At 64.0% G+C, this 57,671-nt stretch carries 39 protein-coding genes and 1 pseudogene (1 of these 40 running past the window's edge); 24 read left to right on the forward strand and 16 right to left on the reverse strand.

Annotation, left to right across the window (positions count from 1 at the left end; genetic code table 11):
- Nucleotides 1-112: 112 nt before the first annotated feature.
- From CAG44_RS25360 to CAG44_RS25370, 3 genes are read right to left on the reverse strand one after another with little or no spacing between them, the layout of a single operon-like run.
- Nucleotides 113-1,441, reverse strand: a complete 1,329-nt coding sequence (locus tag CAG44_RS25360; RefSeq protein WP_085693225.1) for a TolC family outer membrane protein — start codon at nt 1,439-1,441, stop codon at nt 113-115.
- Between the two features lies 1 nt (nt 1,442).
- Complete coding sequence (locus tag CAG44_RS25365; protein WP_085693226.1) at nt 1,443-2,783, reverse strand: HlyD family type I secretion periplasmic adaptor subunit; 1,341 nt, start codon at nt 2,781-2,783, stop codon at nt 1,443-1,445.
- A 6-nt stretch (nt 2,784-2,789) separates the two neighbouring features.
- Nucleotides 2,790-4,526 (reverse strand): type I secretion system permease/ATPase, encoded by a 1,737-nt coding sequence (locus CAG44_RS25370; RefSeq protein WP_085592709.1) that lies wholly within the window; start codon nt 4,524-4,526, stop codon nt 2,790-2,792.
- Nucleotides 4,527-5,069: 543 nt separating this feature from the next.
- Here CAG44_RS25370 and CAG44_RS25375 point away from each other — a divergent pair.
- Nucleotides 5,070-16,148, forward strand: a complete 11,079-nt coding sequence (locus CAG44_RS25375) for a peroxidase family protein (RefSeq protein WP_085693227.1) — start codon at nt 5,070-5,072, stop codon at nt 16,146-16,148.
- A gap of 143 nt (nt 16,149-16,291) precedes the next feature.
- Here CAG44_RS25375 and ttdB read toward each other — a convergent pair whose 3' ends face one another.
- From ttdB to CAG44_RS25390, 3 genes are read right to left on the reverse strand one after another with little or no spacing between them, the layout of a single operon-like run.
- A complete protein-coding gene (gene ttdB / locus CAG44_RS25380) occupies nt 16,292-16,900 on the reverse strand; it encodes a L(+)-tartrate dehydratase subunit beta (RefSeq protein WP_003259286.1) in 609 nt (202 codons plus the stop codon).
- A complete protein-coding gene (gene ttdA, locus CAG44_RS25385) occupies nt 16,897-17,796 on the reverse strand; it encodes a L(+)-tartrate dehydratase subunit alpha (RefSeq protein WP_013972067.1) in 900 nt (299 codons plus the stop codon). Before ttdA ends, ttdB begins: the two co-directional genes overlap by 4 nt.
- 54 nt (nt 17,797-17,850) lie before the next feature.
- Nucleotides 17,851-19,200, reverse strand: coding sequence for a dicarboxylate/amino acid:cation symporter (locus CAG44_RS25390; protein WP_085693228.1), 1,350 nt, complete (start codon nt 19,198-19,200; stop codon nt 17,851-17,853).
- A gap of 196 nt (nt 19,201-19,396) precedes the next feature.
- Here CAG44_RS25390 and CAG44_RS25395 point away from each other — a divergent pair, with 196 nt between their 5' ends.
- Together CAG44_RS25395 and CAG44_RS25400 are read left to right on the forward strand one after the other, a co-directional pair.
- On the forward strand, nt 19,397-20,308 hold the full coding sequence (locus CAG44_RS25395) for a LysR substrate-binding domain-containing protein (protein ID WP_085693229.1): 912 nt from the start codon (nt 19,397-19,399) through the stop codon (nt 20,306-20,308).
- A gap of 61 nt (nt 20,309-20,369) precedes the next feature.
- Nucleotides 20,370-20,855: an isochorismatase family protein gene (locus CAG44_RS25400; RefSeq protein WP_085693230.1), complete on the forward strand. Its 486-nt coding sequence runs from the start codon at nt 20,370-20,372 to the stop codon at nt 20,853-20,855.
- A gap of 403 nt (nt 20,856-21,258) precedes the next feature.
- Here CAG44_RS25400 and CAG44_RS25405 read toward each other — a convergent pair whose 3' ends face one another.
- The gene (locus CAG44_RS25405) at nt 21,259-21,957 is read right to left on the reverse strand and encodes a pirin family protein (RefSeq protein ID WP_047934682.1); all 699 of its coding nucleotides are present in this window, start codon (nt 21,955-21,957) and stop codon (nt 21,259-21,261) included.
- A 175-nt stretch (nt 21,958-22,132) separates the two neighbouring features.
- Here CAG44_RS25405 and CAG44_RS25410 point away from each other — a divergent pair, with 175 nt between their 5' ends.
- Entirely contained in the window at nt 22,133-24,649 is a 2,517-nt protein-coding gene (locus CAG44_RS25410) for a UvrD-helicase domain-containing protein (RefSeq protein WP_085592695.1), read from the forward strand.
- A gap of 7 nt (nt 24,650-24,656) precedes the next feature.
- On the opposite strand, the gene CAG44_RS25415 is transcribed toward CAG44_RS25410, so the two are convergent.
- Complete coding sequence (locus CAG44_RS25415; protein ID WP_371858552.1) at nt 24,657-29,516, reverse strand: NEL-type E3 ubiquitin ligase domain-containing protein; 4,860 nt, start codon at nt 29,514-29,516, stop codon at nt 24,657-24,659.
- Between the two features lie 254 nt (nt 29,517-29,770).
- On the opposite strand from CAG44_RS25415, the gene CAG44_RS25420 reads away from it, so the two are divergent.
- The 4 genes and pseudogenes from CAG44_RS25420 to CAG44_RS25435 all read left to right on the forward strand — a co-directional run bounded on the left by CAG44_RS25420 (nt 29,771) and on the right by CAG44_RS25435 (nt 33,839).
- On the forward strand, nt 29,771-30,697 hold the full coding sequence (locus tag CAG44_RS25420; RefSeq protein ID WP_085693232.1) for an alpha/beta fold hydrolase: 927 nt from the start codon (nt 29,771-29,773) through the stop codon (nt 30,695-30,697).
- 356 nt (nt 30,698-31,053) lie between these two features.
- Complete coding sequence (locus CAG44_RS25425) at nt 31,054-31,479, forward strand: VOC family protein (protein WP_085592689.1); 426 nt, start codon at nt 31,054-31,056, stop codon at nt 31,477-31,479.
- Nucleotides 31,476-31,712: pseudogene (locus tag CAG44_RS25430) on the forward strand (alpha/beta fold hydrolase); the annotation flags it as partial. The gene CAG44_RS25425 and the pseudogene CAG44_RS25430, both read left to right, overlap by 4 nt.
- Nucleotides 31,713-32,162: 450 nt before the next feature.
- Entirely contained in the window at nt 32,163-33,839 is a 1,677-nt protein-coding gene (locus CAG44_RS25435; protein ID WP_075044823.1) for an MFS transporter, read from the forward strand.
- Nucleotides 33,840-33,951: 112 nt separating this feature from the next.
- Here CAG44_RS25435 and CAG44_RS25440 read toward each other — a convergent pair whose 3' ends face one another.
- Complete coding sequence (locus tag CAG44_RS25440; RefSeq protein WP_023662794.1) at nt 33,952-34,521, reverse strand: hypothetical protein; 570 nt, start codon at nt 34,519-34,521, stop codon at nt 33,952-33,954.
- Nucleotides 34,522-34,632: 111 nt separating this feature from the next.
- On the opposite strand from CAG44_RS25440, the gene CAG44_RS25445 reads away from it, so the two are divergent.
- Genes CAG44_RS25445 through CAG44_RS25475 form a run of 7 tightly spaced genes read left to right on the forward strand, consistent with a single transcriptional unit; the run spans nt 34,633 to nt 40,916 of the window.
- Nucleotides 34,633-35,310, forward strand: coding sequence for a thermostable hemolysin (locus tag CAG44_RS25445; RefSeq protein WP_085592684.1), 678 nt, complete (start codon nt 34,633-34,635; stop codon nt 35,308-35,310).
- Nucleotides 35,300-36,760, forward strand: coding sequence for an AMP-binding protein (locus CAG44_RS25450; protein WP_085693233.1), 1,461 nt, complete (start codon nt 35,300-35,302; stop codon nt 36,758-36,760). Before CAG44_RS25445 ends, CAG44_RS25450 begins: the two co-directional genes overlap by 11 nt.
- Before the next feature lie 15 nt (nt 36,761-36,775).
- Nucleotides 36,776-37,456 (forward strand): TenA family transcriptional regulator, encoded by a 681-nt coding sequence (locus CAG44_RS25455; protein WP_085693234.1) that lies wholly within the window; start codon nt 36,776-36,778, stop codon nt 37,454-37,456.
- Nucleotides 37,443-38,249 carry an SDR family oxidoreductase gene (locus CAG44_RS25460; protein ID WP_085592678.1) on the forward strand — a complete coding sequence of 269 codons (807 nt, stop codon included), beginning with the start codon at nt 37,443-37,445 and terminating at the stop codon, nt 38,247-38,249. The genes CAG44_RS25455 and CAG44_RS25460 overlap by 14 nt, the downstream gene beginning before the upstream one ends.
- Nucleotides 38,246-38,887 carry a tetratricopeptide repeat protein gene (locus tag CAG44_RS25465; RefSeq protein ID WP_085693235.1) on the forward strand — a complete coding sequence of 214 codons (642 nt, stop codon included), beginning with the start codon at nt 38,246-38,248 and terminating at the stop codon, nt 38,885-38,887. Before CAG44_RS25460 ends, CAG44_RS25465 begins: the two co-directional genes overlap by 4 nt.
- Before the next feature lie 2 nt (nt 38,888-38,889).
- Nucleotides 38,890-39,552, forward strand: coding sequence for a response regulator (locus tag CAG44_RS25470; protein ID WP_075044829.1), 663 nt, complete (start codon nt 38,890-38,892; stop codon nt 39,550-39,552).
- The gene (locus tag CAG44_RS25475) at nt 39,549-40,916 is read left to right on the forward strand and encodes a sensor histidine kinase (protein WP_025338634.1); all 1,368 of its coding nucleotides are present in this window, start codon (nt 39,549-39,551) and stop codon (nt 40,914-40,916) included. Before CAG44_RS25470 ends, CAG44_RS25475 begins: the two co-directional genes overlap by 4 nt.
- 6 nt (nt 40,917-40,922) lie before the next feature.
- Here the strand turns inward: CAG44_RS25475 and CAG44_RS25480 are convergent, their stop codons facing one another.
- Nucleotides 40,923-41,309, reverse strand: coding sequence for a VOC family protein (locus CAG44_RS25480; protein ID WP_085592672.1), 387 nt, complete (start codon nt 41,307-41,309; stop codon nt 40,923-40,925).
- 381 nt (nt 41,310-41,690) lie between these two features.
- On the opposite strand from CAG44_RS25480, the gene CAG44_RS25485 reads away from it, so the two are divergent.
- Nucleotides 41,691-42,596 (forward strand): LysR family transcriptional regulator, encoded by a 906-nt coding sequence (locus CAG44_RS25485; RefSeq protein ID WP_025338637.1) that lies wholly within the window; start codon nt 41,691-41,693, stop codon nt 42,594-42,596.
- Nucleotides 42,597-42,634: 38 nt separating this feature from the next.
- Here the strand turns inward: CAG44_RS25485 and CAG44_RS25490 are convergent, their stop codons facing one another.
- On the reverse strand, nt 42,635-43,108 hold the full coding sequence (locus CAG44_RS25490) for a YMGG-like glycine zipper-containing protein (RefSeq protein ID WP_025338638.1): 474 nt from the start codon (nt 43,106-43,108) through the stop codon (nt 42,635-42,637).
- A gap of 151 nt (nt 43,109-43,259) precedes the next feature.
- Here CAG44_RS25490 and CAG44_RS25495 point away from each other — a divergent pair, with 151 nt between their 5' ends.
- The 5 genes from CAG44_RS25495 (at nt 43,260) to CAG44_RS25515 (ending at nt 48,360) form a co-directional block, all read left to right on the forward strand.
- Nucleotides 43,260-43,856, forward strand: a complete 597-nt coding sequence (locus CAG44_RS25495) for a paraquat-inducible protein A (RefSeq protein WP_085693236.1) — start codon at nt 43,260-43,262, stop codon at nt 43,854-43,856.
- Nucleotides 43,853-44,497: a paraquat-inducible protein A gene (locus tag CAG44_RS25500; RefSeq protein ID WP_085592668.1), complete on the forward strand. Its 645-nt coding sequence runs from the start codon at nt 43,853-43,855 to the stop codon at nt 44,495-44,497. Before CAG44_RS25495 ends, CAG44_RS25500 begins: the two co-directional genes overlap by 4 nt.
- The gene (locus tag CAG44_RS25505; protein WP_085693237.1) at nt 44,481-46,121 is read left to right on the forward strand and encodes an intermembrane transport protein PqiB; all 1,641 of its coding nucleotides are present in this window, start codon (nt 44,481-44,483) and stop codon (nt 46,119-46,121) included. Before CAG44_RS25500 ends, CAG44_RS25505 begins: the two co-directional genes overlap by 17 nt.
- A gap of 11 nt (nt 46,122-46,132) precedes the next feature.
- Nucleotides 46,133-46,669, forward strand: coding sequence for a membrane integrity-associated transporter subunit PqiC (locus CAG44_RS25510; protein WP_085693238.1), 537 nt, complete (start codon nt 46,133-46,135; stop codon nt 46,667-46,669).
- A 305-nt stretch (nt 46,670-46,974) separates the two neighbouring features.
- On the forward strand, nt 46,975-48,360 hold the full coding sequence (locus tag CAG44_RS25515) for an amino acid permease (RefSeq protein ID WP_085618504.1): 1,386 nt from the start codon (nt 46,975-46,977) through the stop codon (nt 48,358-48,360).
- Nucleotides 48,361-48,500: 140 nt separating this feature from the next.
- Here CAG44_RS25515 and CAG44_RS25520 read toward each other — a convergent pair whose 3' ends face one another.
- Nucleotides 48,501-49,952, reverse strand: coding sequence for a PucR family transcriptional regulator (locus CAG44_RS25520; protein WP_238067708.1), 1,452 nt, complete (start codon nt 49,950-49,952; stop codon nt 48,501-48,503).
- Between the two features lie 125 nt (nt 49,953-50,077).
- Nucleotides 50,078-51,856, reverse strand: coding sequence for a phosphoethanolamine transferase CptA (locus tag CAG44_RS25525; protein ID WP_085592656.1), 1,779 nt, complete (start codon nt 51,854-51,856; stop codon nt 50,078-50,080).
- 153 nt (nt 51,857-52,009) lie between these two features.
- On the opposite strand from CAG44_RS25525, the gene CAG44_RS25530 reads away from it, so the two are divergent.
- Complete coding sequence (locus CAG44_RS25530; RefSeq protein ID WP_023662626.1) at nt 52,010-52,156, forward strand: DUF2986 domain-containing protein; 147 nt, start codon at nt 52,010-52,012, stop codon at nt 52,154-52,156.
- A gap of 157 nt (nt 52,157-52,313) precedes the next feature.
- Here CAG44_RS25530 and CAG44_RS25535 read toward each other — a convergent pair whose 3' ends face one another.
- The 3 genes from CAG44_RS25535 to CAG44_RS25545 form a co-directional block, all read right to left on the reverse strand.
- Nucleotides 52,314-52,682 (reverse strand): hypothetical protein, encoded by a 369-nt coding sequence (locus CAG44_RS25535; RefSeq protein WP_085592654.1) that lies wholly within the window; start codon nt 52,680-52,682, stop codon nt 52,314-52,316.
- Nucleotides 52,683-52,941: 259 nt separating this feature from the next.
- The gene (locus CAG44_RS25540; RefSeq protein WP_085693240.1) at nt 52,942-54,270 is read right to left on the reverse strand and encodes an MFS transporter; all 1,329 of its coding nucleotides are present in this window, start codon (nt 54,268-54,270) and stop codon (nt 52,942-52,944) included.
- A gap of 164 nt (nt 54,271-54,434) precedes the next feature.
- Complete coding sequence (locus CAG44_RS25545; protein ID WP_085693242.1) at nt 54,435-55,448, reverse strand: GlxA family transcriptional regulator; 1,014 nt, start codon at nt 55,446-55,448, stop codon at nt 54,435-54,437.
- Between the two features lie 329 nt (nt 55,449-55,777).
- On the opposite strand from CAG44_RS25545, the gene CAG44_RS25550 reads away from it, so the two are divergent.
- On the forward strand, nt 55,778-56,701 hold the full coding sequence (locus CAG44_RS25550; protein ID WP_249352826.1) for a LysR family transcriptional regulator: 924 nt from the start codon (nt 55,778-55,780) through the stop codon (nt 56,699-56,701).
- A 168-nt stretch (nt 56,702-56,869) separates the two neighbouring features.
- A protein-coding gene (locus CAG44_RS25555) for an SRPBCC family protein (RefSeq protein ID WP_025338653.1) crosses the window boundary here: on the forward strand, nt 56,870-57,671 show its 5' portion. It continues 434 nt past the right edge of the window; the window shows 802 of its 1,236 coding nt (coding positions 1-802); it begins with the start codon at nt 56,870-56,872; the stop codon falls past the right edge of the window.

Genomic DNA, 57,671 nt, shown 5'->3' on the forward strand with positions numbered 1-57,671 from the left:
CCCGAAAGCTGGCCAGAATTGCATTCGCCTTGATGAAGACTCAAGGCGAATACATGAGCAAAGGGGGCAAAAAGCATTGCCCACAACCATAGAATCTCCCACAAAGGCAGCATCAATTGGTAACCAATAGTTCCGGCCCGAGGTAATCGTTGATCTGCTGGATATCGTCATCCCCCAGGCTGCCCACCGACGATGCCAGGCGCAGCCGCGACATCAGGTAGTTCAGCTTCGCCTCGAACAGGTCATGCCGGGCGTCAAACAGCAACTCCTCGGCATTGAGCACATCCGAGTTGGTGCTGGTGCCGCCTTCCCTGAAACCCTTGCGGGCCGAAAGCAGCGAGCGTTCGTTGGACGCCACGGCCTTTTCCAGCGCCTGAATGCGCAAGGCGCCACTCTGCACGCCGCGGTACTCGCGGGTGGTGCCGGAAATCACTTCCTCGCGCGTGGCGTCCAGTTCATCCAGGGCCTTGGAACTGTTGGCGCTGGCCTGGCGGGTGAGTGCGCTGGTGCTGCCACCGCTGTACAGCGGAATGTTCAGCTCCAGCCCGATCGAGCTGTAGTGGTTGCGCTGGTTCAGTTCGGAAATCGACTGGCTGCTGCCGGCGGTATAGCCCGCCACGAAATCCAGGGTCGGCCAGTGCCCGGCGCGGGCGCGTTTCACTTCTTCTTCGGCCAGCTCGTAGTTGTGCCGGCGCGCATGAATCAGTGGGCTGTCGGCCTGGGCCTTGACCAGCCAGTCCTGCAGGTTGCCCGGCATCAGCGGCGGGGTGCTGAAGCCCGGCTGCAAGGTGGTCAGCGACTCCGGCGTTTCACCGATGTATTCCTCCAGCTTGCGGCGGGCGTTGACCAGGTTGTCCTGGGCCTCGATCAGGTCGGCCTCGGCCAGGTCGCGACGGGCTACAGACTCGTCGATATCGGTGATGGTGCCGGCACCCAGCTCCATGCGCCGCTTCGCCGACGCCAGCTGCTCTTCGAAGGCATTCAGCTTGGCTTTGGCCAGGGTGATGGTTTCGCTGGCCAGCAGCACGTCGAAGTAGGCGTCGGCCAGGCGCACCGCAGCGTCCTGGGTCTTGGCATCGAACACCGCCACGCTGTAGTCGGCACGTTGCTGGCCCTGGCGGTACTCGGCCATCTTCTGCTTGTTGAACAGCGGTTGGCGCAACCGCACGTTGGCACCCTTGGAGTCATAGTCCAGGTCGCTGCCCCGGCCATTCTGCCGCTGGCTGCCATTGACCTTGTTGAAGTAGCCCGCAGCGTTGATCTGCGGCAGCAGGCCGGCCTCGCCGATGGCGCGGTTCTCACTGCCGGCTTCTTTCTCGTGCACCGCGGCGCGGTAGATCGGGCCCTGGTACTGCAGCAGGTCCCAGGCTTGCTTCAGGTCCATGGCACTGGCCTGTAAGGACAACCCCAACAGGCACAACATCAGGCACGGGCGATTCATGTCATTGCTCCTTGAACGAGGCGTCCACGCGTTCGAGCATCGGCTTGAGCAGGTAGCTGAGCAGGTTGCGCTCGCCGGTCTTGATGGTGACGGTGGCCGGCATGCCGGGGCGGATGTGGTTGCTGCCCAGCAGGCCCATGCCGCCTTGCGTCACTTCCACTTGGGCCAGGTAGTACGGCTGCTTGCTTTCTTCGTCCATCAGGCGGTCGGCGGAAATGGTCATGACCCGCCCGGGGATGTTCGGTGTCTTCGCATGGTTGAAGGCCGGGAAGGCGAGGTCCACGTCCAGGCCCGGCACCATCTTGTCGATGGCCTGCACCGGGATCATCGCGTCGACCTGCAACGGCTGGTCGAGCGGTACCACCTCCATGATCTTGGCCCCAGGCTGGATGATGCCGCCGACCGTGGCGATGCTCAGTGCCTGGACCATGCCGTCGATCGGCGAGCGGATCACCGTGTGGGTCACTTCGTAGTCCAGCGCGCGCAGGCGATCGGCCAGGGTGGTGTTCTCCTTGGCGGTATCGGTCAGTTGCGATTCCACTTCCTTGAGGTAGTCGTGCTGGCGTTGCAGGATGCGCAGCTTGATCTCGGTGGCCTGACTGCGCGCCCGGGCAATGTTGTTGAGGTTTTCGGCCTGGCCGGCGGACAGGTCGGCATTGTTGCGTTCCAGCTCCAGCAGGCGATTGCGTGGCACATAGCCTTCGGCGGCCAGCACGCGTGTGCCTTGCAGTTCCTGGTTGAGGAAGCCGATCTGCGAGGCGCGGGCGCCGTACACCTGCTGCAGGCCCTTGAGCTGCACCGCCGTGGCGGCCAGGTTTTCCTCGAGGATGCTCAGTTCACCAGCAAGGCCGGCGCGGCGGGTGTCCAGCAGGCGCTGTTGCAGGTCCATGGCTGCCAGCAGGCGCGGGTCGTTGCCGTAGTGCTTGAGCAGGGCAGGGTCGAAGGTGACTGTGTCGCGGCCATCGCGCTCGGCTTCCAGGCGGTTTTCCACGGTCTTGCTGACGATGTACTGGGCACTGACCGCGCCCTGTTCGGCCACCGCACGCAGGGCGTCCAGGCGTACCACCTCCTGGCCTTTCTTCACCATGTCGCCTTCACGCACCAGGATCGCCTCGACCGTGCCGCCGGTCAGGTGCTGCACCGCCTTGCGGTTGCTGGTGACCTTGACCGTGCCGGTGGCGACCACCCCGGCATCCAGTGGCGCCAGGCACGACCACAGCAGGAAGCCGCCAAAGCCGGCGATGACCATCCATACGCCCCAGCGTGCCGGCCGGCCCATGTCCAGGTCGATACCGTTGCGGGCCTCGGCGGGAATCAATTCGGTGTGTTGGGTCATCTGCATGATCGATCACTCCCGTGCTTTTACCGAGGCCAGCGGCGCTGCGGTCGCCGCCGGGATCACGCTGGCCTTGCGCAGCGCCGCGAACACTTCGTCGCGGCTGCCGAGCATGTGCACGGCACCGTCACGCAGCATCAGCACCTTGTCGACCGCGCACAGCACATTAGGCCGGTGGGAAATCAGGATTACCGTGGCCCCGCGCGCCTTGAGTTCGGCCAGCGCATCGACCAATGCCTTTTCGCCAACGTCATCGAGGTTGGCGTTGGGCTCGTCCAGCACCACCAGGTTCGGCTCGCCATACAGCGCACGGGCCAGGGCGATGCGTTGCTTCTGGCCACCGGACAGCGGGCTGCCGTCGGCTGCCAGGCGGGTGTCGTAGCCCTGCGGGAAGCGCAGGATCATGTCGTGCACGCCACTGCTGCGGGCAGCGCGGATCACCGCTTCGCTGTCCACTTCGGTGAAGCGTGCGATGTTCTCGGCGATGGTGCCCTCGAACAACTCCACGTCCTGCGGCAGATAGCCGAGCCACGGGCCAAGTTCGGCCTTGTTCCAGGTGAAGATGTCGGCGCCGTCCAGGCGCACCTTGCCGGCCTGGGTCGGCCACACGCCTACCAGCAGGCGGGCGAGGGTGGATTTGCCCGAGGCCGAAGGGCCGATGATGCCCAGGCTTTCACCCGGGACCAGGCTGAAGCTGACCCCGCGCACGATGTTGTTGTTGGTGCCGGGGGCGCCGGCGATCACGTTTTCCACGGCCAGCATGCCCATTGGCCGCTGCAGCGACATGCTCGGTGGCCGCTGCGGGTAGTCGTGCAGCAGGTCGTTGAGCCGGCCCCAGGCGGAACGGCAGCCCAACAGTTGCTTCCACGCGGCGATCGCCTGTTCAACCGGGGCCAGGGCGCGGCCGGTAAGGATCGAGCAGGCGATCATCATGCCGGGGGTGATCTTGCCCTCGATCGCCAGCAGCGCGCCGGCACCGAGGATCACTGACTGCAAGGTGATGCGCACGAAGCGCCCGGTGCTGCTGATCATTGCGGCGCGGTCGGAGGCCAGGGTCTGCATCTGCAGGATGCGCAAGTGCCCCTGGTACCAGCGCTTGCCTATCTCCGGCAGCATGCCCATGGCTTCGATCACTTCGGCGTTGCGCAGGTTGTTGTTGGCATAGCTGGCCGACGACATGGCCGCCTGGTTGGCCTCGGCCAAGGGTTTTTGCGTGGCCTTCTCGGTGAGGTAGGCCAGGCCCACCAGGATCAGCGAGCCGATCAGCGTCACCAGCCCCAGCAGTGGGTGGATCAGGTAGCAGACCAGCAGGTAGATCGGCGTCCAGGGGGCATCGAAGAAGGCGAACAGGCCGTTGCCGGTCAGAAACTGGCGCACCTGCGCAAGGTCCTGCAGGGCCTGGGCCGGGTTGCCGCCGGCGCGGCTCAGGTTGCGTTCGAAGGCAGCGCTGAAGATGCGTCGGTTGAGGTCCATGTCGAGGAAGTTGCCGACCCGGATCAGTACGCGGGTACGGACCATCTCCAGGGCCGACATCAGCATGAACAAGCCGATCACCAGCAGGGTGAGCATGGTCAGGGTGGTGACGTTGCGGCTGACCAGGGCGCGGTCGTACACCTGCAACATATAAATTGCTGGCGTCAACATCATGACGTTTATGACGCCGCTGAAGGCGGCCAGGGCAAAAAAGCTGCGGCGCAGGCGGAACAGCACGTCGGCCAGCTCGGAACGAGTGCGTGGTGGCTTGTGCATCGGGGCCTCCCTTTATCACAAATCGGGAAGCCCTTGCGGCGCCCCGTGCAGCGGTAATCGTGGCTTCTGGTTGGCTCGCAGGCGGATCGCTCTAATGGCGGATGCTCCAAAACGCTGCGCTGCTCCCACATGCTGGAGCGTAGGTTGCAGCGACATAGCCGGTAATATCATTTCGCTCTATGAAGTCTTTGAACTTTTCATAAGTGCCAAAAAAACAGCTATTTGCATCGCATCATCATCGGCCGATGATTTTTTCGACGGGATATTGACAACCTTTTCGCCTGCGACTTTAGTCTGATGTATTCGGGCCCTGTGCGAGCTGGGGTCGATGCATGTGCGTTACAGCTGTATCGCATGCTTAACAAGGCCCCCCGGATGGTGGGTGCCGGCTTGCGAATGATGAGGCCAGTGGGGCCAGCACAAGAGTGTTGTGCCCACTGAACCTGGACCACCGAACCAGTATCTGCGCACGTCAACACTGACTGGGCGCGGGAAGGACCCTGTTGCCCTGTGTCATCTCCGGACAGATCGAGGGCAATTGAAATGGCAGATTTCAGCAAGTCGGACCTGGAGTTCATCCTTCAACAGATTTTCATCGCCGAAGCCCACGCCGATGGCGCGAGCCTGACCGACCTGCTGCCCAACAGCCAGGTACCGTTCGGCCTGCGCACCGTGGACGGCAGCTACAACAACCTGGTAACCGGGCAGAGCGAGTTCGGTGCCTCCGACAACTCGTTCCTGCGCCTGCTCAGCCCCTCCTTCAGCGGCGACTATGCCGGCACCGGCACGGTCACCGATTCGCAACCACGCACCATCAGCAACCTGATCGTCGATCAGACGGCGAACAACCCGGCCGCGGTCGAGGCCAATGGTGGTGCCGCTCCGGTGATCAGCCCCGGCATCGACGGGGTGTTCGGCACCGCTGACGACACCGAAGTGTTCTTCATCCCCAACGTGTCGCCCGACGTCGGCCTGACCGCCGGCTTCAACGCCTGGATGACCTTCTTCGGCCAGTTCTTCGACCACGGTCTGGACCTGGTCACCAAGAGCAGCACCGACTTCGTGTTCATCCCGCTGCAGCCGGACGACCCGCTGTTCGTCGAAGGCAGCCCGACCAACTTCATGGTGCTGCCACGGGCTGTGCGTACCGCAGGCGCCGATGGTGTTGTGGGTACCGCCGACGATGGCCAGACCAACACCACCTCGCCGTTCGTCGACCAGAGCCAGACCTACAGCTCGCACCCCTCGCACCAGGTGTTCCTGCGTGAATACACGCTCAATGCCGCAGGCGACCCGGTAGCCACCGGGCGGCTCATCACCAACCGTGACCTGGGCGCCGATGGCCGCTTCGGCACCGCCGACGATGGCAACGGCGAAAGCGGTGGCATGGCCACCTGGGCGGTGGTCAAGGCCCAGGCCCGCGACCTGCTGGGCATCAACCTGACCGACGCCGACGTGCACAGCGTGCCGCTGCTGGCCACCGACCCCTACGGCAACTTCGTGCGCGGGCCCAACGGCATGCCGCAGGTGGTGATGCGCGTTAGCAATGGCGCCGACGGCATCGCCGGTACCGCCGACGACGTCACCACGCTGGTCGAAGGCAACCGCGACGCGCCGATCAGCCTGGCCAATGCCGTGAGCACCGGGCATGGCTTCCTCGACGACATCGCCCACAACGCCGCGCCGGTGATCGTGAACGGTGTGCTGCAGGCCGACGCCGATACTGCCGTCGGCAACGCACAGCCGGTGGGGCCGGGTGGCAACAACCTGACCTACGACAACGAACTGCTCGACGCCCACTACATCGCCGGCGACGGCCGGGTGAACGAGAACATCGGCCTGACTGCCGTGCACCATGTGTTCCACTCCGAGCACAACCGCCTGGTGCAGCAGACCAAGGACACCCTGCTGGCTTCCGGCGACGTGGCGTTCCTCAACCAGTGGCTGATCGATGATGTCGCTGCCATCCCCACCACGCCCGCCGAAATCGCTGCGCTGGTATGGGACGGCGAGCGGCTGTTCCAGGCGGCCAAGTTCGGCACCGAGATGCAGTACCAGCACCTGGTGTTCGAAGAGTTCGCCCGTACCATCCAGCCGCAGATCGACGAGTTCCTGGCCCCCAACGGCTACGACACCTCGATCGACCCGGCCATCCTCGCCGAGTTCGCCCATGTGGTGTACCGCTTCGGTCACTCGATGCTGACAGAGACCGTCGACCGCTTCGACCCGGCGTTCGCCCCGGTGAACGGCGACCCGCAGCTCGGCCTGATCGCTGCCTTCCTCAACCCGCTGGCCTTCGCCGGCAGTGGCGCTACCGCCGACGAAGCGGCCGGCGCGATCATCCGTGGCGTCACCCGTCAGCTGGGCAACGAAATCGACGAGTTCGTCACCGAGGCGCTGCGCAACAACCTGCTTGGCCTGCCGCTGGACCTGCCCGCGCTGAACATTGCCCGTGGCCGTGACACCGGCATCCCCACCCTCAACGAGGCGCGGCGCGATTTCTATGCCATGACCGGCGACAGCCAGCTCAAGCCTTACATCAGCTGGGCCGACTTTGCCGACCATCTCAAGCACCCGGCGTCGCTGATCAACTTCATCGCCGCCTACGGTACCCACGCCACCATCACCGGGGCGGACACCGAAGCGGCCAAGCGCGCCGCCGCCGTGGCGCTGGTGCTTGGCGGTGACGGCGCGCCAGCGGACCGCCTGGACTTCCTCAACGGCACCGGTGCCTACGCCAACGTGACACTGGTCGGCGCGGACGGCATCCCCGGCACCGCCGATGACATCACCGGAGTGACCGTGACCGGCGTCGATGACATCGACTTCTGGGTCGGCGGCCTGGCCGAGCAGAAAATGCCATTCGGCGGCATGCTCGGCTCCAGTTTCAACTTCGTCTTCGAGACCCAGCTGGAAGCCCTGCAGAACGGCGACCGGTTCTACTACCTGTCGCGCACCGCGGGCATGAACTTTGGCACCGAGCTGGAGAACAACTCCTTCGCCAAGCTGATCATGCTCAACTCCGATGTCACCCACCTGTCCAACACCGTGTTCCTCACGCCGACCTTCACCCTCGAGGTGAACCAGGCCAACCAGTTCACCGGGCTGGGGGCCGATGGCCGGGCCGACCCGACGGGCGGCATCATGATCAACGGCGTCGAAGTGGTGCCGCTGGTGATTCGCGACAATCCCGATACCGTGGGCACCGACACCAACTTCCTGCATTACACCGGCGAAGACCACGTGGTGCTGGGCGGCACCTCCGGCAACGACATCATCATCTCCGGTGAGGGCGACGATACTGTCTACGGCGACGCCGGCAACGACACCCTGGAAGGCGGTGCGGGCAACGATGCGGTGCTGGGCGGTGCCGGTGATGACATCATCACCGACTCCTTCGGCGACAACCGCCTGGAAGGCAACGACGGCAACGACGTGATCGTCGCCGGCAGCATGCTGGTGGGCGGTAACCTGATCCTGGGCGGCAACGGCCAGGACTTCATCATCACCACCGAGGACATCAGCACAACCTTCGGCGGGCAGGGCGACGACTTCATCCTCGGCGCCAAGACCAACCTGCCGCCGACCGGCAACGAGGGTGACGACTGGATCGAGAAGGGCACCCAGGACGGTGCGCCCGGCGACAACTTTGCGCCGCTGCTGGGTGATGAAGTGGTCGGCAACGACATCTTCGTCGGTGGCGGTGGCTTTGACGAGATGATCGGCGAGGGCGGTGACGACATCTTTGTCGGCAGCGACGCCCAGGACAAGATGGACGGCATGTCCGGCTTCGACTGGATTACCAACAAGAATGACCAGGTTGGCGTCACCGTCGACCTGACCCTGGCCGCCCTGGCTCAACCCCATGGCAACGCACCGAACCAGAACACCGGTATTTTCAACCCGGTCGGCGCCTCGCCGGCTTCCATCCTCGACCGCTTCGCCGAGGTCGAGGGCGTGTCCGGCTCGAACTTCGCCGATGTGCTCAAGGGCGATAATGTCGATGCCGTGACCATCCTCAACCACGGCGGTGCCACCGGCAGTGCGCTGACCAACGTGGCACTGATCCGTGGCCTGCAGCAGTTCCTGGCCGATGCCGGGTTGCCAACCACCGGCTTTGCCACCGGCAACATCATGCTCGGCGGCAACGGCAGCGACCTGATCGAAGGCCGTGGGGGCGATGACCTGATCGACGGTGACAAGTGGCTCAACGTGCGCATCGCCGTGTATGCCCCAGGAGACGTCAACCACACCGGCCCTGAGATCGCCAGCTTCGACAGCATGGTCGACATGATTCCGTTCATGCTCGACCGCACCTACAACCCAGGCCAGCTCAAGGCCGTGCGGGAAATCCTGCCCGGCACCTCGACGGGAGGGGCGGCGTTCGACACGGCAGTGTTCTCGGGGGTGCAGAGCGAGTACACGGTGACGCAGAACACCAAAGGTACGCTCGACACTTCCGATGATGTCTGGACAGTGACCGACAACGTCGATGGCCGCGATGGCGTCGATACCCTGCTGCACATCGAGCGCCTGCAGTTCGCCGACAGCCAGCGGGTGCTGGTGGAGGGGCTGAATGCGCAGCCTACCGGCAGCCCGGCCATTACTGATGGCAACGGCGGTGCGATCACCGTGGGCGATGTCCTTACCGTAAACGTGGCCGGCGTGCTGGATGCCGACAACATCAGCGCCGGCAACCCGCTGGGCACGCTCGCCGACCGTTCGGTGTCGTACTACTGGCAGTTCGAGGCCACCCCGGGCAGTGGCGTGTTCGAAGACATCATCCTGCTGCCGGCCGGCGACCTGGCGTTCCAGAGTGCCGACGGCACCACGTTCAAGGTGTCGCCGGACCTGGCCGGGTTGTCGCTGCGGGTCAAGGCGATCTACCAGGACGCCCATGGCACCACCGAAGTGCTGTTCTCCCAGCCCACCACCGTGGTGCAACCGGGCGCGCCTGTGGTACCGACGCCAGCCACGCCGGTGGCGGATGCCACTGCTGGCGGCGCCGGGCTGCACATGGTGCGTTCCGACCTCAACTTCATCCTCGACCAGATCAAGATCGCCGAGGCCGATGCCAACGGGGCAGACATCCTCTCGCTGCTGCCCAACATCCGAGCGCCGCTGGGCTTGCGTGCGGTGGATGGCTCGAACAACAACCTGATGAACCTCAACGGCATCAACAACACCCAGTTCGGTGCCGCCGACAACGTCTTCCCGCGCTTGACCGACCCGGTGTTCAACCCGGCCGAAGGTGCACCGGCCGGCTTCTTCGGCCCTGGCTCGCCTGCCATTCCGGGCTCGTCTTACGAGCAGACCAGCGGCCCGGTGTTCGACTCGCAGCCGCGCACCATCAGCAACCTGGTCGTCGACCAGACTTCCAACAACCCGGCGGCCTATGCCACCGCGTATGACCCGGGTGCGGACGGCGTGCTCAACTTCGGTGCCGTGGGCAACGACGACGTGCTCAAGGACGGCGTGCGCATCGTCGCCAGCCCGGGCCTGGACGGCCAGTTCGGCACCGCCGACGACCACGACGTGTACCTGTTCGAGAACACCGCCGCCGATGCTGGCCTGTCTGCGCCGTTCAACGCCTGGATGACCTTCTTCGGGCAGTTCTTCGACCATGGCCTGGACCTGGTCACCAAGGGGGGCTCGGGCACTATTTACATCCCGCTGCAACCGGATGACCCGCTGTACGTGGAGGGCGGTTTCACCAACTTCATGGTGGTGACCCGTGCGACCAACCTGCCTGGGCCGGATGGCATCCTCGGCAACGCCGATGACATCCACGAGCACACCAATACCACCACCCCGTTCGTGGATCAGAACCAGACCTACAGCTCGCATCCTTCCCACCAGGTGTTCCTGCGCGGCTATCTGCTGACCGACGACGGGCCTATCGCCACCGGCCGGTTGATCACCAACCGGGACCTGGGCGCCGACGGCCGCTACGGTACCGCCGACGACACCGAAATTGGTGGCATGGCGACCTGGAAGGTGGTCAAGGCCCAAGCCCGTGACGTACTGGGCATCAACCTGACCGACGCAGACGTCGACAACGTGCCGCTACTGGCGACCGATGCCTATGGCAACTTCATCAAGGGGCCCAACGGTTTCCCGATGGTGATCATGAAAGGGGCAGACGGCATTGCCGGCACGGCCGACGACCAGCAGGTCGAAGGCAACCCGCTGGCGCCGATCGACCTGACCAATGCCGTGCGCACCGGTCACCAGTTCCTTGCCGACATCGCCCACAATGCCGTGCCGGTGTTCAGCAACGGCGTACTGGTGCCTGATGCCGATACCGATGTGGGCAATGCCGTGCCGGTGAACCCGCAGACTGGCGCCAACCTGGCCTACGACAACGAACTGCTCGATGCGCACTACATCGCCGGCGACGGCCGGGTCAACGAGAACATCGGCCTGACTGCCGTGCATGCGATCTTCCACTCCGAGCACAACCGGCTGGTGGCGCAGACCATGGACACCGTGCTCGATTCGGGTGACCTGGCCTTCATCAACGAGTGGCTGCTCAACCCGATAACCGTGCTGCCGGCCGACCAAGCCGCAATCGACGCGCTGGTGTGGAATGGCGAGCGGCTGTTCCAGGCCGCCAAGTTCGGTACCGAGATGCAGTACCAGCACCTGGTGTTCGAGGAGTTCGCCCGCACCGTACAACCGCGGGTCGACCTGTTCTTCGCCCCGACCCAGGTGTATGACGTCGACCTCGATGCGTCGATCGTGGCCGAGTTCGCTCACACCGTGTACCGTTTCGGCCACTCGATGCTGACCGAGACCGTCGACCGCTTCGACGTCGACTTCACCGTCATCAGCGACCCGGCCAGCGCCAACCCCGACCAGCAATTGGGCCTGATCGCGGCGTTCCTCAACCCGCTGGCGTATGCCGCCAGTGGCGTCACCCCCGAGGATGCCACCAGTGCCATCGTGCGCGGGGTCACCCGCCAGGCCGGTAACGAGATCGACGAGTTCGTCACCGAGGCGCTGCGCAACAACCTGCTCGGTCTGCCGCTGGACCTGCCGGCGATCAACATCGCCCGTGGCCGCGACGTCGGTATTCCTTCGTTGAACGCTGTGCGCCGCGACATCTACGCGCAAACCGGCGATACCCAGCTCAAGCCTTACACCAGCTGGGTCGACCTGGTGCAGCACCTGAAGCATCCGGAGTCGCTGATCAACTTCATCGCCGCCTACGGCACCCATAGCACCATCACCGGGGCCACCACGTTGCTGGAGAAACGCGCGGCGGCCATGGCCCTGGTGTTCGGCGGCGACGGCGCGCCGGCCGATCGCCTGGACTTCCTCAACAGCACCGGAGCCTACGCCAACGTCACGCTGCCTGGCAGGGATGGCGTGCTGGGTACCGCCGATGACCTGAGGGCAGTGACCGTGACCGGGGTCGATGCCATCGACCTTTGGATCGGCGGCCTGGCCGAAGCGAAAACCCCGTTCGGCGGCATGCTCGGCAGCACCTTCAACTTTGTGTTCGAGAACCAGATGGAGAAACTGCAGGATGGCGACCGCTTCTACTACCTGGAGCGCACCGCCGGCCTGTCGATGAACGCCGAGCTGGAAAGCAACTCGTTCGCCAAGCTGATCATGGCCAACACCTCGGCCACCCACCTGCCGGGCCTGGTGTTCTCCGACCCGGGCTTCTACCTGGAAGTGGACCAGAGCAAGCAGTTCAACGAAGGCCTGGGCAACCTCGACCCACTGGGCGAAAACGGCGAGCAGGTGGTGTTCCGCGACAGCCCGCTGACGGCAGGGCCGGACACCAACTACATCCGCTATGCTGGTGCCGAGCACATCGTGCTGGGCGGCACCGAGGGTGACGACATCCTGGTGTCCAGCGAGGGTGACGATACGGTCTGGGGCGATGGCGGCAACGACCGCATCGAGGGTGGCGACGGCAACGACCAGCTGCGTGGTGGTGCCGGCGACGACATCATCAGCGACATGGGTGGTGACGACAACATCCAGGGCGGCGACGGCAACGATGTGTTGCACGGCGGTAATGGCGTCAACCTGATCATCGGCGGTTTCGGCAACGACTTCATCGTCACCGGTGAGGACGCCTCCGAAGCCATTGGCGGCCAGGGCAACGACTTTATCCTCGGCAGCAAGGCCAACGAGCAGGACATGGGCAACGAAGGTGACGACTGGATCGAGAAGGGCACCTCGGACGGTGCGCCTGGCGACAACTTCGACCCGCTCGGCAACGACCCGATCATCGGCAACGACGTGTTCATCGGTGGCAACGAGAACGACAAGTTCAACGGTGAAGGCGGCGACGACATCATGGTCGGCAGCCTGGGCTTCGGTGACCGCTACATCGGTGGTTCCGGCTACGACTGGGCGACCTTCAAGGGCTTGGCCCAGGGCGTGACCGCCGACTTCAGCGACCGCTTCTTCGATGTGCCGCCGGTACCGGGCTCGGGCGCGTCTGCGCTGGTGCGCTTCGACATCATGGAAGGCCTGTCGGGTTCGGCCCATGGCGACTTCCTGCGCGGTGACAGCGAAACCTCTGCCACCTTGCCGACCAACGGCGCCAACGGCAGCGTGCTGACCAACATCAGCCTGATCGACGGCTTGGCCGGCCTGCTGGCTGCCGGGGCAACATTCTACGACGGTGGCAACATCATCCTCGGCGGCAGCGGCAGCGACCTGATCGAAGGCCGTGGCGGCGACGACATCCTCGACGGTGACAAGTGGCTGAACGTGCGCATCAGCGTGCGCGCCAACAGCGACGGCACCGGCCCGGAAATCGCCAGCTTCGACAGCATGGAGCCGATGGTGCCGCTGATGCTCAATGGCACCTACAACCCGGGCCAGCTGGTGATCGTCCGTGAAATCCTGAGCGGCACCGACAGCTACGACACGGCGGTGTTCTCGGGGGTAGCCACCGACTATAGCGTGGTGGTCGATGGCAACTCGGTGATTGTCACTGACCTGGTAGACGGGCGTGATGGTGTCGACCGCCTGACCGGTATCGAGCGCCTGCAGTTCTCCGACAGCGCCCAGGCCTCCGGTGTGGGCACTGCGGTCAACGCCGGCCCAACGGGCCACCTGGCGATCCTCGACGCTGTCACCGGCCTGCGTAACGACACATCGGTCAGCGGCCAGTTGCTGCGGGTGAGCAACGTGGCGGTGCACGATGCCGACAATGTCAGCGCCACCAATGCAAGCGGCGCCATCAACGGCCCTGTGGCGTACTACTGGCAAGTCGAGACCCTGCCAGGTTCGGGTGTCTATGAAGACATCACCTTCGTCGCTGCCGGCGAAGTTTCCCGGGCCACCGGCGCCACCTACCGGGTCACGGATGATGTGGCGGGGCTGAACATCCGCGTACGGGCGGTGTACCAGGACGCCAAGGGCACGCTGGAAATCGTCGATTCGTCGGCGAACAGCGCGCCGACCGCCGGGCCGACCGTGACCGGGCTGCTGGTGCAGAACCAGACCCTCACCGCCAACACCGCGACCATCGTCGATGCCGACGGCCTGAGCAACCCGCAGTTCACCTTCCAGTGGCAGTCCAACCGCGGGCTCGGCTGGGTCAATATTGCCGGCGCCATCAGCAGCACCTTTGTCCTTACCCAGGAACAGGTGGGGCAGAACATGCGGGTGGTGGTCAGCTATGTGGATGACGTCGGGGTGCAGGAAAGCATCGCCTCCGACATCCTCGACCCGGTGGCCAACGTCAACGATGCGCCTACCGGTGCCGTGCTGATCAGCGACACCACGCCAGCCCTGGGGCAGACGTTGACGGCGCTTACCGGCAGTATTGCCGACCTGGACGGGCTGGGGGCGTTCAGCTTCCAGTGGCAGCAAGGAACTGGCGGCATCTTCACCAACATCATTGGGGCCACTGCGGCCACCTTCACCCCGGGCCTCGACCAGGGAGGCCAGCAACTGCAGGTGATCGTGCGCTACACCGACGCCTTCGGCGCGCAGGAGTCACTCACCTCGGCGGCGACTGCTGCGGTGCCAGCCTTGACGCTGGTCGGCACCAATGGCGCCGATATCCTGATCGGGAGCGCAGGCAATGACGTGATCTCTGGCCTGGACGGTGCCGATCAGCTGTTTGGCGGGCTTGGCAACGACATCCTCAACGGCGGGCTTGGCGCGGATGCCATGAACGGCGGTGGTGGCAACGACACCTTCGTGGTCGACAACGTCGGCGACACGGTGATCGAGGCGCTTAACGGCGGTGTCGACTTGGTGCAGACCAGCCTGGCCAGCTACACCCTGGGTGCCAACGTTGAAAACCTGACATACACCGGGGTGGGTAACTTCATCGGTACCGGTAACGCGCTGGACAACATCATCAGAGGAGGCTCTGGCAACGACTTGCTCAATGGCGGTGCGGGTGCCGACCGCCTGGTGGGGGGGCTCGGCAACGACATCTACGTGGTGGATAACGTCGGGGATGGGCTGATCGAGGTCACGGAGGGCGGTACGGATACTGTGCGTACCACGCTAGCCAGCTACCGCATGACCAGCAACATCGAGAACCTGATTTATACCGGTGCGGGTAATTTCAACGGTACCGGTAACACGCTGGACAACATCATCTTCGGTGGCGCTGGCAACGACCTGCTCAATGGGGGTACGGGTGCCGACCGCTTGGTGGGTGGTCTCGGCAACGATATCTACGTGGTGGATAACGCCGGGGATGGGCTGATAGAGGCTGCTGGGGCCGGTACGGATACCGTGCGTACCACACTAGCCAGCTACCGCATGACCAGCAACATCGAGAACCTGACCTACACCGGAGTGGATAACTTCAGCGGTACCGGTAACACGCTGGATAACATCATCACTGGGGGGGCTGGCAACGACTTGCTCAATGGCGGGGTGGGTGCCGACCGCCTGGTAGGTGGTCTCGGAAACGACATCTACGTGGTGGATAATGCCGGGGATGGGCTGATCGAGGCTAATGGGGCTGGTACGGATACGGTGCGTACCTCGCTATCCAGCTACCGCATGACCAGCAACATCGAGAACCTGACCTATACCGGGGCAGACAACTTCAGTGGTACCGGTAACACGCTGGACAACGTCATCACCGGAGGTGCCGGCAACGACCTGCTCAACGGTGGTGCGGGTAACGACCAACTGCTGGGTGGCATCGGTAACGATACCCTCAACGGTGGCGACGGCAACGATAGCCTCAATGGTGGTCTGGGTGACGACATCCTCAACGGCGGCGCAGGCAGTGACACGCTGTTCGGCGATAATGGTAACGACATCCTGTCGGGTGGTAACGGCAGTGACTTCCTCAACGGTGCGGCTGGCAACGACACGGTCAACGGCGGCGCGGGCGATGACACGATGATGGCCACTGATGGCAATGATGTCTTCCAGTTCGCCGCAGGCTTCGGCAATGACCTGATCATCAACTTCGACAGCGATGCGACAGGTGGGCAGGACCTGCTGGATATCACGGCCTTCAACATAACCGCGGCCACCTTTGCCGCCAACGTTACCATCGCCGATGACGGCGCGGACACGCTGGTCAGCATCGGTGCTACCGACTCCATCCGTCTGGTGGGAGTGGCGGATGCAACCACAGTGACCGCAGCGGACTTCAACCTGTCGGTTTGAGGAACCGAAGGAAAAGCTGTCGGCTTGAAATGCACGGGCTGCTGCGCAGCCCGTCGCGACACAAGGCCGCTCCTACAGGAGATCCCCTGTAGGAGCGGCCTTGTGTCGCGATGGGCCGCAAAGCGGCCCCATGTCGCACGCAGTTACTTGATGAACCGCACCTGGCTGTTGATCTTCTCGATCACCGCCCCCTTGCGTTCGTTGAACCGGGCCTTGTTCTGCTCGAACAGGTTGTTGCCCTTGGTGTCGATGGAGATGATCAACGGGCCGAACTCGCGCACGCGGTTCACCCACAGCGTTTCCGGCATGCCCAGGTCCTGCCATTCCGCACGCTCGATCTCTTCCACCTGGGTCGCCGCCAGCACCGCGCAACCGCCCGGGAACACTGCATGCACTGCCTTGTTCTCCAGGCAACCGGTCGTGGTCTCCGGGCCCATGCCGCCTTTACCGACGATCAGCTTGACGCCGGTCTGCTCGATGAACTGCTTCTCGAACTTTTCCATGCGCATGCTGGTGGTCGGGCCGATGGAGACCATTTCGAAACTGCCATCGTCCTTCTTCCTGACAATGGGGCCTGCGTGGAAAATCGCGCCGCCGCGCAAGTCGACCGGCAGCTCGCGGCCCAGCTCGATGAGCCGGCGGTGGGCAACGTCACGGCAGGTCACCAGCTGGCCGGTGAGGTAGACCACATCGCCCACGTTGAGGTTGGCCAGGTCTTCGTCGCTGATAGGTGTGCTCAGGATCTTTTTCACAGTACTACCCCTTCGTGCGAGAGGATGTCGTAGGACAGGTCGGCGTTGATGCGGATCTTGCCGCGGCGGTGCGCCCAGCAGCCGGTGGACACCGCCACACCGATGGTGGACGGGTGGCGGGCCGAAGACTCGATGTTCACGCCCATCACGCTGCTGTTGCCGGTCAGGCCCTGCGGGCCGATGCCGATTTCGTTGAGGCCTTCCTCCAGCAGCTTTTCCATCATCGCCGCGCTTTCGTTGGGGTGGCTTGAGTCCACTTCGCGCAGGATGGCCTTCTTCGACAGGCGTGCCGCCGTCTCCACCGAGGTGGATACCCCTACACCCACCAGCAGTGGCGGGCAGGCGTTGACACCGCGCGAGGTGATGACATCGAAGACGAACTCGGTCACCCCTTCATAGCCTTGCCCCGGCATCAGTACCTTGGCCGAGCCAGGCAGGGTGCAGCCGCCGCCGGCCATGTACACGTCGACGATGGCGTAGTCGGCATCGGGGATGATTTCCCAGTCCAGCCACGGGATCTTCGAGCCGGTGTTGGTGCCGGTGTTCTTCTCGATGAAAGTTTCCACCGCATTGTGGCGCAGCGGCCCCTGGATGGTGGCTTCCCTGGTGGCGTTCTCGAGGATGCCTTCCATCTCGCCCAGCAGCGGGAAGCGCGCGCCCGCCGAGACGAAGTACTGGATGACGCCGGTGTCCTGGCAGCTGGGCCGGTTGAGCTTGTCGGCGTATTCCTGGTTGTCGGCCATCGAGTCGTACACGGCGATGGCAAGCGGGTTGGTTTCGGCGGCGCGCAACTTGGCGGTCTTTTCCTTGACGTCGCGGGGCAGGCGCTTGCCGATATAGGCGGTGAACTTGGCCATCACGTCGGTAAGCGATGACACGGCTGTTTCTTTGTCCATGATTATTTCCTCACTGCATCACAGGGCGGGTTCTTTTTGCTGTTTTTCGAAAGGTCAGGGTGCGGGTGTGCCGGCCTCCATGCGTGCAAGGGCAGGGTGCGGCGCAGCAGCCTCGGGTTCGGGGTCGGCCGGCAGCTGGCCGTCCAGGGCCTGGGCCATGCGCTGCTTGTCCAGCGCACCCACCCAGTTGGCGATGGCCACGGTGCCGACCGCGTTGCCGATGGTGTTGGTGATGGCCCGGGCTTCGGACATGAAGCGGTCCACGCCCAGCAGCAGGACCATGCCGGCCACCGGGATGTTGTCCATGGTCGCCAGGGTCGCGGCCAGGGTGATGAAGCCCGAGCCGGTTACGCCTGCAGAGCCTTTGGAGGTGAGCAGCAGCACACCCAGCACGATCAGTTGGTCCATCAGGGTCAACGGTGTGTTGGTGGCCTGGGCGATGAAGATGGCGGCCATGGTGTAGTAGATGCACTGGCCGTCCGGGTTGAAGGTAAGGCCCGAGGGGATCACCAGGCCGACCACAGGCTTGGACACGCCAACCTTTTCCAGCTTGTTCATCAGTTGCGGTACCACCGACTCGGATGAGCTGGTACCCAGTACCGTGAACAGTTCTTCCTTGAGGTACTTGAGGAACTTCCACAGGTTGAAGCCGCACAGCCGGGCAATGGCGCCCAGCACCACCACCACGAACAGGAAGCAGGTCAGGTACATGGTCGCCATCAGCTTGCCCAGCGAAACGATCGAGCCCAGCCCGTACTTGCCCACGGTGAAGGCCATGGCCCCGCAGGCGGCCAGCGGTGCCACGCGCATGATCATGCCGACGATGAAGAACATGCCGTGGGAGAACGCTTCGAGCACATCCACCATCGGCTTGCCGCGCGGGCCCAGGTGGGAGAGGGCGATGCCGAACAGGGTGCTGAACAGCAGAATCGGCAGGATCTCGTTCTTGGCGAAGGCATCGGTCACGCTGCCGGGTATCACATGCAGCAGGAAATCGATGAAGCCGCCGCTGTTGCCGGCTGCCGCGGCGGTGTAGGTGGAGATGCTCTTGGCATCCAGGGTGGCAGGGTCGACGTTCATGCCCTGGCCGGGCTGCACGATGTTGACCACCACCAGCCCCAGTACCAAGGCAAAGGTGGACAGCACTTCGAAGTAGATCAGCGCGCGCACGCCGACGCGGCCGAGTTCCTTCATGTTTTCCATCTTGGCGATGCCCAGCACCACCGTGGCGAAGATGATCGGGGCGAAGACCATCTTGATCAGTTTGATGAAGGCATCACCAATGGGCTTCAGGTCAGCGCCAACCTGTGGCCAGAACACCCCGATCAGCACCCCGAGGGTTACGCCGATCAATACCTGTACGTAGAGCTTGCCGAACAACTTGCCGAACAATCGCTTGGCCATTGCCGTCTCCGAATTATTGTTGTGAGTCGGATTTATCTGGCGGCCGGGCTGCTCGTGAGGGGTGCAGGTCACACCTGGCCTTGGCGGCCGAAGAGCCCAGCTTTCTTGTGGTGAATCACGCAGGGCAAAAGGTAATGGTTTTTCAAAAATGCTGTAATACAATGAAATTCAACTCATTGTTTCCCTCAGGTTAATTATGAATCCGGTATCGGAACTGGCGTTCTTCACCCAGCTGATCAGGGTGGGTAGCCTGGCGGGCACTGCTCGCGAACTGAACCTGACCCCGCCAGCGGTCTCCAAGCGCCTGGCCCAGCTGGAACAGCGCCTGGGCGTGCGCCTGCTCAACCGCACCACACGCAGCATCAGCCTTACCGCCGAGGGCGAGACTTACCTGGTGAATGCCAAGCGCATACTGGGCGAGATCGAGGAAATGGAGCGGCAGGTGTCCAGCAGCCGCGCCGAGCCCAAGGGCTTGCTGCGGGTCAATGCGCCGCTGGGCTTTGGCCGTACCCACGTGGGGCCGGCGGTGTCATCGTTTGCCAAGCGCTACCCCGAGGTGGAGGTGCAGCTGCACCTGACCGACCGCCCCATTGCCCTGCCGAACGATGCCATCGACGTGGCCATCCGTTTTGGCGAGCTGCCCGACTCGCGGCTGATCGCCCGCAAGATCGCGGCCAACCGCCGCCGATTGTGCGCATCGCCCAGTTACCTGGAAGCCCACGGTACCCCCGAATCGCCAAAGGACCTGGCCAGCCACAACTGCATCGTGTTGCGCCAGAACGACGCCGCGTTCGGTATCTGGCGGCTCAGCCGCGGCAAGCAGAGCGAGTCGGTGAAGGTGCATGGCAGCCTCAGTACCAACGATGGCGAGGTCGCCCTGAACTGGGCGCTGGACGGGCAGGGCATCCTGCTGCGGGCCGAGTGGAACCTGGCCGACCACCTGCGCAGCGGGCGCCTGGTGGAGGTGCTGGGCGATTACCACACGCCGCCTGCGGATATCTATGCGGTGTACCTGGAACGCCTGAACCTGTCGGCCAAGGTGTCGTGCTTCGTCGAGCACCTGAGGGCATTCTTCCGCCAGGGGGACAGCCTGGCAGGGTGGCATTGAGGCCTTTGCCACAGGCGATCGCGTTATACTCCGCGCCTTTGCCCATGCCCGGAATCCGCCCATGCGCCAGGTTTTGCTCATTGTCGATGTCCAGTCCACCTTCAGCCCGCCCGAGTGGCTGGTCGATGGCCTGCGCCGGTTGTCGGCGAACATCCCCACCATCGCCTCGGTCGAGTTGCACGACGAACAGGTCACGCCGTTCGAGCGCCAGCTTGGCTGGCACCCGGCGGCCGAGGACGACAGCCTGGTCGAGGCCGACCAGGTGTTCGTCAAGCATGGCTACGGGCAGAGCGCCGAGGCTATCGACTACATCAAGAAATTGGGTGTGGAGCGCGTGCTGATATGTGGGCTGCAGACCGAAACCTGTGTGCTGGCCGCCGGTTTCGCCCTGTTCGATGCGGGGCTGATGCCCACCCTGGTCACCGACATGACGGTAGGCTCTTCGCTCGACAGGTCGGGCAAGCTGGGCATCGACCTTTGGAAGCATCACTTCCGCCAGGTCACCACCTCGGCCGAGGTGCTCGCCGAAGTGGCTGTACCAGGCTAGCGCTTGCAGGCCCATTCTCATAGAACTGCACATAACTCATTGAATTAGCAGGGACCCTGTGGGAGCGGCTTTAGCCGCGAACACCGGCGCAGCCGGTGCCATGCACCCCGTTGGATTCTTCGCGGCTAAAGCCGCTCCCACAGGGTACGAGGATCGCTTGCGAATTCAGTTATCTGTGCGACAGCGCAGCCCAAAGGGCTGGGTAATCTGCCACAGGTTAAAGCATGGTCTTATCGGGCCGTGGTGATCGTGTGGGAGCGGCCTTGCGTCGCGAAAGGGCTGCGTAGCGGCCCCAGGATCTCGGCATCACAGCCGAAATTGCCGGGGCCGCCTTGCGGCCCTTTCGCGACGCAAGGCCGCTCCCACAGGGGAACACCTACATGCGAACTTGCAAGGACAGGCCTCAGGCCACATCCACCAGCACGATCTCGCTGTCCTCGATGGCGGTCACCCGCAGCACCTCCTCCTGCTCGATCGCCACGCCATCGCGCGCCTTGGCACGCAGCCCGTTGACCTCCACCAGCCCCTTGGCCGGCACCAGGTAGCCCCGGCGTGCGGCATCGAAGCGGTACTCGGCAGTTTCACCGGCACGCAGGGTGGCAGCCACCAGCCGCGCATCGGTGCGGATCTGCAGGCTGTCCTCATCGCCCGCACGGCCGCTGGCCAGGGTCACGAAGCCTTCGCCACGCTCACCTTTGGGGAACGGCCGGCTACCCCACTGCGGTGCTTCGCCAGTGCGCTCCGGCACGATCCAGATCTGGAAAATACGCGTGTCGACGTCTTCCAGGTTGTACTCGCTGTGCACGATGCCGGTACCGGCGCTCATCACCTGCACGTCCCCGGCTTCGGTACGGCCTTTGTTACCCAGGCTGTCCTGGTGGCTGATCGCACCTTCACGCACATAGGTGATGATTTCCATGTCGCGGTGCGGGTGCGGCGGGAAGCCGCTGCCGGCAGCGATCAGGTCGTCGTTCCACACCCGCAGGTTGCCCCAGTGCATGCGCGCCGGGTCGTAGTACTCGGCAAACGAGAAATGATGGTGGGCGTCGAGCCAGCCGTGGTTGGCGTGGCCGAGGCTTTCGAACGGTCGCAGTTGCAGCATGGTCGTGCTCCTTGAATCAGTGGAATGAGGCCATGATGCGTCAAAGAAGCATCGAAAATAAGCGTAAATATCGGCTTAAAACAATCAGTAAAATAGATTGATGGCGATGGAGTGTTTTATCCGCTTCATCGCCTAATCCACTGATCTGCAAGCATTCGCTGGCGATTTTTTGTCGATGCGGCGAACATGCCCGCTGATTTTGTTTTTCAACGGAGTGACCGTGGCCCACGAGCAACCCCAGGCCCCTGCCGACCTTACCCCTCCTGCCCAGCTGCCCTGGTTTCGCCGCCTGGCGGCCCGCCTGCTGGGGCGCGGCCTGACCCGCTTGCAGGCCCAGCACCGCGACTCCTGGTTCCTCGGCCACGCCAGCGGCCAGCGCAGTGGCCATGCCGATGGCGTGCGTGAAGGGTTCGAACGCGGGCGGGTGGAAGGTTACGAGGCCGGGCGCCAGGTGCTGGTGATCCGCGATACCCGGCCCGACACCGCCGCGGTGCCGGGCCGGGATGACAACCTGTTCGATGACTGGCGCCTGCCCCTGACTGCCGAGCTGAAAAAGCGCTTCAAGGCCGATGTCGCCCAGCGCCTGCCCGCCGAGGCGCAACCCAGTGCCGCGCAGTGGAAGCTGATATTCAGCGACACACCGTCCACCTGCGTGGTGGCAGGGGCCGGGGCGGGCAAGTCCACCTCGCTGGTGCTGCGCATCCTGCTGTTGCGCCACTACCTGGGCTACGAGCTGGATGCGATGACCGTGGTCACCTTCACCCGCGAGTCGCGCAAAGACTTCATCAAGCGCCTGCTGCAGGTGTTCGCCCTGTGGCAGATCAACCTGCAACCGCTGCAGGCCCGCGAGCTGGTGCGCACGTTCCATTCGCGCATCCTGCCGCTGGTGCGCAGCCTGCCGGGCTTTGGCCAGGTGCGCGCGTTCGAAACGCTGGGTAACGAGATGCCGGTCGGTCGTGAGGCCGAGGCCGAGAGCAACCCGTTCGACCTGCGCCTGAACGATGCCCAGCGCCAGCAGCTGAACCAGTGCTACAGCACGCTGCTGGGCGAGAGCCCGCGTTTTGCCGAGCTGGTCGGCCTGTTGCGCAGCGAAGCCCTGCAGCTGAAGCCGCTGGACCCGAACAACCCCGATGTGCAGAAGCGCGCCCAGGTAACCCAGCTGGCTGCCCAGCGCGACGAAGAGCTGTGCGACGTGATCGAAGACCTGTGGTTCGCCGCCGGCGCCTGGCCGATCAAAGGCATCGAACCCTGCCGCGAAACCATCCAGATTCGTGGCAGCCGCTTCCATGTGCATGGCCGTCTGGCCGGCCAGGGGCCTTTGCTCGTGCTGGGCTTCGACCCGGCGGAAAGCGCGCAGTACCAGCGCCCCGGCGCCAAGCTGGCAGTGCGTGCCGAGTGGGCGGTCAAGCGCACCCTGTTGCAGGCCTTCTGCGACCAGCCGCTGATCTGGCTCGACAACTACGCCATGGCTCGGCGCCTGGCAGCCTCGCTGGCCGGTGATGCCGTGGCCGGCCCCGGCTTCGAATACAAGGTCAAGGGCGAACTGGCCCCGGCGCCACTGCTTGATGCCTTTGTCGGTGCGGCGAATTTCATCGAGAACCTCGGCCTGGAGGTGAACACTGCCGTGGCGGCGATGAGCTTCCCGTCCGGCGACAGCGATGCGCTGTTCTTCGAGGCCCTGGCCCTGTACTGGAAGGCCCTGGAGGCGCACCTGCTGGACCAGTCGCCGCCGGTGATGAGCTACAACCGCATGTTCGCCTTGTTCGGCGAGAACAACCCGGAAAACCTGCAACTGCTGCCCGACCCGTTGCTGCGGCCGCTGGCGCACCTGATGATCGACGAGTTCCAGGACGTGTCACCGCAGATCGTCAGCTGGCTGCGCGCCAGCCTCGCCGAGATCCGACGTCGCGGCCCGGCGATGCACACCGGCCGCCATGCCCAGCACTCGTCGCTGCTGTGCGTGGGCGACGACTGGCAGTCGATCTACGGCTGGCGTGGCAGTTCGCCCAAGTACTTCATGGAATTCACCAAGGCCTTCCCGTCGCCGGCCAACACCCGGGTGATGCTGGTCGACAACTACCGTTGCCAGCAGCAGGTGATCGACGCGGCCGAACACTTGGTCAAGGGCACCCCGGCAATTGCCGGCAAGAAAGCCCGGGCCAGTGGCCCGGCGGCCGAGTTGCCAGGCTCGCCGGTAAAAGTGTTCGACCGTGACGAGGCAGCCCTGGGTGAAACGCTGATCGAGCACTACCAGCGTGGCGAGACGGTGATGATGCTTTACCGCAAGGGCAGCGACAGGGCGCTGATGAACGAGCACCTGCAAGGCGTGCTGCACGCCGAAGCGGCGTTGCCGGCCGAGCAGCGCCGGATGCGCCAGTTGACCTACCACAGTGCCAAGGGCTTGCAGGCCGATGCAGTGTTCATGCTGGGCGACTGCCAGTACCTGACCAGTTCACCCTACAAGAACCAGGTGTATCGCCAGGCCGGGCTGGGCAAGGCCGGTGATGCCCAACCGTTCGATACCGCGCAGAAGGAGGAGGTGCAGCGCCTGGCCTACGTGGCGGTGACCCGCGCGGTCAGGCACTGCTATTGGCATGTGGAGGCGGCCAACGCAGAGGCGGCGGCAGCGCCGCGTGCGTCGAGCCAGGTGGATGGGCGGCAGGCCTTCTTCGAAGACCTGCGAGGTCATTGATCAGTGTTCAGGCATCGAGGATGTCTGCTTGCCGGGTAAGGCTCAGCAGTAGCCCGGCTTCCACCTCCTGCCGGGCTTGGGTCAAGGCGTTCGTAGCCTTTACATACGCTTCCTCTTTGAGAGGCACACGACGTAGCGCGCCGTTTTCGTCCAGGGCTGGGGTAGGCAATTCCGGGGCCAATGCACGTATTATCGCGTCGTCCAGGTAGGTGATCGGCTCCTGGCTTTCGTCCAGGCAATAAAAGAGGTAATCGAGGCCTGGGCGCCAGAAGTCGGTAATGGCCTCGAACTGGCTGGCATATTGGCGCTTGAGGTAGTCAACCCAGACCGGCTGTTCGCTCACCCACTGCTGCCTGGCGCTGGTGTCGGCATCGAGTTCGAGCACGGCAGCGCGAACGTTGTCGATGATTTGCTGGTTGATCCTTGCGGCATTGCGATAGAGCATGCCGCTGCTGGGTTCGGGGAAATCGAGCTTTCCGCTCAAGGACTGGCGCAGTGCCAGGCGGACCTCGATATCGTCTACCAGGCCTGTTGCCAGGTCCGCATCGGGGAACGCCGCCGCGACGTCCAGCACGTCACGGTCCGGTAACTGACCGGCATGCTCCTGCAGCGCCCGCTTGCGCGAACTGCGTTGCAGGCTGATGCGATCGGCCAGTTCGTTGACTTTCTCGCGACGGTACAGCTTGCGATAAAGGTCGAGCAGCGGCTTGGCCGTGTCCTGTGCCCACCCAGACACTTGGTTGGCCAGCAATTCCACTTCCAGAGCGCTGAATGCTTCGGCGCCGGCATCACCGCAAGTTGGCGGGAAGGATTGCGCCACCTCGTTCAAACGCTCGCGCAGCGCCGTGTCCCCATGGGCGTGCTCCAACAGTTCCCACACTCGCGCACGCAGGCCATCCGGATCCCTTCGCGCTTCCACTGAGTTGGTCAGGCGCTCCAACACCGCTTGCAGGTCGCCATTGTCGTTCTGATCGAACAGGTCGGACCACAACTGCAGCTGATGGTCGGTCGCGGAATCGCGCCAGAGCCCTTGCCACTCTGGCCTTTCCGGCGTGTGCTCGAAAATATTGACGCCGCTGGCTCGTAGCCGACTGGCCGACTCGGCCTCGAGGTTGTTGTAGTTGAACAGCCAGCGGCGCTCGGGCAAGCGGGCGGCGACGTCTCGCGCATACGGACTGCGCAGGATGCTTGCCAGGTCCGGAACTTGGCGAATGCGGTTGGATGAAAGGTCCAGGTAGCGCAACTGGTACTGTGACTGGTTCATCAGGGTGCTCAAGCCCTGGGGAAATGCCTGCAAATGAGCGTCGGAGAGGTTCAGGTGCTGCAACCGCGCCATGTAGCGCACATCAGGGGCGTTCTGCAGCGGGTTGAAGTCCAGCTCCAGTTGCTGCGGATGGATCATGTCCTGAAAGCGCGTGGCGAGGTTTTCATCGAGCGTGATGCGATTGTGCCCCAGCCTCAGGACATCCAGTGGTCGGCCGCAAAGGAAAGTCAATGTCGCTTCATCCAGTGTCAACTGGTTGCGCCGCAGGTTCAGCTGGCGCAGGTCTGGCATCGCTGCCAGCACTCGCTGTGCGGTGGGCGAGAGGGTAGCAAGGGTGTTGTTGGTCAGGTCCAGCGTGCGCAGCCTGGGCACCGATTCAAGTGCCTGGAACAGCGCTTCCCCGTCGATTTCTCGGTTGTTGGTGACTTCCAGCACTTGCAGGTTGGGGAAACGTGACAGGAACGTGCTGTCCAGTCGTTGCAGCTGAAGCTCGTTCAGCTTGAGCTCACGGATGTGGGGCAGGCTGGCTGTGATCGCTGGCAACTCGGGTAACCGAATACGCTCCAGCTCGAGCGTGCGACCCTTCCGCTGCCAAGCCTCGATGAGGCGATCAGTGCATCTTTGTCGATCGAGGCGCTCGAAGATGTCGTGTGGGCTCTTGTACCACGCCTCCAGATAGCTATTCAGATCTCTCCACTCTGTTTCCAGTTGTCGAATTGCCGAGCCGAGATCACCGGTCTGGCTCAGTTCGCCCCTCAGGGCGTTGATCTCGTTGCTCTTCAGCGAGGGGAAAAGTGATTTGAGCCGACGTATTGCGGCGTATGCGCCGATCGGGCCTGTTCCTCGGCCACTGAGTGGGTAACCGAATCGTCCATGTGCCAGGCGCATGGGCGAGCGAAAGCCTGGCTTGATTGGCTGCTGGCCCAGCAGTGCGGCGCAGCCCGAGCGGTCGGCGACGGCGCTGGCGAAAACTTCGGCCTCAGTCGCCTGCGGCTTTTCGGCTACCAATGCATCGCGCAGCAGTTGGCTGTCATCATTGGCCAGGTCTGCTCGGTACAGGCCGGTCAAGGCACGATCGAGGCGAGCGCGGGCCTGCAGGTAGCGGGCTTCTTCAGCCACGCGCAAGGGCACACGTCCGCTTTTCAGTCGATCGCGTTCGGCGCTGTCGGCATGCGCGACGAGCTCTTCCAGGGCATTGTCAGGCAAACCGGGGAACTGGCGGCCCAAGGTCTTCGCTTCGTCGCCAAGCGGTACCCGATGGCTTTTCAACATGCTCGCGAAGACTTCGCGACGGCGTGCTGACAGGCGGTTGGCCAACAGCTCGTCAAGGGCGCTCGGACGCTGCTCTGCTGGCGTATCGGGTAGTAACTGCTCTATGACATCTTCATCCATCCCCGCCAGGACAACCTTGCTCAGTTCGCCATTGTCAAGCTCTTCGCGGCCGATCTCTATCTGCAACGTGTCGGCTTTTGGCTCCGCTCCGAAGTAGACCGCCTCTCCCCATTTTTCGGCACCGGTGAAGACCTTCAGCCTGTAATGCGCAGGCCAACCAGGCATCTGTACCAGTTCGGGCAGCGCGAAGTTCATATGCGCAGCCAAAGGCAGGCCGTGACGTACTCGGGTGATGATGGTCTGCACGTCGTTGGTCAGTCGCAGGCGCAGCAAGGCATCGGCCAACAGAGCCGGGGGCCGCGAACCGTTGACCTGGCTGTGACGCAAGGTGTCTGCATCGACCTCGGTTATACGCAAGGCGGCAAGTTGCTCCGATGCATCCAGCCCCTGGCTGAATTGGCCCAGCCCTTCGAGCAACTGCGCATCGTCCCATTCGAGCGGGTTGTCATGGGCCAATTGCCAACGCTGGTCGCCGAGGTAGCGCAAGGCAGGGGCGTAGGCATCGGGGGCGTTCGGGTGACGCACATGCCACTGCCCGCCGGTTTCGAACACCTCATACAGTTTGCCTTGCAGCCAGACGTGGCTTTTGCCATCGAAGATGTAGAGCCCTTCGGAATTTGTCGGCACTCCGACTGGCAAGGAGTCCGAGGTGCTGTAAGGGCCCATGTCTGGGTGCCAAAGCCGTTCGCGGCCACCTTTCAATACACTTTCCAGCGCATCGACGAACCCCGATGCCTTGAGCGCGCTGCTGCCGGCGGCGAAGCCGGCAACAACGGCGGCATTGATGGCCAGCGACTCGAGTTGTTGCAGCGCTTCCTGGGTATCGCCTTCTTCCCAGGCTTCGAACCCGGTGAACACCGAATCCATGAGGTCGTAGGCGAATACTCCAAGCATCGCGGCATCCAGCCCAGGCACGAAGAAGGCGGCCACGTTCAGAACGTTCATGCCTGCGTCCAGCCAGTGTTGCAGCCGTTCCTTGCGTGCCTTGGCATCGGCATCGGCGGTTGGTACCGCGATCGTTCTGGCAGTTGCCATGAGGCGACGCTTGTGGTCTTTGTAAAGCACCTGCCAGATGGGAAGCGCCAGGCGGGTTCGCTTGAAGTGCAGTTCAGGCTTGTCCTTGGGTCTGCGCGTGGAGGTACCCTGCTCGAACAGGGCATGTTCGAGCTTGCGGCTGAACTCGACCTGGTGGTCCTTGTCAGCGAAGCTGATCAAGTGCTGTCGAAACGTGGTTTGCAGCAGGCGTTGACGTATGTGAGCACCGGCCTTTTGCAAAGAAGCGAACTCCCTCAGCGGGTGTTGTGCATCCTGGGGAATGTAGAGCATGCAGGGGTTGGTCTGGTCGGCTTCATCGGGGCCTATCAGCAGTACGCCATGAAGCGGGATGCCGAACAGGCTGAAGCGCCAGCAGCGAAGCTTGTGTTCGCCGTAACGCGGCGTGCTTTCGTTGTCGCATAGCTGTACCAGAGCATTGTGGCCTTTGAGCGTCAACAGACCCTTGAGGTAGGCGATCATTGCCTCGGTTTTCAGTGCCTGTTGGCTTGCATTGATCCACTGCTGTTCGATCGCGGCCTTTCTGGCGCCTTCATAAATGCCCTGCAGGTGGTCTTGATACTGCTGGCCGAGGTCCAGGCTTCGGCAAAGGTTCACGAACGCTTCGGGCTCGAGCCCTGGAAGTGAGTCGACGTTGTCCGGGCCAAGGGTCAGGGTGTCGAACGGGCCCACTTCGTCGGGGCCTTCGAAATTGTGCAGTGCGGCTTCCAGCAGCGAGCGCTTCTGTGGCGGCCCTTCGGGGCGCTTGATGTACGTATCGTCACCGCCAAGTGAAAAATCGAGGCCTGGGACATTTTCCAGCGTGGTGTACACCTTGAACGGCTGGTGCAGGTACTGGGCTTTGTCCACTTCGACATCCGGGCCCAACCGGCCCTCGAGCAAAGGCTTGCAGAATTCGCTGATCTGCTTTAAGTCCTCGAGCAAGATTCGCAGCGATTTGAACCCGGCATTGCGGGCGCTGATCAGCTGTCGTAAACGCGCCTGGTCTTCATCGCTGGCCGCAGCGTACCAGGCGTAAGGCGAGCCGTTTTCGTCGAGGTAGTCCTTGCGCGCGCTCTGCACGACGCGGCGGGTATGGTCGGGGTGCATCGTTCGGCACCAGGTAGGCAGGTTACGGACAATCTGGGCCTGATGGAAAGGCACGGGTGTGCTGGTCATGCTGAATACTCCGTGATCAATGGAGGCGCCAGTCGACAGGTTTCGCCTCGGCATGCGGTGGTATTTAGTTGAATCCACAGGTCGGTCCTGTGCACGAGAGCGTCGGTAGGGGAGCAGCGCGGGCAGGGCTGTTGGGAGATGGTGGCGCAAGGCATGGGGTAGGCATGTCGTGTGGATGACGCCGGCGTGTGGGGTATGGGTCGGTGTCATGTGATGCCTGGCCATGGGCCGGCGCTCTATCAGGGAGAACTACGATGCATTCGCTGTGCAGTCCCAAGGATCACCTGCTGGACCTCGACGGTATTGAAATTGCGGTACGGACCTGGGGCGCGGAGGACGGCATCCCGGTGCTGGCCCTGCATGGCTGGCTGGACAACGCCGCCTCGTTCGAGCGCCTGGCACCGATGCTCGACGGCTGCTTCGTGGTCGCCCCCGACCTGGTCGGCCACGGCCGCTCGGACCATCGCCGCCACGACAGTGGCTACTACCTGTGGGAACATGCCGAGGACATGCTGGCGGTGGCCGACAGCCTGGGCCTGGCGCAATTCCATGTGCTGGCCCATGGCATGGGCACCGGGGTGGCGTCGCTGCTGGCGGCCATGACCAGCGGTATTGCCAGCATGACCTTCCTCGACGGCATGGGCGCACCGTTCACGGTGGCCGAGGACGACCGCGTGCAGCACCTGGCCCGGGCCTACCGGCTCAAGCGAATGGTGCAGCGCAGCCAGTTGCAGGGTTTTGCCGAGCCGGACGTCGGCCGTTTCGAGGACCTGGACACGGCCCTGGCACAACGCCGCGAGCGCCTGGATACCGGGCTGTCGGAAGAGGCGGCACGGCTGCTGGCGCTGCGTGACCTGCTGCAACTGGGCGAGGGCTATTGCTGGCGCCACGACCCACGCCTGGTACTGCCCGAACCCATGCCGCTGACCGAGCGCGAAGCCTGCGACCTGCTCAGCCAGATCCGTTGCCCGTTGTACCTGCTGTTCGGCCGCCAGGGGGCATTCACCGGTGAGGCCTTTACCCGGCGCCAGGCGGCCTTGCCCAGCCAGGCAAAGATCTCCTGGCATCCGGGCGGGCATCACTTCCACCTGGATGCGCCGGACCGGGCGCTGGTCGATCAACTGCTGCGCATCCTCGCCCGCCATGAAGGGGGCGTGCTGCAACGGTTGGTAAACGAGTAACTGAATATGGTCATGCCATGCGCACGTGGGCTATGGTGGTGAATCTCATCGGGCTTGCGTGATCCCTTGTGGGAGGTTGTCCAGCTCTTTGGGCTGCGCTGTCGCGCAGATAACTGAATTTGCAAGCGATCCTCGTACCCTGTGGGAGCGGCTTTAGCCGCGAAGAATCCAACGCGGTGCATGGCACCGGCTGCGCCGGTGTTCGCGGCTAAAGCCGCTCCCACAGGGGCTCTGCTAATTCAATGAGTTATGTGCAGTTCCATGAGAGCGGGCGAAGCCCGTGCCATTCACCGCAGCGCCTGATTCGCGGGCACGCCCGCTCCCACAGGAATCCAGCGGCCACAAGGAGCCTTGGCATGCGACCATTCGTCATCAAGCACATCGACCACCTCGTCCTGCGGGTCAGCGACCTGGAGCGCAGCGTCGCTTTCTACACCCAACTGCTCGGCTGCACGGTCAGCCGCGTGCGCGAAGACCTGGGAATGGTCCACCTGGCCACGGGCACGGCGATGATCGACCTGGTGACCCTGGACGGTCCCCTGGGTAAGCCTGGTGGGGCGGCGCCGGGAGCCGAGGGGCGCAACCTGCACCATTTCTGCCTGCGCATCGAGCCGTTCGACGAGGCTGCACTTACGGCCTACCTGCAAGCTGCGGGGGTTGAAGTCGAACCTGCCGAAAAACGCTATGGCGCCGAAGGCGAGGGGCTGTCGCTGTACTGCTACGACCCCGATGGCAACCAGGTCGAGCTGAAAGGGCCGGTACCGGCAACGGAGGCTCCATGAGCAACCTGCACACCCGCGAGCACTGGATCGACACCGCACAAGGCAAGCTGTTCGCCCAGGAGTGGGCGCCGCTGCAGGCGCAGGGCGCGCCGATCGTCCTGCTGCACGATTCGCTGGGTTGCGTTGCCTTGTGGCGCGAGTTCCCGACGCAGCTTGCGCAAACCACCGGGCACCGGGTAATCGCCTACGATCGCCTGGGCTTTGGCCGCTCCGACGCCCACCCCGGCAGCTTGCGCGGTTGGTGGCGCTGGCTGGCGGCCCGGGGTTGATGCGCCTGCTGCAAGGTTGTGGCCATGTGCCGCATCGGGAGCAGGCCGAGCGAGTACTGGCGGAAGTCCTGCAGTTCTTGCGCTGACCTTCCCCAGGCTGACACGGTCCCTGTAGGAGCGGCCTTGTGTCGCGAAAGGGCTGCAAAGCAGCCCCGACAATCTGTGCAGGTACGCTGAAATCCTGGGGCTGCTTCGCACCCCATTCGCGACACAAGGCCGCTCCTACACGGATCGCGCAAGCTCAAGTGGATATCCCGGCAAAGCCTATTATGCTTCAGTTACCTTGCTGCGATCCGAGGCGGCCTGCCTCGTCGTGCTTCGCATATCCAAAGCAAGCCCCCCAGGGCCTGGGTGCGATGGTGAAAAAGATTTGAGGTGCTCCCGGCCTGCATGACGACAAGACGGAGGCACCCCATGGCGGTTCTCGACAGCACATCCACGGGCAGCGCGCCCCAACGCGGTATCACCCGGGAGGAGCGCAAGGTCATCTTCGCCTCATCCCTGGGCACGGTATTCGAATGGTACGACTTCTACCTATACGGCTCCCTGGCGGCGATCATCGCCAAGCATTTCTTTGCCGGGGTCAATGAAACCACCTCGTTCATCTTCGCCTTGCTGGCCTTTGCCGCCGGCTTTGCCGTGCGGCCATTCGGCGCCATCGTGTTCGGCCGCCTGGGCGACATGATCGGGCGCAAGTACACCTTCCTCATCACCATCGTCATCATGGGCCTGTCCACCGCTGTGGTGGGCCTGTTACCCAGCTACGCCACGATCGGCGTGGCCGCGCCGATCATCCTCATAAGCCTGCGCCTGCTGCAGGGCCTGGCATTGGGTGGCGAGTACGGCGGCGCGGCCACCTACGTGGCCGAGCATGCACCCAAGGGCCGGCGCGGTTTCTTCACCGCCTGGATCCAGACCACGGCCACCCTGGGGCTGTTCCTCTCGCTGCTGGTGATCATGGCCTGCCGCACGGCCATGGGTAACGAGGTGTTCGAGGCCTGGGGCTGGCGGGTGCCGTTCCTGCTGTCGATATTGCTGCTGGCGATTTCGGTGTACATCCGCATGCAGCTCAACGAGTCGCCGGTGTTCATGAAGATGAAGGCCGAGGGCAAGGCGTCCAAGGCGCCACTGACCGAATCGTTCGCCCGCTGGGACAACCTCAAGGTGGTGATCATGTCGCTGCTCGGCGGCACCGCCGGCCAAGCCGTGGTGTGGTACACCGGGCAGTTCTATGCGCTGTTCTTCCTGTTGCAGATGCTCAAGATCGAGCCGCAGACCGCCAACCTGCTGATTGCCGGTTCGCTGCTGATCGGCACACCGTTCTTCATCTTCTTCGGCAGCCTGTCCGACCGCATCGGCCGCAAGAAAATCATCATGGCCGGTTGCATCATCGCCGCGCTGACCTACTTCCCGATCTTCAAGGCACTGACCCAGTACGGTAACCCGGACGTGTTCGTCGCCCAGGAGCAGAACCCGGTGGTGGTGATGGCAGACCCTGCCCAGTGCGCGTTCCAGTTCGACCCGGTGGGCAAGGCCAAATTCACCAGCTCGTGCGATATCGCCAAGAGCCTGCTGGCCAAGCGGGCCATCCCCTATACCAACGAAGCGGCCGAGCCTGGCAACGTGGCGCAGATCCGCATTGGTGAGCGGGTGCTGCCAAGCTTTGATGGCAGTGGCCTGGCGGCAGCGGACTTCAAGGCACAGAGCGACGCCTTCACCGCGACCTTGAGCGGAGCGTTGAAGGAAGCCGGTTACCCGGAAAAGGCCGACCCGGCGAAGATCCACTACCCAATGGTGCTGTTGCTGCTGACCATTCTGGTGATCTACGTGACCATGGTCTACGGCCCGATCGCGGCCTGGCTGGTGGAGCTGTTCCCGGCGCGTATCCGCTACACCTCGATGTCGCTGCCTTACCACATCGGCAACGGCTGGTTCGGCGGCTTCCTGCCGACCGTGGCGTTTGCCATGGTGGCGGCGACCGGAGATATCTATTACGGCTTGTGGTACCCGATCGTGATTGCGGTGATGACGGCGGTGCTGGGGATCTTCTTCCTGCCGGAGACCAAGGACCGCGATATCAACCACACTTGAAGGTTGAGGCTGCCTGTACCGGCCTCTTCGCGGGCTTGCCCGCTCCCACAGGGATACCACTGTGCCCTGTGGGAGCGGGTTCACCCGCGAAGAGGGCGGCACAGTCAACCCATCAGTCGAAATAGCCACGCAACCCAAAGGCATACCCGGTATCCACCCCGGCAGCCTCGCCCCGGCTCCAGCGCTTCTTCAACACGAACTCGAACGCCGGCTCGTACAGCCCGTCCCGCACCAGCGCACCCGCCAGCACCTCCACGTCATACCAGCCATTGTCCAGCTCGATGATCGGCCGCCCCGGCACCTGGTAGCGCGCCATCAGGTCACCCAGTGTCTTGGGCGTGAAGTGCTGCAGGATGCGCCAGGTGTACAGCATCAGCGCACCGTGCTCGACCTGCAGCACATAGCCATTGCGGCGGTGCTTGAGGCGGCTGCCGGGTTCGCGCAGGGCAGGGGTGTGGTTGTCCAGGGTGAACAGGATGCGGTAGGGCAGGTTATCGACCCCGGCCAGTGGCAGCACAATCCCTTCGCGCACGGCCTGGTCGCCGCTGTCGCCGTGGGTGAACGCATGGGCCAGGTCGTCGGGCAATTCATGTTGTTGCTTGAAGCGCTCGAGCAGCTGGATATCGCCGAGCAGAAAGTAGTCGACCAGGTCGTTGAGCACTTCGCTGAATTCGTGGCGCATCTGTTTTCCTTGTTGGTGCGCATGAGGGCAATGGCAAATGTAGCACTTCAGATTGGCTTCAGATTGCCCCCTGATACTGCCCCCGAGACCTGACTTGAAAGGGGGACAGCCATGACCCAGGCAGACAGCGCCAGCCTGTTTCCACTGGCTATCGGCAGCCACGGCGATCGCCTTGCCCACATGACACTGAAACACCCGGGGGAGCCGGGGCGCGACGAGCTGGAACAGTTCATCCACGCCCGCTTTGCCTGCGCGCACCACGCCGACGTGCAGCACTACCTGCCTGAACTGCTCGGCCTGCATGACAGCCACGGGCGCCTGATGGCCGCTGCCGGCATACGCCTGGCCAGCAGTGGCCCGACCTTCATCGAGCGTTACCTGGATGAACCGCTGGAAGTGGCCGTGACCCGGCTGTCGGCCAGCCCGGTCAGCCGTACGCAGTTGGTCGAAGTGGGCAACCTGGCCGCGCTCAGCGCCGGCAGCGCGCGGATCATGATCATTGCCGTGACCTGGTTGCTGGCCGCCCGCGGCTTGCAGTGGGTGGCCTTCACCGGTGCCGCGACCCTGGTCAACAGCTTTCATCGCCTGGGCCTGGTGCCCACGGCGCTGGCCGTGGCCGACCCTGGCCGGTTGAACGGCGATGCCGACAGTTGGGGCAGTTACTACGCGCAGCACCCGCAAGTGTTCGTCGGCAACATCGGCTACGGCCATGCAGCCCTGGCCCGCGGCGGCGTTTTCGAGCGGCTGGGCCTGCCCGCGAGCGTGCAGGAGGCCGGCCATGCCGCGTGAATGCCAGCTGTTCAGGGAAGTGTTGCAACTGCACGCCCGTCACCGAGGGGCACAACCGGCGTTGCTGGGATTTGGCGGGCCATTCACCTATCAACAATTGCTGGACGAGGTCGAGCAACGCCAGGCCTGGTTGAGCGCGCAGCCACCGGGCACCTTCGCCCTGGCCCTGGAAAACGGCCCCGAGGCGCTGTTCTGGGACCTGGCAGCGCTGTTCGCGGCGCGCCCCATCGTCATCCTGCCGGCGTTCTTCAGCAGTGCCCAGCGCCGCCACTGCCTGGCACAGAGCGGGGCGGTGCTGGCGCTGGCCGACGAGGCCTTCGCTGACGACTTGCACGCCAGCGGCTTCATTGCCGGTGAGCGCTTCTGGAGCCGGCAGCCGCCAGCGGCCGCACCCTTGCCACCGGGTACCGCGAAGATTACATACACCTCCGGTAGCACCGGTGCACCCAAGGGCGTATGCCTGAGCGCCGATGCCATGCTGCGGGTAGCGCGTGAACTGGAGGCCGCCAGCCGGCCCACGGCGCCAGGCAAGTACCTGGCGGTATTGCCCCTGGCGGTGCTGCTGGAGAACCTGGGCCTGTACGCGGCCCTGCTGGCCGGGGCGAGCATTGCCCTGTACCCGCAGGCGCAACTGGGCTTTCGCGGTGCCAGCCAGGTCGACTTCAAGCAATTGCTGGGCGCCATCGCCTTGAGTGGTGCCGAAAGCCTGATCCTGGTGCCGCAACTGCTGCTTGGGCTGGTCACTGCCATTGAGCGCGGCCTGATGCGGGTCGGCCCGTTGCGCTTCGTGGCGGTGGGCGGCGCGCGGGTGGCACCGAGCCTGCTGGCCCGGGCCGAGGCCGTCGGGTTGCCGGTGTTCGAGGGCTATGGCTTGTCCGAATGCGCCTCGGTGGTATGCCTCAATCGCCCCGGGGCGCACCGCCCGGGCAGTGTCGGGCGGCCGCTGCCGCATGTGCAGGTGCGCATTGCCGAAGACGGCGAAGTGCAGGTGGCCGGTTCGGCGTTGCTCGGCTACCTGGGCGAGCCACCCTTCAGCGAGACGTGGTTGCCGACCGGTGACCTGGGCCACTTCGACAGCGACGGCTTCCTGTACCTGGCCGGGCGCAAGAAGCACCAGTACAGCACCAGCTTCGGGCGCAACGTCAACCCCGAGTGGGTCGAGGCCGAACTGACCCAGGGCGGGGTGATCGCCCAGGCGTTCGTTCACGGCGAAGGCCTGGCACACAACCTGGCGCTGATCTGGCCGCTGGACCCGCAGGCTGACGACCACACCCTCGAACAGGCCATCCGTCAGGCCAATGCCGGCCTGCCGGACTATGCCCGGGTGCACGCCTGGCAGCGCCTGCCCGAACCCTTGAGTGCCGCCGGGCAAACCCTTACCGCCAACGGCCGGCCACGCCGCGAACAGATCCTGCGGTGTTACCAGTCCCTGTTATCCGACCTTCAATGACTCACGAGGTTTGCCATGCTTTTCTTCGACATGCTGCAGCAGGAAACCGCCGACGAGCGTACGGCATTGTTCAGCGTCCCGGTCATCCGCGACGCGCTGGCCGGCAAGGCCAGCCTCGAGGCCTACGTGGCCTTTCTGACCCAGGCCTACCACCACGTGCGGCACACCGTACCCTTGATGATGGCCTGCGGGGCCCGTTTGCCGGCGCGGCTGGAGTGGCTGCGCGGCGCAGTGTGCGAGTACATCGAGGAGGAATACGGCCATGAGCGCTGGATTCTCGATGACATCGCCGCCTGCGGTGGCGCCCCCCACCAGGTGGCGGGCGGCCGCCCGGCATTGCCTGTCGAGCTGATGGTGGCTTTTCTCTACGACCAGATTGCCCGTGGCAACCCGGTCGGGCTGTTCGGCATGGTCAACGTGCTCGAAGGCACCAGCATTGCCCTGGCTACCCAGGCTGCCGGTACCCTGCAGGGCAGCCTCGGCCTGCCGGACCAGGCGTTCAGCTACCTGAGTTCCCATGGCGCCCTGGACCAGGACCACATGGCCACCTACCGTGGCCTGATGAACCGCCTGGACCAAGCCGAGGACCAGCAGGCGGTAATACACGCTGCCAAAGTGGTGTACCGCCTGTACACCGCCATGTTCGAAGGGCTGCCGCGTGCCGCGCAGCAGGAGGTACAGCATGCGCTTGCCTGATTGCGTGGCGGTGCTCACCGGCGCCAGCGGTGGTATCGGCCTGGAGCTGGCGGACCAGCTTTGCAGTGCCGGGGGCCGCGTACTGGCGGTCAGCCGGCAGCAGGGCAAGCTGGCCGAACTGATGGCGCGCTACCCCGGGCAACTGCGTTGGCAGCAGGCCGACCTGCGCTGCGCCGAAGGCCGCCGTGACGTGCTGGAGGCGGCGCGGGCGATGGGCAGTTGCAACCTGTTGATCAACGCCGCCGGGGTCAACCGCTTCGCCTTGCTCGAACAGATGGACGAGGCCGCCCTCGACGAGTTGTTCGACCTCAACATCAAGGCCGCCGTGCAGCTCACCCGCCTGTGCCTGCCGCTGCTGCGCGCCCAGCCCAGTGCGCTGGTGGTGAACGTGGGGTCGATCTACGGCTCCATCGGCTACCCCGGCTATGCCACCTACTGCGCCAGCAAGTTTGCCTTGCGCGGGTTCTCCGAGGCATTGCGCCGCGAGCTTGCCGACACCTCGGTGAACGTGCTGTATGCCGCACCGCGCACCACCCGCACGACGATGAACAGTAGCGCCGCGCAGGCCCTGAACCAGGCGTTGAAGGTGGGCGTCGATGACCCGCAGGATGTCGCCCGGGCAGTGCTCGACGCGGTGCAGGCCGAGCGCAGCGAACTGTACCTGGGCTGGCCGGAAAAACTCTTCGTGCGCCTTAACGGCATGCTGCCGGGCGTGGTCGACCGCGCCCTGCGCAAGCAACTGCCACTGATCCGTCGCTACAGCACCTGGCACAGCAAGGAGTCGAGCAAATGAAACGTCTGATACTGGCCGGCCTGCTGGCCATCGCCCCGTTCACCTGGGCCCTCGACCAGAACGGTATCCAGCAACTCAATGCCATCCAGCAGCGCTGGGCGGTTATTCGCTACGACCTGCCCGAAGCCCAGCGTGCCGGGGCGTTCGAGGCCCTGGCGGTGCAGTCGGCGGCGTTGGTGCGCCAGCACCCGGGCTCGGCCGAGCCGCTGATCTGGGACGGCATCGTCAACAGCAGCTGGGCCGGTGCCACCGGCGGGTTGGGCGCGCTGGGCAAGGTCAAGGCCGCCCGCGCCAGCCTGGAAAAGGCCCTGGCCATGGACCCCAAGGCCCTGCAGGGCTCGGCCTACACCAGCCTGGGCGCGCTGTACGACCAGGTGCCCGGCTGGCCGCTGAGCTTCGGCGACCAAGCCAAGGCCGAGGCCATGCTGCGCCAGGCGCTGGCGATCAACCCCGACGGTATCGACAGCAACTACTTCTGGGCTGACCACCTGTACCGGCAGAACCGCTACGACGAAGCCCGCGCCGCCCTGCAAAAGGCGTTGCAGGCACCGCCCCGGCCCGGGCGGGAGCTGGCCGACCAGGGCCGGCGCGGTGAAATCGATGCTTTACTCAAAGCGATCAAGGACAAACAGGATTAAGCATGCGCCTGCTGCTGGTAGAAGACGATGCCGCGTTGGGGGAGGGGATCTGTGACGGCCTGCGCCGCGAGGGCTATACCCTCGACTGGCTGCAGGACGGCGCCAGCGCGTTGCATGCCCTGTGCCACGAGGAGTTCGACCTGGCCATTCTCGACCTGGGCTTGCCGCGCCTGGATGGCATCGAGTTGTTGCGGCGCCTGCGTGCGGCCGGGAAGAGCCTGCCGGTGCTGGTGCTGACCGCCCGGGACGCCACCGAGGACCGTATCGCCGGGCTGGACGCCGGCGCCGACGACTACCTGGTCAAACCCTTCGACCTCAACGAACTCAAGGCCCGCTTGCGGGCCTTGCTGCGGCGCAGTAGTGGCCGTGCGCGGGTGTTGATCGAACACGCCGGGGTGTGCCTGGACCCGGTCAGCCAACAGGTGCACTACCAGGGCCAGCCGGTGGTGCTCACGCCCAAGGAATACCTGCTGTTGCACGAATTGCTGGCCCAGCCAGGCAAGGTGTTCACCCGCGAACGCTTGACCCAGTTGCTGTATGGCTGGGATGAAGAGCCGGAGAGCAATACCCTGGAAGTGAACATCTACCACCTGCGCAAGAAGCTGTTCAACGGCCTGATCCGCACCGTGCGCGGAATCGGCTACCTGGTGGAACGCAAGGCATGAGCTCGCTGCGCCAACGCACCCTGTGGCGGGTGATGCTGCTGTTGCTGGTCGGCAGCGGGTTGCTGGCGCTGTACAACTACCACGACAGCCGCCACGAAATTAACGAGGTGTACGACGCCCACCTGGCGCAGAACGCCCGGCTGCTGCAGGGCATCATGAGCCTGCCGGTGCAGGAGCAGAGCCGTGACGAGTTGTACCGTGCCTTCGACGAGGCCTTGAGCAAGGCCGGGCACCACAAGGTGGGGCACCGCTACGAGAGCAAGCTGGCCTTCCAGGTGTGGGCCGACGACAACGGGCTGTTGGTGCACACGCCCAGCGCCCCGCAGCTGGGGCAGGCGCCGCGGGTGCCAGGGTTTGCCGACGTGGTGGTGGACGGGCGCCGTTGGCGCAGTTTCGTCTTGCCGGTGCCGGAAAAACACTGGGTGATCTGGGTGGGCGAGCGCAACGACGTGCGCGACGACCTGATCGAACGCATCGTGCGGCACACGCTGTTGCCATTCCTGTTCGGCAGCCTGGCCCTGGCCTTGCTGGTGTGGGCGGCCATTGGCTGGGGGCTGCGGCCGCTGCAGAACATGGCCAGGGTGATCCGCGCCCGCCACGCCGAGTCGCTCGAGCCGTTGCAGCTGGTGCCATTGCCGAAGGAGCTGGAACCGATGCAGGCGGCGATCAACCGCCTGCTCGGGCAGATCGATGACCTGCTGCGCCGCGAGCACCGTTTCATCGCCGACGCTGCCCACGAGATGCGCACGCCCTTGGCCATCCTGCGCCTGCATGCGCAGAACGCCCTCAATGCAGACAGCGCTGCCGAGCGGGACAAGGCCCTGCAGTTCCTGATGGGCGGTGTCGACCGCCTTGCCCGGGTGGTCAACCAGCTGTTGACCCTGGCCCGCCTGGAGCCGCGGCCAGGCCGGCGTGACTGGCCGCGGGTGGACCTGGAAGGCGTGGTGGCCGAGACCCTGGCCGAGCTGACCCCATGGATTCTGGAGCGCGGGCTGGAGCCTTCGCTGGACATCGCCGCCGGCGACTACCACTTGCACACCGACGCTGGCGCGTTGGGTATCGCCTTGCAGAACCTGGTGGCCAATGCCGTGGACCATTCGCCGGCAGGCGGTCGGGTCACCGTGACACTGCAGCGCGAAGGCCAAGCCTTGCTGGTCAGTGTCGATGACGAAGGGCCGGGCATCGCCGAAGTCGACCAGCAGCGGGTGTTCGAGCGCTTCTACAGCAAGGGCTCGACCAATGGCGCCGGGCTGGGGTTGTCGATCGTCAGCACCATCATGACCCGCCTGGGTGGCAGCGTGCAGTTGCGCAACCAGGCGCCACACGGGTTGCGCGCGACCTTGCGCCTGCCCGTGGGGCCCTGAACATCGCTAGTGTTTCTGGGCGATCTGGATCAGGTTGCCGCAGGTGTCATCGAACACCGCTACGGTGACGGGCCCCATGTCGGTGGGCGTCTGGGTGAACTGCACGCCTGCCGCGCACAGCCGGGTATATTCGGCCTGGATGTCACGCACGCCGAACGAGGTGGCGGGGATGCCGTCCTGCTTGAGCGCGGCCTTGTATTCCCTGGCGGCCGGGTGCGCGTCGGGTTCGAGCAGCAGCTCGACGCCGTTGGGGTCGTTGGGGGAGGTGAGCGTCAGCCAGCGGTGTCGGCCCATGGGGATATCGTGCTTGGGCTCGAAACCGAGTACGTAGTGGTAGAAAGCCAGGGCCTTGGCCTGGTCGTCGACGAGGATGCTGGTGACCACGATCTTCATAAGCGCACACCCTATGTCTGGAGCCGATGAGTACTAGTAAAGACAATCAGGGGTATTTGACCAGCGGGCTGCCAGGCTCCTGTGGGCTTTAGCCTGCTGTCAGTCAGTTTCTACAGGCTTTACTGGGGCTGCTTTGCAGCCCATCGCCGGCAAGCCAGCTCCCACAGGGACCACGTAACTCTTGAAGTCTGCGCTGTACCTGTGGGAGCTGGCTTGCCGGCGATGGGCCGCGTCGGACTCTTCGCGGCTAAAGTCCCCCTACAAAAAACCTGCTCAAGCCATAGGTAAATCCTTCATCACCCGGCCCCCACCCAGCCGCTGCCAAGGGTAAAGTGACAGGCATGATCCCAGCGCGCCCAGACCGGCGTCAGAGAGGTGCCCGTGGCGGCCTACACATTGCGACAACTCAAGTACTTCGTCACCACCGTCGAGGCCGGCAGCGTGGCCGAGGCTTCCCGCCAGCTGTACATCGCCCAGCCCTCCATCTCCACGGCCATCAAGAGCCTGGAGGAAAGCTTCGGCGTGCAGCTGTTCATCCGTCACCACGCCCAGGGTGTGTCACTGACGCCCAGCGGCAAGCGCTTCTATGCCAAGACCAAGTCGCTGCTGCAGATGGCCCACGAATTCGAACAGAACGCCCTGGCCGACAACGACACCGTGGCCGGGCAAATCGATATCGGCTGCTTCGAGACCGTGGCACCGCTGTACCTGCCGCGGCTGATCGCCGGCTTTCGCCAGCGTTACCCGGGGGTGGATATCCGCCTGCGCGACGGCGAGCAGCAGGACCTGATCCAGGGCCTGACCGCGGGTACCTTCGACCTGGCGTTCCTCTACGACCATGACCTGGACGGCACCATCGAGGCCGAGCCGCTGATGCCGCCGCAGAAACCCTATGTGCTGCTGCCCGAGAACCACCGCTTCGCCGGCCAGGCCCAGGTGTCGCTGCGTGACCTGTGCCCGGAGCCGATGATCCTGCTGGACGTTGCCCCCAGCCGTACCTACTTCGTCAGCCTGTTCAACGAAATGGGCCTCACGCCCAACATCGTCTTCAGCTCGCCGTCGATCGAGATGGTGCGCGGCATGGTCGGGCAGGGCTTCGGTTTTTCGCTGCTGGTGACGCGGCCGCACTCGGAGTACACCTACGACGGGCAACGCCTGGCCATGCTGGATATCGCCGAGCCAGTGGCGCTGTCAGGGCTGGCGGCGGCCTGGTTGAAGCGGGTGCAGCTGACCAAGCCGGCGCAGTTGTTCGTGGAGTTCTGCCGGGAGCAGTTGGCGAAGTTCTGATACGGGCACGCCGTGCAGGAGCATGGCGTGCCCTTTGGTCAGGGGTTGACCTGATAGCCGCGCCCTTGCAGGCACCCGGCATAGGCACTGGCATGAGCCTGGGCTTTCGCTTCGTCCTGGCCGCGCCGGTCCTGACGGCGGTCCTGACGCTGGCGCATGCCACCGACCGCAGCACCGGCGGCGGCCACTTCACCGGCGCGGTTCTGCCGGTATTGCTCCTTGGCATCGTCACCGACCCGGTCATACAGCTCGTCGTGCTGGTTGCCGCGCACCTGCGCGCCTGCCGCGCCGGCAACCGCGCCGGCAGCGGCACCGCGTACCCGGCCACCGACATGGGGGTCGCTGGAGGTCGCGGCACTGTTCGCGGCATTGGTCGCGACGGTATTGCAATCATTGATATCCAGTTGCATCTGCTGGCTGCTCTGGCCCTTGAGCGGCACCACCGACTGCGCCTGGGTTGCCGATGCCGCGCACAGCAGCACCAGCAGGCAACTCCACGTCATCGTACGCATGGCAAACCTCCAGCGGGTGGGGATCCCGTTTCACAGAATAGTTCGCCTTTGCTGCCGATGATGGCAGTTTTGCCGGGATGGTCTAAACCGGATATCAAACGTGGTTCGCCTGCGTATGACGGCGTGAATCCGGGCTACCTGTGGAAACCCCATGAGCCAGACCCAGCACCTGATCATCTGTGAGTACTGTGACACGGTGTACCACCGTGCGCCGCTGCTCAAGCATCAGCGCGCCGTTTGCCAGCGCTGTGGCGGCGTGCTGTACCGGCACACCTCGCTGACCGTGCAGCAGCGGCTTGCCCTGAGTGTGACGGGTGGCATCCTGCTGGTGTTCGCCAATTTCTACCCGGTGATGACCATCGGCATGCAAGGGCTCACCCATTCCGCGACATTATGGGACTCGGTGCAGATCCTCAGCCACGGCAGTATCACCTTCATCGCCCTGGTCATGGCCTTGTCGATCATCTTTGCGCCGGTGCTGCAGATTACCCTGTTGTGCTGGCTATTGAGTTTCGCCCTGGCCGGCCAGCGCGCCCCCGGCTTTGCCCTGTGCATGCGCAGCCTGGAGAGCCTGCGGCCGTGGAGCATGCTGGAGGTGTGCCTGCTGGGGGCGATGGTGGCGGTGATCAAGCTGGCGGGGTTGCTCGATGTGATACCCGGCATCGGCCTGCTGGCCCTGGCCGCCCTGAGCATGCTGATCATCCATGTCGCCGGCAAGGACATCCGCGACCTTTGGGAGCAGGTATGAATACCCCGGCCAATGCCGACGACCTGGGCCTGTGCCTGTGCCATGGCTGCGGCCAGGCCTGCGAACTGGGCAGCGGCAAGCACACCTGCGAGCGCTGTGGTGCCGCCATCCACCGGCGCAAGGCCAATGCCATCAGCCGCGGCTGGGCGTTTCTGCTGGCAGCGCTGGTTTTCTACATCCCCGCCAACCTGCTGCCGGTGATGCACACCGAAATGCTCGGCAGTGGCAGCGCAAGCACCATTGGCGGTGGTGTGCTGGAGTTCTGGGAGGCAGGGGCCTGGGACATCGCACTGATCATCTTCATCGCCAGTGTGGGCGTGCCGGCCATCAAGTTCTTTTCGCTCGGCCTGTTGCTGTTCACCGCCCAGCGCGGCTCTACCTGGGCCTGCCGACAGCGCTCGCAGCTGTACCGTTTCGTCGAGCTGATCGGCTACTGGTCGATGCTCGATGTGATGGTGGTGGCGCTGGTGGCGGCGCTGGTGCAACTGCGCGGGCTGGGCACCATCGAGCCGCGGGTGGGCATCCTGTTTTTCGGCATGGTGGTGGTACTGACCATGTTTTCTGCGATGAGCTTCGATCCACGCCTGATCTGGGATAGCCGTGCCAACGAGGGAGGCCGCATTGATGGTGCAACAGACTGACAAGCGCGAGGGCGCGGGGCAGGTTGAAGTGCACACCCGGCGCTGGAGTGTGTCGCTGGTATGGATCGTGCCGATACTGGCGATCTTGATCGGCGCTTCGCTGGTGGTGCGCAACTGGATGCAGCAGGGCCCGGTCATCGCCATTTCCTTCCACACCGGGGAAGGGCTGGTGGCGCACAAGACCCAGGTCAAGTACCGCAGCGTGGTGATCGGCGAAGTCACCACGGTGGACCTGGCCGACGACAAGAAGAGCGTGGTTGCCAAGGTCCAGCTGTCCAACGACGCCCGCGCGTTCGCCACCCAGGGGGCGCGCTTCTGGGTGGTGCGGCCACGCATTGGCGTGGGCGGCGTGTCCGGTGTGGACACGCTGCTGTCGGGCAGTTTCATCGGGGCGGATTCCGGCGAATCGAAAGTGCCGGAGAAGTCCTTTGTCGGCCTGGAGCTGCCACCGCCGATCACCTACGACGAAAAGGGCAAGCGCTTTGTCCTGACTGCCAGTGACCTGGGGTCGCTGGATATTGGCTCGTCGATCTACTACCGCAAGATCCCGGTGGGAGAGGTGGTGTCCTTTGCCTTGCAGGGCGATGGCAAGGGCGTGGAAATCGGCGTGTTCGTGCAGGCCCCCTACGACAGCTTCGTCACCGCCGATACCCGCTTCTGGAACGCCAGTGGCGTCGACATGCAGATCGGTGCCAACGGCCTGAAGATCGATACCGAATCACTGTCGTCGATCCTGGTGGGTGGGCTGGCCTTTGGCTCGCCCGACTTCGCCCCGCAAGCCGAGCCCGCTGCCGACCAGGCGCGCTTCCAGCTGTTTGCCGACCGCGACACCGCCCTGGCACCGCCCAGTGGCCAGGCGCAGTACCTGCAATTGCGCTTCGACCAGGCCATGCGCGGCCTGTCGGTGGGAGCGCCGGTGGAGTTCAAGGGGGTGGAGTTTGGCCGGGTCACTTCGGTCAAGCTCGACTACGATGCCACCCGGCAGAACTTCCCGGTGGTGGTCGATGCGGTGATCTACCCGCAGCGGTTGGGGCCGGTGCACCGCAAGATGCTGTCCGTATTCAAGCATGCCGAAGGCGACATGGATGGCGCACGCCGGCTGATCGGCACTTTCGTCGAGCACGGGCTGCGGGCCCAGGCGCGCAGCGGCAACCTGATCACCGGGCAGATGTTCATTTCCCTGGACTTCTACCCCGATGCCCCCAAGGTGGCCTTCGACAAGACCGCAGACCCTATCACCATCCCCACCTTGCCCGGCAGCCTGGAGCAGTTGCAGGAACAGCTGCAGCGGGTGGTGGAGCGCATCAGCAAACTGCCGCTGGAGAGCATCGCCAACAACCTGGACGGCAGCCTGCGAGAGTTGCGCGCCAGCCTCAAGCAGTTCAATGGCCAGACGCTGCCGGACGTGAAGGTGGCGCTGGACGAAGTGCACAAGACCCTGCGCACGGCCAATTCGGCCATTTCCGAGGACTCGCCGCAGCGCGAGCGGATGGGCGAAACCCTGGACGAACTGGAGCGCATGTCGCGTTCGCTGCGTGACCTTGCCGATTATCTGGGCCGGCACCCTGAGTCGCTGATACGCGGCCGACCGAAAGCGGCCGCTGCCGCCGACCTTGAACCCTGAGGAGACAGCCGATGCATCGACTGCGCAATGTGTGTGGCGCCGGCCTGCTGGCCGTGCTGTGGGGCTGCAGCAGTACCCCGAACAACTATCACACGCTGGTACCGAGCGAACCGGTGCGCGACGGTGGCCAGCGCATCCAGGTGGCGAGGGTGGCCGTGCCGCCGCAGGTGGACCGCCCGCAGTTGGTGGTGCGGCAAGGGCAGAGCGGCCTGGCCATCCTCGAGACGGAGTGGTGGGGGGCCAACCTGGTGGATGAGTTCCGCAGCGCTTTGCAGGACCAGTTGGGCGGGCCGGTGGGTGGCGGCAAGGCGTTGCTGTGGGTGGACGTGCAGCGCTTCGATAGCGTGCCGGGCCGCTACGCCTCGCTGGAGGCGGTATGGCGCCTGACGCGCCCGGGTGCGGCCGAACTGACCTGCCGTACCTCGCTGCAGACGCCCGCGGACAACAGCATCGCCAGCCTGGTCAACGCCCACCAGGCCAACCTGCGCAAACTGGCCGAGGCGGTGCGGGGGAGTGCCCGGCAGGGCAGCTGTGCCCAACCTGCCTGATGGCTGATTGATGCACGGTACTTGTGGGAGCGGCCTTGTGTCGCGAAAGGGCCGCGTAGCGGCCCCCGGATTTCAGCATCACGGCAGCAATTGCCGGGGCCGCCTTGCGGCCCTTTCGCGACACAAGGCCGCTCCCACAGAGTCCGCGGCTGCGGTCGCCTGACACTTCCTGTCGTTCCCGCCATTCATACATTTGTACAGGCCAGCGCCTGCGCACCTGCTTTTTTGCGATAGGCCATGCGCTGGCCCCTGTATACCCTTGCGAAGCGGCAATGTTGATTACTAATAATAAAAGGAGACAACCAATGCCGATTCAGTCGGAGCATGACCCGCGTCTCAAGCGTGCCCTCAAGACCCGGCACATCAGCATGCTGGCCCTGGGCGGTGTGATCGGGGCCGGTCTGTTCGTAGGGTCCAGCGCGGTTATCGCATCAACCGGCCCGGGTGCCTTCATCACCTATGCCATCACCGGCCTGATCGTCGCGCTGGTGATGCGCATGCTCGGCGAAATGGCCGCCGCGCACCCGGCCAAAGGTTCGTTCGTCGACTACGCCCGGTTGGCCTTCGGGCGCCCGGCCGGGTACATGACCGGTTGGCTGTACTGGTACTTCTGGGTGATCGTGGTCGGCTTCGAGGCCGTGGTCGGCGGGCAGATCATCAATGCCTGGCTGCCCGATATCCCGGTGTGGGCCATTGCCCTTGGCCTGATGGTAGGCATGACCTTGCTCAACCTGATGTCGGTGCACTCGTTTGGCGAGGCCGAATACTGGTTCGCCGGCATCAAGGTCGCGGCCATCGTGGTGTTTCTGGTCGTGGCCGGGTTGTACGTGTTCAACCTGTGGCCTGGCTCCAGCGCCAGTTTTGCCAACCTCACCCAGCATGGCGGCTTCCTTCCCCATGGGGTAGGCGCGTTGTTCACCGGGGTGGTGGTGGTGATTTTCTCCATGACCGGTGTGGAAGTCGCCACCCTCGCGGCGGCCGAATCGGAAGACCCGTCGCGCAACATCCGCAAGGCGGTGAACACGGTGATGCTGCGCATCCTGGTGTTCTTCGTGCTGGCGACGTTCTTCATCGTGGTGGCACAGCCATGGACCTCGATCACCCCCGGCAAGTCGCCGTTCGTGACCACCCTGGAGCATATCGGCATTCCCGGCGCAGGCGACATGCTCACCGTGGTCATCCTGGTGGCGGTGCTGTCGGTACTCAATGCCGGGCTGTATACCTCGTCGCGGTTGCTCTATGTGCTGGCCTCCAACGGTGAGGCGCCACGCTGGGTGGCCAAGGTCAGCGGCAATGGCGTACCCGTACGCGGGGTGATTGCCTCGACCCTGGTGGGCTATGGCTGCGTGGTGATTGCGGCGCTGTGGCCGGATACCGTGTTCCAGTTCCTGATCAACTCGTCCGGCACGGTGTTCCTGTTCGTCTACCTGGTGATCTGCCTGTCGCAGCTCAGGCTGCGGCGCAAATGGGTGGCGGAAGGTACGCTGAAGTTCGCCATGTGGGGGCATCCGTGGTTGCCGTTGCTGGTGACCGGGTCGATCGTGGCGGTGCTGGTGAGCATGGCCTTCGACCCGAGCATGCGGGTGAGCCTGGGGCAATGCGTGGTTGCGATTGTGGTGATTGCGGTTTCGTATGCGATGGTGCGGGGGCCGCGGGGGCAGCAGCCTGGTGCAGAGGTTGGGTTGAATTAAGGTGTATCTGGGGCCGCTTTGCGGCCCATCGCGACACAAGGCCGCTCCTACAAGGGGATCGCATCAGGTCGGACCTGTATGCGATCTCCTTGTAGGAGCGGCCTTGTGTCGCGACAGGGGCGCAAAGCGCCCCCAAGGGCCTAGACCAGATGCTCGAACAGGTCGGTATTCTTCCCCGCCTGAATCGCAATCCAGAACCGCGCAATCCCGCCGGTAGTGGTCGGCTTGATCCCGGTAAGCTGCTCCACCAGCTTCAGCCGGTACACCAGCGTCTGCCGGTGAATCCCCAAATCATACGCCGTGGCTTTCCAGTTGCCGTCGTTGTGCAGAAAGGTGACCAACGTCTGCAGCAGCGCCGCACCCTGGGTGCGGTCATGCTCGATCAGCGGCCCCAGGTAACGCCCCACCAGCGCCCGCGCCTCGGCCAGCGACTTGGGCGCCATGATCAGGCCGGTTTCCGCCTCGCCATAGCGCAGTTGCTGCGCGCCACTTTCCTCGGCCTGGGTCAGCGCCAGGCGGGCTTGGCGCACGCTCTCGCGAAAGCCGGTGGCCGCCGCGATCGGCCCGCTGATACCAATCACCGTACCCTCGCCGAGGTTGTGGCACAGCGCCGTCAGGCTTGGCGCGTCGTCACGGCTGATCGCCAGCAGCAGGCCTTTGTCGTCGAGCAGTAGCGGCGTGGAGTGATGCAGGGCAGGGGCCTGGTGGATGTCGGCGCTGCTCCACGGGCCGTGGCTTCCCGGCCTGATCGCCAGGCTCACCAAGGTGCCGACCAGGCCACGACGCTCCAGCATCGGCCGCGCCAGGCTGAACTCCGTCTCGCTGTCGAGCAGGCTGCGCAGCAGCGCTGCGCCTTCTTCGCGCTGCTGGTCGCGGTGGATCATCAGGCGTTCCAGTTCCACCCCCAGCAAGCCGACCAGCGAGCGCACCAGGATGGCGTCATCCTGCGTGCGGGTGCCTTTGCGCGCCATCAGCAGGTTGGCGCGGGCGCGGCCGCCGATCGGGATGCGTTCCACCCGCTCGGCAGCCTGCGCGGCCCGGCGGGTTTCGACCACGGTGGTGCCGCTGGGGGCATCCTCGATGGCCAGGTCGAGGCCGAGGGTGTCGGCCAGGATCGCCAGGCGCCCAGCCATGTCGGGGGCTTTGCGCAAGGCGTCGGCGTAGGTCTGGAACAGCCGCTCGCTGGCGTTGAAACGCTCGCGCTGGGCCTGCAGTACGCTCTCGATCACGTAGTGCGACAGCTTTACGAACTCCAGTTCGAAGCTGCCATGCAGCACCGGGAACAACAGGCGGTCGGCGGCGGCCAGCAGTTCGCCGGACAGCGCCGGCGCATCGGCCCGCGGCGCCACCACCAGGGCACTGGGGTTGCTCTGCACCAGTTGCTCCAGCCAGCTCACCTGGTCTGCCGGGGCGCTGGGCAGGCCGACGCCGGTGGTCATCACCAGGTCGCCTGGCGATACCCAGCGCCAGGGGTCTGGCAAGTCGACGGTGTGGGCCCAGGTGATCAGCCTGCCGGTGCCGGCCGCGCCAGCCACGGCCTGCAACTTGAGCAGTTCGATATCGATCAGGTCCTGCACCGTGAGCATGGGCATCTCTCATTCCAAAGATGCGCCAAGCATGGCGTTTTACGCTGGGGCGGTAAACCTTTGTTCGCGGTGCTGGGCCAGTGGGGCTGCTTTGCAGCCCATCGCGACACAAGGCCGCTCCTACAAGGCAATCAGTTCAGGCGTCCAGCGTTCTGTGTCTTGCCACTACTGACCGTCTCCTGCCCCCGCTCGGCCTTGTCCAGCGGCAGGTGGTCGAACTCGCGCAGCCCATCCTTGCGGTACGGGTCGCCAATCCAGCGTGGTGCCACCACGAACTGCGGGCTCACCAGGCTCTTGGCCGGTTCGTAACGGTCATAGCTCAGCCCGGCCAGGTCGGACAGGGTATGGATCAGGTGCGAGCTGCTGTAGGGCCGGTCGGCCATCGCCTGCAAGTCGCGCGGGTGCTCGGCCTGCCAGCTGGGCGAAGTCCACAGCAAAAACGGGATGGTGTACATCGGCCGGGTCGGCGCGCCTTCGTTGCGCCCCAGGCGGTCGTGGTTGCCAGAGCTGTACACATCTTCCCCATGGTCGGACAGGTACAGCAGGAAGCCATTGGAGGTACTGGCCGAGTAACGCTTGATCAGGCTCGACACCACGTAGTCGTTGTAGCGCACCGCGTTGTCGTAGAAGTTGTAGGTTTCCACCTGGTCATCGGTCAGCTTGCCGGGCACCCCCTGGCGGTCGTTGAAGTGCGCGTAGTCGTTCGGGTAGCGGTAGCGATAGTCCATGTGCGTACCCAGCAGATGCACGATGATGAACTTGTTCGGCGCCGGGTCCTGCAGGGCCTTCTCGAATGGCGTCAGCACCACGTCGTCGTACTGGCTGGCATTCTGGTTGCGCTGGTTGTTCAGGTACACCGGCGCGTCCGTCTGCTGCGAGAAGGTGGTCAGCATGGTGTTGCGCTTGGTCATGGTCTGCTGGTTGGTGATCCAGAAGGTCTTGTAGCCGGCCTGTTTCATCAGGTTGATCAGCGACGGGTCGGTGAGGAAGCGGTCCGGGTTCTGCTCGTCGCCGAAGGTGAGGATCTGCTGCATCACTTCGATGGTGTACGGGCGTGGTGACACCACGTTGCGGAACACCGTCAGGCTCTTGTCGCTGGCGGCCAGCGCATCGAGGTTGGGCGTGGTATCGCGGTTGTAGCCGTACAGGTGCATGTGCTCGCGGGTGGTGGATTCGCCCAGCACCAGCACCAGCGTGCGCGGCGCTGCACCGCTGCTGTCCCGCAGGTTTTGCAGGGGCGGCAGCGCGGCGTTCTTGGCCAGCAGCTCCTGCATGTTGTCCAGCTGCTGGCGGTACTGGCGGTAGCCGACCAGCAGTTGCCAGGGCACGGCGGGCTCCATGCGCTGCTGCACCTTTTCCGCCGCGTCGGCGAAGCTGCGTTCCTGGGTGACCATCTGCTTGTAGAACGGGTACACCAGGTTGGCCAGCAGCAACAGGGCGACCACCGGCAGGCGGCTGCGCAGCGGCAGGCTGACCGGGCGTACGCGCTTCCACAGCAGCACCGCCACCAGCGTGTACAGCAGCAGTGCCAGGCCCAGCCAGGCGCTGAAGTACTGGCTGAAGTACTCACCGGCTTCGGCGGTGTTGGACTCGAACATCACGAAGATGACGCTTTGCGAGAACTCCTGGCGATAGATGCCGAAGTAGCTCAGGCCCACCAGCGAAGCAGCCCACAACACCAGGCCGATGACCGCTGCCGTGGCGCGAGTGAAGCGCGGCAGCAGCAGTACCGGGGCCAGCCACAGGCTGCTGAGGAAGAATGCATCGCGAAAACCGGCGAACCCGGTGGTACCACTGAACAGCAGCAACGCCTGGGTCACGCCCGAGAAGTACCAGAAGAACAGCAAAAGCCAGCCCAGGCCGGCCCAGTCCACGCGTTTGGGCGAGGAGGGGGATGGAGTGTGTGACACGTATGCCTCGTCGTACTTGGCGGCCAGCGGATGTGCCCGTGGCCGGAAAGGGCGTGACGCTAATCTGCCGAGCGTGAAAATAACGTCAACGAGACGCTGGCCCAGGCAAGGTATGATGTGTTCAGCCAAACCGGACTGACAGGTCGAGTGAGAATGAACCGTCGCAAGAAGATCAAGCAGCTACTGCAGGCGCATGCCAAGAAGGCCAGCGCCAAGCTGGCGCCGCGCAAGCCCAAGTACATTTGCAAGGCCGACCGTTTGAAGATGGAGGCCGAGGCGGCGGGGGATACCCCCACCTGACTGACTGGCGCGGACCTTGTAGGAGCGGCCTTGTGTCGCGATCGGGCCGCAGAGCGGCCCCGGCGATATCTGCTTCAATGCTGAAATCGTGGGGCCGCTTTGCGGCCCGATCGCGACACAAGGCCGCTCCTACAGGGGGCGCGTTGGCTGCTTGCGGTCAACGGCGATAGTAGCGGTAGTCATCGTTGTAGCGGTGGTGCATGGCCCGCTCATGGCGGTGCTCCCAGTCGCGGCGCCGTTCCCAGTCGCGTCGGCGTTCCCAGTCTCGCCGGCGCTCCCAATCACGGCGGGCCTGCTCGCGGCGCCATTGTTCGCGGCGCCAGTCGCTGCGGTGGTCATGCCAGCGGTCGTCATCGTGGGCCAGCAGCGTGGCTGGCTGTTCATCGGCCACACTGGCCACCCTGGACCAGGGGTTGCCGGCAGGCTGCAACGGTGATTGAACCGCCGGGGCTGCCACTACGGGCGCCTTCATTTGTGTTGCCGATGCCGTGCCCATCGCCGCGCACGAGAACAGGCCGAGCAGCATCAACCTTGCGACATGTATTTTCATGAGCGAAGCCAACCTCTGATAACAATTGAGCCATCTGGCCAGCAGGTGGTCGGCGAAGCTTGTCTCGCGTTCCGCTACCTTTCTGTGCCTCCCACATAGACCGGTAAACGGGAAAAAGTTCGCAGCGGCAACAACTTGTAGAACTTCTGCGCTTCAAAACAGATAGTCGGTTGGCGCGCCCCCCTGTGGGAGCGGCTTCAGCCGCGAACACCGGCGCAGCCGGTGCCATGCACCGTTAGCCCAGGGCGGCCGCCTGTTGCAGGTTCAGCGAACGGGTTTCCGGAGCCAGGGCCCAGGACAGCAGCAGCCCGAAGAACGTGATGGCAGCGGCCACGTACATGGTTTGCGCAATACCCAGCACGTCTAACGAAACCGGCACCAGGTAGGTACCCACTGCCGCGCCGATGCGCGAGACGGAGGTGCCCATGCCGACCGCGAAGGCGCGGATCTCCGTGGGGAAGATTTCGTTCGGGTAGACCAGCGTCAGCACCTGCGCACCACCAATGAACAACGCATACAGGGCGAAGAACACCAGGATCCAGATACCCGCGCTGCTGTGGAACGCGCCCAGGCACAGCAAGGCCAGGCCCGACACCAGGAAGCTGTAGAGCAACAGGTTGCGGCGGCCGATGACGTTGATCAGGCGGGTGGCGACCATGCAGCCGACCACGAAGAACAGCGTGATCAGTACCGAACCGATCGAGGCGCTGTCACCTTTCACATTCAGCGCCGCCAGCACCTTGGGCGCAAACGCATAGACCGAGAACAGCGGGATGATGCAACAGGTCCAGAACACGATGACGAACAGCATGCGCTTGCCATAACCGGCATACAGCAGGCTCCAGATGTTCACTTTGTGCTCGGTGCCCTGCTCGGGCAGGTTGCGCAGGGAAAAGTCATTGCCATATACCGCCTTGATCACCTGTTCTGCCTCGGCGCTGCGGCCTTTGCTCAGCAGCCAGCGCGGTGATTCGGGGGTGCCGATACGGACCATGAAAAGGGCCAGGCCAATGGTCGCGGAGCTGGCCAGTACCAGGCGCCAGGCGTCCTCGGCACCGGTGCGCAGCAGCAGTTCGCCGACGATGTAGGCAGCCGCTGCACCGGCAAACCAGAGGATGGTGAGCATGGCCAGGCGTGGGCCGCGGTACTTGCGGGGCATGAACTCGACCAGCAGCGAGGTGGCAACCGGGTATTCGATGCCGACCGCAATGCCGATGACCAGCCGCAGCAGGAAGATGGCCAAGGCCGAGTCGGCCCAGAACTGCCCGAGCGAGGCGACGATGAACAAGGTTGGCCCGACGAAGAACAGGCGCTTGCGGCCAAGGCGATCGGTCAGCCAGCCGCCGAGGAAGCCGCCAAAGAAAATGCCGATCAGCGCCGAGGCGGCGATCAGGCCTTCCCAGAAGCTGTTCAATGACAACGCAGTGCTGATGTGCGTCAGGGCGACGCCGATAATGCTCAAGACATAGCCATCGACGAACGAGCCACCGCCAGAGCGCAGCGTGAGAAGTTTGTGGAACCTGTTCAGCGGTACATCTTCGACTGAGATATGTGGACTTGTCATTCTTGTCTCCCGATATGGGTTTTCGAGTAAAAGGGCAGCGCGGCCTCCAAAGCGGGGCCGTGAAGCCATCTCGAAAATTCAGTGATCGATGGCTATACGATTGTTTTTATTGTCAGTGCCGGGGACGGCTTGTTCAGAAACCTTCCTTGCGCGCTCCTTGAATTTCAAATTTCATAGCGCACTTCTTTTGAAGGTGGGTGGCCGAAGAACGCACTGTAGGACCTGCTGAAGTGGGTGCACGACACAAAGCCGCAGGCGATGGACACATCGAAGATCGATGCATTGGAGTTCTGGATCAGGCGCCGCGCTTCGGTAATGCGCAACTGGAAGTAGTATTTCTGCGGGGTGGTGTCGAGCTGGTCCTTGAACAGGCGCTGCACCTGGCGTACGGACAAACCGACAGCCTGGGACAACTGCCCGGGTGACAGCGGCTCTTCGAGGTTGGCCTCCATCAGCTTGATGATTTCGCGCAGGGGCCGGCTGACCTTGGGCTGCAGGGGTTTTTGCACGCTGCGGAACTTGCTTTGGTCGTGGTCCAGCGTGTCGAGCACCGCATCGGCGAGCGCGTGGCTGCAGCCAATGTTCAGCCACTGCAGCATCATTTCGAAGGCGCCCGCCGGCGAGGCGGCGGTCAGCCGGTCGCGGTCGAGCACCAGGGCATCGTGGGTGACCAATGCGTGCGGCACCCGCTCGGCCAGGGCAATGCGCTGCTCGGGGTGGATGGCGCAGCGGTAGCCGTCGAGCAGGCCGGCGCTGCCCAGGTACCAGGCGCCGTTCCACAAGCCGCCCAGCACCACCGGGAACCTGGCCAGCCGCTTCAGCAGGGCGGTCAGCCAGCCGGGTACCGTGCGCGCGGCCCGCAAGCCACCGCAGACCACCATGATGTCCAGGTCGCACAGGCGCACATCGGTCAGCGGCGTGTCTGGGCGAATGGGGATGGCCAGGTCGCTCATCACTTCGTTGTGGTTGTGGCTGAAGGTATGCACCCTGATCGAGCCAGGGGCGATCAGGTTGGCGGTGACCAGCACATCCAGCGCCTGGGTGAAACTGGGCAGGGAAAAGTTCTCCAGCAGCAGAAAACCGACCCGCGACGGCTTGGGGCGCGTGATGGGTTGTGCCATGAACCCCAGGTTGCGCTCTTTGAAGGTGTGGCTGAATGTTCTTGTAGTTATTGTCATGTGTCACCCAGATGCCGAGGCCCGAGGTTCGGCTGACTAATAGAGTGAAAGCCATTCCAGGCGGGTGGATCTGGCATACAGGTCGGCGACTAATGTATGGGTGCAGCAAGGATGAAGTCCAACGACATTTTGTGCGGTTTCTTTGATAACCCAGTGTTATTGGTGAATTCGGCGATTCTTCGCATAACCCAAGGTTATGCGTAAAGTAATTTAAGTGCCGATGTGTTTTTTTACCTGCTGTGTACGATTCAAGTGTCCTGTACGCGGAATGAGGAGAACACACCAGGATGTCACAGCGGCAAGTTGATCCCGATACCCTGTTACTTCGCATGCCTTCGTTACGTGCTGTCAAAGCGTTTGTCGCGGCAGCCAAGTACCAGAGTTTCACCCGGGCCGCAGAGGCGCTGTGTGTGTCGCAGGCGGCGATCAGCCGGCAGATTCGTGAGCTGGAAACATACCTGAGCGCCCAGTTGTTTGAACGTGTGGGCCGTGCGGTTGAACTTACCCCGGCAGGTTCGGTGTTTTTCGAGGCGTCGCAGTTGTCATTCGTCAATATTGCCCAGGCGGCGGAGCGGATACGCCACACGCCGCTGGAAAAGCACGTGCTGACGATTTGTTGCTCCCCGGCGTTTTCCGCGTTCTGGTTGTCGCATCACATCAACGAGTTTCGCGCCAACAACCCGGATATCGAGCTCAACCTGATCACCACGCAAAACTTTCTGACGCGGGAGCCCGGTGTGGAGCCGGATGTGATCATCTCCAAGTTTGCCAATGTGGGTGATGCCTACACCATCTACCCGCTGTGCCATGACGTGATTTACCCGGTGTGCACGCCGCAGTACCTCGCGCGTCACCCCGAGATCGGCACGCTGCAAGGCCTGTGCAACAGCGCGCTGCTGGACTTGAGCCCGTACGGCCGGGCTGGTGTGGCCGAGCATGTGGACTGGAGTGTGTGGCTGGCATTCCACAACGTGGACATCGATGAGCGTGGCGCCGACAGCCCGCCACTGTTCCACGCCAATGACTACAGCCTGATCATCAACATGGTGCTGGCCCACCAGGGGGTTGCCCTGGGCTGGAACCAGCTGGTGGCCAGCCTGGTCGAGCAGGGCCGGTTGACCAGGCCGGTGCGTGAACAAGTCACGTTGCGCAACAGCCTGCATTACCTGGCCTGCAAGGAAAATACCGATTACGACGCCTGCGGGCGGGTACGCGACTGGGTGTTGTCAAAGTTTACCTGGTGGAAAGTCTGAAACCGTCAATGCATAACAACGCATCATGAATTGTGCTTTGAAAATGTCGTTTGAAGCGGGCAGGGCTGAAGTTTAACTTGCGAGAAAGTTTCAGTTGGCTGGTTACAAGAATAATGGTTCGGTAATTGTCAGCGGTTGTCGTGAACACCGTGTGGCTGGAGGATAATAATGAATAGCAATGAATCCGTCATTGGCCTGATCAAACAGCGCAAACCGCGGCATGTATTGCCCCGGGAACTGTATCTGGACCCGGAAGTGTATCGTCAGGACCTTGAGCAAATCTGGCACAAGGATTGGGTCTTCGCCGGCCATACATTCGAGATTCCCAAGGCCGGCCAGTATTTCACCCTGCAGATCGGCGACTACCCGGTGGCTGTCGTGCGTGGCAAGGACGGCGAAGTGCGCGCGTTCCACAATGCCTGCCGCCACCGCGGTGCCAAGGTGTGCGAACACGCTGCGGGTAAAGTCGCCAAGCTGGTGTGCCCTTACCACAAGTGGACATTCGAGCTGGATGGCAACCTGATCTATGCCGGCAACATGGGCGCGGATTTCGACAAGTCGCAATACAACCTCAAGCCGGTGCATGTGGAGGTCGTCCACACCTACATCTACGTGTGCGTGGCGCAACAGGCGCCGGACTTCAGCAGCTTCCGCGCGGCGGTCAGCCCCTTCATCGCCCCGCACGGCCTGGAAAACTGCAAGGTCGCCTTCGAGTCCAACCTGATCGAGAAGGGCAACTGGAAGCTGGTGTTCGAAAACAACCGCGAGTGCTACCACTGCGACGGCACCCACCCCGAGTTGCTCAACTCGTTCGTCGAGAACCTGTCGGTGGCCGGTGTGGGCGGTGACGATGATCCGGAGCTGGTGGCCCACTGGACCCGCTGTGAAACGGCGGGCATGCCCAGCCGCCTGGTCATGGACCCACTGGGGCGCTTCCGCATGACCCGCATCCCGCTCTCGGCCGGCGCCG

The sequence above is a fragment of the Pseudomonas sp. B13(2017) genome (assembly GCF_002113245.1).
GTDB classification, from domain to species: Bacteria; Pseudomonadota; Gammaproteobacteria; order Pseudomonadales; family Pseudomonadaceae; genus Aquipseudomonas; species Aquipseudomonas putida_Z.

Bases quoted from the DNA above. Each gene is read 5' to 3' on its own strand.
- CAG44_RS25360 (WP_085693225.1), bottom strand. From the start codon at position 1,441: ATGAATCGCCCGTGCCTGATGTTGTGCCTGTTGGGGTTGTCCTTACAG.
- CAG44_RS25365 (WP_085693226.1), bottom strand. From the start codon at position 2,783: ATGCAGATGACCCAACACACCGAATTGATTCCCGCCGAGGCCCGCAAC.
- CAG44_RS25370 (WP_085592709.1), bottom strand. From the start codon at position 4,526: ATGCACAAGCCACCACGCACTCGTTCCGAGCTGGCCGACGTGCTGTTC.
- CAG44_RS25375 (WP_085693227.1), top strand. From the start codon at position 5,070: ATGGCAGATTTCAGCAAGTCGGACCTGGAGTTCATCCTTCAACAGATT.
- ttdA (WP_013972067.1), bottom strand. From the start codon at position 17,796: ATGGACAAAGAAACAGCCGTGTCATCGCTTACCGACGTGATGGCCAAG.
- CAG44_RS25390 (WP_085693228.1), bottom strand. From the start codon at position 19,200: ATGGCCAAGCGATTGTTCGGCAAGTTGTTCGGCAAGCTCTACGTACAG.
- CAG44_RS25395 (WP_085693229.1), top strand. From the start codon at position 19,397: ATGAATCCGGTATCGGAACTGGCGTTCTTCACCCAGCTGATCAGGGTG.
- CAG44_RS25400 (WP_085693230.1), top strand. From the start codon at position 20,370: ATGCGCCAGGTTTTGCTCATTGTCGATGTCCAGTCCACCTTCAGCCCG.
- CAG44_RS25405 (WP_047934682.1), bottom strand. From the start codon at position 21,957: ATGCTGCAACTGCGACCGTTCGAAAGCCTCGGCCACGCCAACCACGGC.
- CAG44_RS25410 (WP_085592695.1), top strand. From the start codon at position 22,133: ATGCGGCGAACATGCCCGCTGATTTTGTTTTTCAACGGAGTGACCGTG.
- CAG44_RS25415 (WP_371858552.1), bottom strand. From the start codon at position 29,516: ATGACCAGCACACCCGTGCCTTTCCATCAGGCCCAGATTGTCCGTAAC.
- CAG44_RS25420 (WP_085693232.1), top strand. From the start codon at position 29,771: ATGCATTCGCTGTGCAGTCCCAAGGATCACCTGCTGGACCTCGACGGT.
- CAG44_RS25425 (WP_085592689.1), top strand. From the start codon at position 31,054: ATGCGACCATTCGTCATCAAGCACATCGACCACCTCGTCCTGCGGGTC.
- CAG44_RS25435 (WP_075044823.1), top strand. From the start codon at position 32,163: ATGGCGGTTCTCGACAGCACATCCACGGGCAGCGCGCCCCAACGCGGT.
- CAG44_RS25440 (WP_023662794.1), bottom strand. From the start codon at position 34,521: ATGCGCCACGAATTCAGCGAAGTGCTCAACGACCTGGTCGACTACTTT.
- CAG44_RS25445 (WP_085592684.1), top strand. From the start codon at position 34,633: ATGACCCAGGCAGACAGCGCCAGCCTGTTTCCACTGGCTATCGGCAGC.
- CAG44_RS25450 (WP_085693233.1), top strand. From the start codon at position 35,300: ATGCCGCGTGAATGCCAGCTGTTCAGGGAAGTGTTGCAACTGCACGCC.
- CAG44_RS25455 (WP_085693234.1), top strand. From the start codon at position 36,776: ATGCTTTTCTTCGACATGCTGCAGCAGGAAACCGCCGACGAGCGTACG.
- CAG44_RS25460 (WP_085592678.1), top strand. From the start codon at position 37,443: ATGCGCTTGCCTGATTGCGTGGCGGTGCTCACCGGCGCCAGCGGTGGT.
- CAG44_RS25465 (WP_085693235.1), top strand. From the start codon at position 38,246: ATGAAACGTCTGATACTGGCCGGCCTGCTGGCCATCGCCCCGTTCACC.
- CAG44_RS25470 (WP_075044829.1), top strand. From the start codon at position 38,890: ATGCGCCTGCTGCTGGTAGAAGACGATGCCGCGTTGGGGGAGGGGATC.
- CAG44_RS25475 (WP_025338634.1), top strand. From the start codon at position 39,549: ATGAGCTCGCTGCGCCAACGCACCCTGTGGCGGGTGATGCTGCTGTTG.
- CAG44_RS25480 (WP_085592672.1), bottom strand. From the start codon at position 41,309: ATGAAGATCGTGGTCACCAGCATCCTCGTCGACGACCAGGCCAAGGCC.
- CAG44_RS25490 (WP_025338638.1), bottom strand. From the start codon at position 43,108: ATGCGTACGATGACGTGGAGTTGCCTGCTGGTGCTGCTGTGCGCGGCA.
- CAG44_RS25495 (WP_085693236.1), top strand. From the start codon at position 43,260: ATGAGCCAGACCCAGCACCTGATCATCTGTGAGTACTGTGACACGGTG.
- CAG44_RS25500 (WP_085592668.1), top strand. From the start codon at position 43,853: ATGAATACCCCGGCCAATGCCGACGACCTGGGCCTGTGCCTGTGCCAT.
- CAG44_RS25505 (WP_085693237.1), top strand. From the start codon at position 44,481: ATGGTGCAACAGACTGACAAGCGCGAGGGCGCGGGGCAGGTTGAAGTG.
- CAG44_RS25510 (WP_085693238.1), top strand. From the start codon at position 46,133: ATGCATCGACTGCGCAATGTGTGTGGCGCCGGCCTGCTGGCCGTGCTG.
- CAG44_RS25515 (WP_085618504.1), top strand. From the start codon at position 46,975: ATGCCGATTCAGTCGGAGCATGACCCGCGTCTCAAGCGTGCCCTCAAG.
- CAG44_RS25520 (WP_238067708.1), bottom strand. From the start codon at position 49,952: ATGCCCATGCTCACGGTGCAGGACCTGATCGATATCGAACTGCTCAAG.
- CAG44_RS25530 (WP_023662626.1), top strand. From the start codon at position 52,010: ATGAACCGTCGCAAGAAGATCAAGCAGCTACTGCAGGCGCATGCCAAG.
- CAG44_RS25535 (WP_085592654.1), bottom strand. From the start codon at position 52,682: ATGCTGCTCGGCCTGTTCTCGTGCGCGGCGATGGGCACGGCATCGGCA.
- CAG44_RS25540 (WP_085693240.1), bottom strand. From the start codon at position 54,270: ATGACAAGTCCACATATCTCAGTCGAAGATGTACCGCTGAACAGGTTC.
- CAG44_RS25545 (WP_085693242.1), bottom strand. From the start codon at position 55,448: ATGACAATAACTACAAGAACATTCAGCCACACCTTCAAAGAGCGCAAC.
- CAG44_RS25550 (WP_249352826.1), top strand. From the start codon at position 55,778: ATGCCTTCGTTACGTGCTGTCAAAGCGTTTGTCGCGGCAGCCAAGTAC.